This window comes from Pseudomonadota bacterium (genome assembly GCA_016719885.1).
GTDB lineage: Bacteria > Pseudomonadota > Gammaproteobacteria.
The window spans coordinates 283,600-341,270 of record JADJYF010000005.1 but is presented as its reverse complement, the minus strand read 5'-3'; the positions used below and the strand labels follow the sequence as shown (position 1 = coordinate 341,270).

Annotated in this window: 50 protein-coding genes (2 of these 50 only partly in view); 33 read left to right on the top strand and 17 right to left on the bottom strand. The window is 66.8% G+C overall.

Annotation, left to right across the window (positions count from 1 at the left end):
* Positions 1-681: the 5' portion of a Gfo/Idh/MocA family oxidoreductase gene (locus IPM80_07245; protein ID MBK8958219.1), read on the bottom strand. It extends 288 nt beyond the left edge of the window; 681 of the gene's 969 nt are visible here — the first part of the coding sequence; it begins with the start codon at positions 679-681; its stop codon lies off the left edge, out of view.
* 184 nt (positions 682-865) lie between these two features.
* On the opposite strand from IPM80_07245, the gene IPM80_07240 reads away from it, so the two are divergent.
* The 11 genes from IPM80_07240 (at position 866) to IPM80_07190 (ending at position 12,472) form a co-directional block, all read left to right on the top strand.
* Positions 866-1,939, top strand: coding sequence for a phosphotransferase (locus tag IPM80_07240; protein MBK8958218.1), 1,074 nt, complete (start codon positions 866-868; stop codon positions 1,937-1,939).
* Positions 1,940-1,950: 11 nt separating this feature from the next.
* Positions 1,951-2,634, top strand: a complete 684-nt coding sequence (locus IPM80_07235; GenBank protein MBK8958217.1) for a VOC family protein — start codon at positions 1,951-1,953, stop codon at positions 2,632-2,634.
* Between the two features lie 264 nt (positions 2,635-2,898).
* A complete protein-coding gene (locus tag IPM80_07230; protein MBK8958216.1) occupies positions 2,899-3,714 on the top strand; it encodes a heme-binding protein in 816 nt (271 codons plus the stop codon).
* Positions 3,715-3,972: 258 nt separating this feature from the next.
* On the top strand, positions 3,973-4,518 hold the full coding sequence (locus IPM80_07225; protein ID MBK8958215.1) for a hypothetical protein: 546 nt from the start codon (positions 3,973-3,975) through the stop codon (positions 4,516-4,518).
* Positions 4,519-4,637: 119 nt separating this feature from the next.
* Positions 4,638-5,219 carry a C40 family peptidase gene (locus IPM80_07220; GenBank protein ID MBK8958214.1) on the top strand — a complete coding sequence of 194 codons (582 nt, stop codon included), beginning with the start codon at positions 4,638-4,640 and terminating at the stop codon, positions 5,217-5,219.
* A gap of 104 nt (positions 5,220-5,323) precedes the next feature.
* A complete protein-coding gene (locus IPM80_07215) occupies positions 5,324-5,815 on the top strand; it encodes a macro domain-containing protein (GenBank protein ID MBK8958213.1) in 492 nt (163 codons plus the stop codon).
* A gap of 343 nt (positions 5,816-6,158) precedes the next feature.
* A complete protein-coding gene (locus tag IPM80_07210; GenBank protein MBK8958212.1) occupies positions 6,159-6,926 on the top strand; it encodes a PEP-CTERM sorting domain-containing protein in 768 nt (255 codons plus the stop codon).
* 23 nt (positions 6,927-6,949) lie between these two features.
* The gene (gene prsT, locus IPM80_07205; GenBank protein MBK8958211.1) at positions 6,950-9,733 is read left to right on the top strand and encodes a PEP-CTERM system TPR-repeat protein PrsT; all 2,784 of its coding nucleotides are present in this window, start codon (positions 6,950-6,952) and stop codon (positions 9,731-9,733) included.
* Between the two features lie 30 nt (positions 9,734-9,763).
* Positions 9,764-10,297: a hypothetical protein gene (locus tag IPM80_07200; protein MBK8958210.1), complete on the top strand. Its 534-nt coding sequence runs from the start codon at positions 9,764-9,766 to the stop codon at positions 10,295-10,297.
* 140 nt (positions 10,298-10,437) lie between these two features.
* The gene (locus tag IPM80_07195) at positions 10,438-11,823 is read left to right on the top strand and encodes a DUF1329 domain-containing protein (GenBank protein ID MBK8958209.1); all 1,386 of its coding nucleotides are present in this window, start codon (positions 10,438-10,440) and stop codon (positions 11,821-11,823) included.
* 64 nt (positions 11,824-11,887) lie between these two features.
* On the top strand, positions 11,888-12,472 hold the full coding sequence (locus tag IPM80_07190; protein ID MBK8958208.1) for a c-type cytochrome: 585 nt from the start codon (positions 11,888-11,890) through the stop codon (positions 12,470-12,472).
* Positions 12,473-12,521: 49 nt separating this feature from the next.
* Here IPM80_07190 and IPM80_07185 read toward each other — a convergent pair whose 3' ends face one another.
* From IPM80_07185 to IPM80_07170, 4 genes are all read right to left on the bottom strand, one after another.
* Positions 12,522-14,744, bottom strand: a complete 2,223-nt coding sequence (locus tag IPM80_07185; protein MBK8958207.1) for a TonB-dependent receptor plug domain-containing protein — start codon at positions 14,742-14,744, stop codon at positions 12,522-12,524.
* Between the two features lie 161 nt (positions 14,745-14,905).
* Positions 14,906-15,265 carry a hypothetical protein gene (locus IPM80_07180; protein ID MBK8958206.1) on the bottom strand — a complete coding sequence of 120 codons (360 nt, stop codon included), beginning with the start codon at positions 15,263-15,265 and terminating at the stop codon, positions 14,906-14,908.
* A 112-nt stretch (positions 15,266-15,377) separates the two neighbouring features.
* Complete coding sequence (locus tag IPM80_07175; protein MBK8958205.1) at positions 15,378-17,171, bottom strand: acyl-CoA dehydrogenase C-terminal domain-containing protein; 1,794 nt, start codon at positions 17,169-17,171, stop codon at positions 15,378-15,380.
* A 74-nt stretch (positions 17,172-17,245) separates the two neighbouring features.
* Positions 17,246-19,837, bottom strand: coding sequence for a PAS domain-containing protein (locus tag IPM80_07170; protein ID MBK8958204.1), 2,592 nt, complete (start codon positions 19,835-19,837; stop codon positions 17,246-17,248).
* 233 nt (positions 19,838-20,070) lie between these two features.
* Here IPM80_07170 and IPM80_07165 point away from each other — a divergent pair, with 233 nt between their 5' ends.
* A complete protein-coding gene (locus IPM80_07165; GenBank protein ID MBK8958203.1) occupies positions 20,071-20,979 on the top strand; it encodes an alpha/beta hydrolase in 909 nt (302 codons plus the stop codon).
* Between the two features lie 295 nt (positions 20,980-21,274).
* Positions 21,275-22,441, top strand: a complete 1,167-nt coding sequence (locus tag IPM80_07160; GenBank protein ID MBK8958202.1) for a hypothetical protein — start codon at positions 21,275-21,277, stop codon at positions 22,439-22,441.
* Between the two features lie 21 nt (positions 22,442-22,462).
* On the opposite strand, the gene IPM80_07155 is transcribed toward IPM80_07160, so the two are convergent.
* The gene (locus tag IPM80_07155; GenBank protein ID MBK8958201.1) at positions 22,463-23,431 is read right to left on the bottom strand and encodes a ketopantoate reductase family protein; all 969 of its coding nucleotides are present in this window, start codon (positions 23,429-23,431) and stop codon (positions 22,463-22,465) included.
* 99 nt (positions 23,432-23,530) lie between these two features.
* On the opposite strand from IPM80_07155, the gene IPM80_07150 reads away from it, so the two are divergent.
* From IPM80_07150 to IPM80_07135, 4 genes are all read left to right on the top strand, one after another.
* Positions 23,531-24,922 carry a cytochrome P450 gene (locus tag IPM80_07150; protein MBK8958200.1) on the top strand — a complete coding sequence of 464 codons (1,392 nt, stop codon included), beginning with the start codon at positions 23,531-23,533 and terminating at the stop codon, positions 24,920-24,922.
* Between the two features lie 140 nt (positions 24,923-25,062).
* Positions 25,063-26,322, top strand: a complete 1,260-nt coding sequence (locus tag IPM80_07145) for a CinA family nicotinamide mononucleotide deamidase-related protein (protein ID MBK8958199.1) — start codon at positions 25,063-25,065, stop codon at positions 26,320-26,322.
* 90 nt (positions 26,323-26,412) lie between these two features.
* Entirely contained in the window at positions 26,413-26,565 is a 153-nt protein-coding gene (locus IPM80_07140) for an Rdx family protein (GenBank protein ID MBK8958198.1), read from the top strand.
* An 8-nt stretch (positions 26,566-26,573) separates the two neighbouring features.
* On the top strand, positions 26,574-27,212 hold the full coding sequence (locus IPM80_07135) for an FMN-binding negative transcriptional regulator (GenBank protein MBK8958197.1): 639 nt from the start codon (positions 26,574-26,576) through the stop codon (positions 27,210-27,212).
* 47 nt (positions 27,213-27,259) lie between these two features.
* Here the strand turns inward: IPM80_07135 and IPM80_07130 are convergent, their stop codons facing one another.
* On the bottom strand, positions 27,260-27,574 hold the full coding sequence (locus IPM80_07130; GenBank protein MBK8958196.1) for a hypothetical protein: 315 nt from the start codon (positions 27,572-27,574) through the stop codon (positions 27,260-27,262).
* Positions 27,575-27,695: 121 nt separating this feature from the next.
* Positions 27,696-28,340 (bottom strand): DNA-3-methyladenine glycosylase 2 family protein, encoded by a 645-nt coding sequence (locus tag IPM80_07125; GenBank protein MBK8958195.1) that lies wholly within the window; start codon positions 28,338-28,340, stop codon positions 27,696-27,698.
* A 127-nt stretch (positions 28,341-28,467) separates the two neighbouring features.
* Between IPM80_07125 and IPM80_07120 the strand changes: the two genes are divergently transcribed.
* Positions 28,468-30,486 (top strand): tetratricopeptide repeat protein, encoded by a 2,019-nt coding sequence (locus tag IPM80_07120; protein ID MBK8958194.1) that lies wholly within the window; start codon positions 28,468-28,470, stop codon positions 30,484-30,486.
* Positions 30,483-31,901 carry a radical SAM protein gene (locus IPM80_07115; GenBank protein MBK8958193.1) on the top strand — a complete coding sequence of 473 codons (1,419 nt, stop codon included), beginning with the start codon at positions 30,483-30,485 and terminating at the stop codon, positions 31,899-31,901. The genes IPM80_07120 and IPM80_07115 overlap by 4 nt, the downstream gene beginning before the upstream one ends.
* Positions 31,902-32,011: 110 nt before the next feature.
* On the opposite strand, the gene IPM80_07110 is transcribed toward IPM80_07115, so the two are convergent.
* Positions 32,012-33,217, bottom strand: a complete 1,206-nt coding sequence (locus IPM80_07110; GenBank protein ID MBK8958192.1) for an acyl-CoA dehydrogenase family protein — start codon at positions 33,215-33,217, stop codon at positions 32,012-32,014.
* Between the two features lie 209 nt (positions 33,218-33,426).
* Between IPM80_07110 and IPM80_07105 the strand changes: the two genes are divergently transcribed.
* The 5 genes from IPM80_07105 to IPM80_07085 all read left to right on the top strand — a co-directional run bounded on the left by IPM80_07105 (position 33,427) and on the right by IPM80_07085 (position 39,425).
* Entirely contained in the window at positions 33,427-34,704 is a 1,278-nt protein-coding gene (locus IPM80_07105; protein ID MBK8958191.1) for an MFS transporter, read from the top strand.
* A 31-nt stretch (positions 34,705-34,735) separates the two neighbouring features.
* On the top strand, positions 34,736-35,515 hold the full coding sequence (locus tag IPM80_07100) for a glucose 1-dehydrogenase (protein MBK8958190.1): 780 nt from the start codon (positions 34,736-34,738) through the stop codon (positions 35,513-35,515).
* Complete coding sequence (locus tag IPM80_07095) at positions 35,512-36,321, top strand: SDR family NAD(P)-dependent oxidoreductase (GenBank protein MBK8958189.1); 810 nt, start codon at positions 35,512-35,514, stop codon at positions 36,319-36,321. Before IPM80_07100 ends, IPM80_07095 begins: the two co-directional genes overlap by 4 nt.
* Positions 36,322-36,450: 129 nt before the next feature.
* On the top strand, positions 36,451-37,263 hold the full coding sequence (locus tag IPM80_07090) for a TIGR03619 family F420-dependent LLM class oxidoreductase (GenBank protein ID MBK8958188.1): 813 nt from the start codon (positions 36,451-36,453) through the stop codon (positions 37,261-37,263).
* A gap of 98 nt (positions 37,264-37,361) precedes the next feature.
* The gene (locus IPM80_07085; GenBank protein ID MBK8958187.1) at positions 37,362-39,425 is read left to right on the top strand and encodes a TonB-dependent receptor; all 2,064 of its coding nucleotides are present in this window, start codon (positions 37,362-37,364) and stop codon (positions 39,423-39,425) included.
* 127 nt (positions 39,426-39,552) lie between these two features.
* On the opposite strand, the gene IPM80_07080 is transcribed toward IPM80_07085, so the two are convergent.
* The gene (locus IPM80_07080) at positions 39,553-40,602 is read right to left on the bottom strand and encodes a GGDEF domain-containing protein (GenBank protein ID MBK8958186.1); all 1,050 of its coding nucleotides are present in this window, start codon (positions 40,600-40,602) and stop codon (positions 39,553-39,555) included.
* Between the two features lie 190 nt (positions 40,603-40,792).
* On the opposite strand from IPM80_07080, the gene IPM80_07075 reads away from it, so the two are divergent.
* The 4 genes from IPM80_07075 (at position 40,793) to IPM80_07060 (ending at position 45,662) form a co-directional block, all read left to right on the top strand.
* Positions 40,793-41,725 (top strand): alpha/beta hydrolase, encoded by a 933-nt coding sequence (locus IPM80_07075; protein ID MBK8958185.1) that lies wholly within the window; start codon positions 40,793-40,795, stop codon positions 41,723-41,725.
* Between the two features lie 30 nt (positions 41,726-41,755).
* A complete protein-coding gene (locus IPM80_07070) occupies positions 41,756-42,922 on the top strand; it encodes an amidohydrolase (protein MBK8958184.1) in 1,167 nt (388 codons plus the stop codon).
* 83 nt (positions 42,923-43,005) lie between these two features.
* Positions 43,006-45,165, top strand: a complete 2,160-nt coding sequence (locus IPM80_07065; GenBank protein ID MBK8958183.1) for an SLC26A/SulP transporter family protein — start codon at positions 43,006-43,008, stop codon at positions 45,163-45,165.
* 98 nt (positions 45,166-45,263) lie between these two features.
* Positions 45,264-45,662, top strand: coding sequence for a nuclear transport factor 2 family protein (locus tag IPM80_07060; protein MBK8958182.1), 399 nt, complete (start codon positions 45,264-45,266; stop codon positions 45,660-45,662).
* A gap of 4 nt (positions 45,663-45,666) precedes the next feature.
* Here IPM80_07060 and IPM80_07055 read toward each other — a convergent pair whose 3' ends face one another.
* The 3 genes from IPM80_07055 to bcp all read right to left on the bottom strand — a co-directional run bounded on the left by IPM80_07055 (position 45,667) and on the right by bcp (position 47,991).
* Positions 45,667-46,467 (bottom strand): DUF2189 domain-containing protein, encoded by an 801-nt coding sequence (locus tag IPM80_07055; protein ID MBK8958181.1) that lies wholly within the window; start codon positions 46,465-46,467, stop codon positions 45,667-45,669.
* Positions 46,468-46,596: 129 nt separating this feature from the next.
* Positions 46,597-47,340: a glutathione peroxidase gene (locus tag IPM80_07050; GenBank protein ID MBK8958180.1), complete on the bottom strand. Its 744-nt coding sequence runs from the start codon at positions 47,338-47,340 to the stop codon at positions 46,597-46,599.
* A gap of 180 nt (positions 47,341-47,520) precedes the next feature.
* Positions 47,521-47,991: a thioredoxin-dependent thiol peroxidase gene (bcp, locus tag IPM80_07045; protein ID MBK8958179.1), complete on the bottom strand. Its 471-nt coding sequence runs from the start codon at positions 47,989-47,991 to the stop codon at positions 47,521-47,523.
* 149 nt (positions 47,992-48,140) lie between these two features.
* On the opposite strand from bcp, the gene IPM80_07040 reads away from it, so the two are divergent.
* On the top strand, positions 48,141-48,782 hold the full coding sequence (locus tag IPM80_07040; protein MBK8958178.1) for an MBL fold metallo-hydrolase: 642 nt from the start codon (positions 48,141-48,143) through the stop codon (positions 48,780-48,782).
* A 327-nt stretch (positions 48,783-49,109) separates the two neighbouring features.
* Positions 49,110-50,387, top strand: coding sequence for an HDOD domain-containing protein (locus IPM80_07035; protein ID MBK8958177.1), 1,278 nt, complete (start codon positions 49,110-49,112; stop codon positions 50,385-50,387).
* 12 nt (positions 50,388-50,399) lie between these two features.
* Here the strand turns inward: IPM80_07035 and IPM80_07030 are convergent, their stop codons facing one another.
* The 4 genes from IPM80_07030 to IPM80_07015 form a co-directional block, all read right to left on the bottom strand.
* Entirely contained in the window at positions 50,400-53,840 is a 3,441-nt protein-coding gene (locus tag IPM80_07030) for a pyruvate carboxylase (GenBank protein MBK8958176.1), read from the bottom strand.
* A gap of 81 nt (positions 53,841-53,921) precedes the next feature.
* On the bottom strand, positions 53,922-54,692 hold the full coding sequence (locus IPM80_07025) for a putative DNA-binding domain-containing protein (GenBank protein ID MBK8958175.1): 771 nt from the start codon (positions 54,690-54,692) through the stop codon (positions 53,922-53,924).
* On the bottom strand, positions 54,689-55,537 hold the full coding sequence (locus IPM80_07020) for a DUF692 domain-containing protein (protein ID MBK8958174.1): 849 nt from the start codon (positions 55,535-55,537) through the stop codon (positions 54,689-54,691). The genes IPM80_07025 and IPM80_07020 overlap by 4 nt, the downstream gene beginning before the upstream one ends.
* 27 nt (positions 55,538-55,564) lie before the next feature.
* On the bottom strand, positions 55,565-55,876 hold the full coding sequence (locus IPM80_07015) for a hypothetical protein (GenBank protein ID MBK8958173.1): 312 nt from the start codon (positions 55,874-55,876) through the stop codon (positions 55,565-55,567).
* Between the two features lie 377 nt (positions 55,877-56,253).
* Here IPM80_07015 and IPM80_07010 point away from each other — a divergent pair, with 377 nt between their 5' ends.
* The 3 genes from IPM80_07010 to IPM80_07000 form a co-directional block, all read left to right on the top strand.
* Entirely contained in the window at positions 56,254-57,282 is a 1,029-nt protein-coding gene (locus IPM80_07010; protein MBK8958172.1) for a sel1 repeat family protein, read from the top strand.
* Positions 57,283-57,376: 94 nt separating this feature from the next.
* On the top strand, positions 57,377-57,658 hold the full coding sequence (locus IPM80_07005; GenBank protein MBK8958171.1) for a hypothetical protein: 282 nt from the start codon (positions 57,377-57,379) through the stop codon (positions 57,656-57,658).
* Positions 57,655-57,671: the 5' portion of an HAD-IA family hydrolase gene (locus IPM80_07000; GenBank protein MBK8958170.1), read on the top strand. The gene runs 658 nt beyond the window's last position; 17 of the gene's 675 nt are visible here — the first part of the coding sequence; its start codon is at positions 57,655-57,657; the stop codon falls past the right edge of the window. The genes IPM80_07005 and IPM80_07000 overlap by 4 nt, the downstream gene beginning before the upstream one ends.

Sequence of the window (57,671 nt, the reverse complement as noted above, 5' to 3'; positions counted from 1 at the left end):
GACCGCGCCGTTCTTGAACTCGACGTGGACGGCGGCATGGTCGTCGGTCTTGAACCCCCAGCAGCGGTTGCTCAGCACGCCTCGGGCGCGCACCGCGTCGGCGTGCATGAGCCAGCGCAACACGTCGAGCAGGTGCGTGCCGACATCGCCTATCGCCCAGCCGCCGCTGCGCTTGCGGTTCTGGCGCCATGGCGGTGGCGCGCTGGCATAGGGGTGGTAGACCTGCACGCGCGCTTCCAGCGCGTCGCCGTAACGGCCTTGCGCGATGGCCTTGGCCAGCTGCTGCAGCTGCGGATGGGCGCGGTTGTTGAAGCCGACATGCAACACGCGCCCGGCCTTGTGCGCGGCGCGCGTCATGGCACGGCAATCGGCCACGCTCACCGCCATTGGTTTTTCGCACAACACGTGCTTGCCGGCTTTCAGTGCGGCCACCACCTGCGCGCGATGCAGATCCGGCGGACTCGCCACCCACACCGCGTCGACCTGTGGGTCGGCGAGCATGGCCGCGAGATCGGCATAGGCGCGCTGTACGCCATGACGCCTGGCGAAATTCTCGGCGCCGCGCGCCGTCGACCCCAGCACCGCCACCAGCTGGTTGCCGCGTGCGCGGCCGATGGCAGGCGCGAAGGTGTGATCGGCCCAACCGGAAGACCCGATCATGCCCCAACGAAGATCAGCCATGGATGACTCCTGTACGAATGGATGGTGACGCGTAGTCGATGACGCAGCGGCCGTCGTCCGCATCATGCGTTGAGACTCGCGCACGCGGCAAGCACGCGCCTTTCAATCACTTCGGGCGGTGGTTACAATTCGGCGACGTCGGCGCATGCCATGGTGGCATGCGCGGCGTGGGGAGATGCATGCAATGACACAGCTGCCCGCCGTACCGCGGCACGAGCAGATAAGCGCCGCGTGGCTGTCCGCCGCCTTGCAGAGCAAGGGTATCGATGCGCGGGTGGTCGATTTCACCGTCGAAGGCGTGGGCACCGGCCAGCTCGGCGAAACCAAGCGCTTTCATCTGCGTTACCAGGGCACACCGCCGGCCGGCGCTCCGCGCTCGGTGGTCGGCAAGTTCCAGTCCGACAACGCGGTGGCCGCGACCAGCGGTCGCGACATGGGCTTTTATCGCTCCGAAGTGATGTTCTATCGAGAACTGCGCGATCGCGCGGTGATCAACACGCCCAAGGTGTATGCCGCCGAGTACGACGCCACTGACGGCAGCTTCGTGCTGCTGCTGGAAGACATGGCGCCGGCCACCACCGGCGATCACATGCAGGGCTGCTCGGTGGAGAACGCGCGCAAGGCCCTCAAGGAAGCGGCCATGCTGCACGCCGCATTCTGGAACGACGCGGAACTCGAGCAGCAGCCGTGGCTGTACGTGCCGCCCGGCGCGCAGGGCTTCTACACCACCGAACTGCTGGAATCGTCGTGGGATTATTTCGTCAAGAATTACGCCGCGCAGATGGACCCGGCGGTGATCGAGGTGTGCGAGAAATTCGTCGGCTGTCATGCCGCCTGGAATGCGCCGCGCGCGGCGCCCAAGTGTTTTTCCCATAACGACTTCCGCGTCGACAACATGCTGTTCGGCGGTGAGCGCATCTGCATCGTCGACTGGCAGACCAGCGCCTATCTCGGCACCGGCATGGACGTCGCCTACTTTCTCGGCAGTGCCTTCGACCGCGCCACGCGCAAGGCGGTCGAGCGCGATCTGCTGAAGGAATACCTGGCCGCGCTGCACGCGCGCGGCGTCAAGGATTACGACTTCGATCACCTGATGGCCGACTATCGCCATTACAGCTTCGCGGTACTGGTGGTGGCGATCGCGGCGACCGTGATCGTCAAGAAAACCGAGAGAGGCGATCGCCTGTTCATGAAGATGGTGACCGATGGCGCCTACCAGGCCATCGACAACGACGCCGTCGACGCCCTGCCCGTTTGAGAGGATCCGTCATGCGCCTGGCCAAGCAGCACATCGATATCGGCATGTTCACCAACGACATCGAAGCTCATCGCCGCTTCTGGGGTGACACCTGCGGACTGCGGCTCGATCATGAACTGAGTTTCGGCGACGGCTGGGTGCAACACCGTTACGATGCCCACGACTCGGTGATCAAGGTCAATCAATACCCGACGCCGTTCGAGGCGACGCGCCCCACCGGCTATGCCGGGCTGACCATCGCGCGTGCCGGCCAGCCGGCCTGGCAGGGCGTCAACCCGGGCGGCGAGCCGGTGCGCCTGGTGCCGCCCGGCACCGATGGCGTGGTCGGCATCGGCATCACGGTCAAGACGCCCGATCCGGAGCGCATGATGCGCTTCTACCTCGAAGCGATGGAGTTCGAGCGCGCCGCTCCGCGCGTCGCGCGCTGTGGCGACAGCCTCTTGTTCGTCGAAGAGGGCGAAGGCGGCGGCGAGATCGAGACCTTCGTCGGCCCCAACTTCCGTTATCTGACCGTGCAGATCTTCGATGCCGACGCCGAGTGCGAAGCCATCGCCAGGCGCGGCGGCCACTACGTGCAGAAATGCCAGACCTTCCCCAAGGTCGCGCGCTACGGCTTCATCGCCGACCCCGACGGCAACTGGATAGAGATCTCGGCGCGCGCCTCGCTGACCGGCGTCATGCCGCGCGAGGACTGACAGGCCGGGCGTTGGAGTGCGATGCGAGTCACGCTTGCGCCGCGCGCGCGCCATCGAAAATTCGACGCCTTCACATAATTCGCACGTCGCGCTTCCCTGCGGGGCGCGTGCACACCGATAGTGCGGCCCTCGTGGTCGGCGACGCCGGCCAGCAACGCACAAAACCAAGTCCAATCGCGTGGGAGCTTCCAGATGATCAATAAAACCAAAACCAGCCTGGCCATGGCTATCGCACTGACCCTGGCCACCGGCACCGGCGCGGCGATGGCCGACAGCAAGGGCAAGTCCAAGGGCGATGACCACAAGAACGGCGGCGCGGCCGCGTGCAAGGTGGTGGCCGCCGCGCTCGGCACCACCGTCGGCGGCATCCACGGCGCGCTCAAGACCGCACTCGCCACCGCGGTCGCCGACGAGGCGTCCGGCCTCAACCTCAACATGTGGGCAACGCTCGTCAACCGTGACGGCGTGGTCTGCGCGGTCGCGTTCTCGGGCTCCAATCGCAATTCGCAATGGCCGGGCAGCCGCGTGATCTCGGCGCAGAAAGCCAACACCGCCAACGCTTTCAGCCTCGACACCCTGTCGCTGTCGACCGCCAACCTGTACTCGGCGGTGCAGCCGGGTGGCAGCCTGTTCGGCCTGCAGGAGAGCAACCCGGTCGCCACCGACGTCGCCTACAAGGGCCCGGTCGGTAACTTCGGCAAGAAGAATGACCCGATGGTCGGTGAGCGCCCCGGCGGTGTGAACGTGTTCGGCGGTGGCCTGGCGCTCTACAATGCCAGCCACAGACTGGTCGGCGCTATCGGCCTCAGCGGCGACACCTCGTGCGCCGATCACGCGATAGCCTGGCGTGTGCGCAACAACCTCAAGCTCGACAACCTGGCCGGTGTCGGCGGCGTGGGTCCCGACCCGGATCACATCGACAGCGTGGTGTTCGATATCGACGCGGGCGCCAGCGCCGGCGGCTTCGGTCACCCGGTGTGCATCAACAGCGACAATCTCAGCACGCCCGGCGCACCGGTGGCGGCGAGCAACGCCAGCAGCACCGCCTACGCGGCGACGCTGCCGGCGTCGAATCACTGAGACGGCACTGAAGCCGCCCGCGCGCGCAAAGCGTGCACGGGCGGCGCTCATCCCCCCGCCAAACATCGCGCGCGGCATCGGGCCGCGCGACGCGACGCCGACCACCGTCCCGCTGATTTATTTTCCTGCTGCCGGGTTCTATTCTTCAGGCGTAGCGCGCCCTTGATATGAGGCGCCTGGAGTTGCGGGCTTGGGGCGATTTGTCGCGAACAACGTGCGCTTGCGCGCGCGCCTGATGGACGCCGGCACAGCATGCCGGTGAGTTCACGCCCCCGCTACCTGCCGCTCAAGTTTCTCGCCGCCGGTGTGTTGTCCGGGTTGCTGTGCTGGTTGGGCGGCCTGTTGGCGCCTGAAAACTCCCTGCTGATCAAAATTTATCCCGGCGTGATCTTCGGCTCGGTGCTTTACGCGCTCGGCCGTCACGCCGCTCTCGCACCGCCACGCCGCCACGGCTTGACCTACGCCATCATGGTCCTCTGCAGCATTGCTTCGTGGCGCGCGGCGGTCGACATCGGTTACATGCACGGACGGCCGTGGCCGATGCTGGCGGCCGGCGCCTTGGGTGCCCTGGTGCTGTGCCTCGGTCTCATGTGGGCGTGGGGCTGGCGGCGCCAGATGGCGCTCGCGATGTGCGCCATCGTCGCCACCGGCGCACTGGTGGCGCAGGCCGTGCAGTGGATGTGGGACGCGTGGCCGCACATGGACGAGGCGCTGGAAGCGAGCCTGTTGTTCATCGTGTGGCAGGCGCTGGTCATGCTGTCCATCGCGCTCGGCGTGCCGCCCGCCTTGCGCGCGAGCCCTTGAAGGCCGAAGATCGCGCCGGCAATGCTGCGGCCGGCCTTGCCATGTTCGAGGACAGTTCGAGAGCCGCTACAAGTCGTCGTTCCATCGTCATTTTGACCGCACCCCGTTCCCTTTCGCCGATGGTGTCCGCGCTGCGCGCGCTGGCGCTGGCCTGCATGTTGCTGAGCCTGGTCGGCTGCGGCCTGTTCGGACCGCGGCCCGAAGCCGAGACGCCGCCGGCACCGGCGCCAGTCGTGGAAGCGGCGCCAAGCCCGGCGCCGCCCCCGCGCGACGATGGCGCCTTGCTGCGCGGCCACCTCTACCAGCACTACAAGCTGTGGAAAGGCACACCCTATCGCATGGGCGGTCTGACCACGCGCGGCATCGACTGCTCGGGCTTCGTACTGGTGACCTTCAAGGCCTTGCTCGACACGCGCCTGCCGCGCACGGTCGACGAGCAGGCGACGCTCGGGCGCGGCATCGTCACCGACCAGCTGCGCACCGGCGACCTGGTGTTCTTCAAGACCGGCAGCGCCATGCGACACGTCGGCATCTATCTCGATCACGGTCGCTTCATGCACGCCTCGACGCGCCGCGGCGTGATGATCTCCGCGCTCGATGACGGCTATTGGCGCCAACGCTTCTGGCAAGCACGACGCGTACGCGAACCCTCGATCGCGCGCGACAGCGAGACCACGCTTGCCCCTTCCGCGCGACGCTGAGGGGCCGCCGCGCGGCACGCGTTTTCACTGCCGCAGATCAAGTCCGCGCCACGGCGGCTGTTCGATGATCAATTCATCATCACAGCAACGCACAAGGTATTGGCATGATCTACGAAGTTTCCGGTGACATTCTTCTCAGCAAGGCGCAGGCCATTGCGCACGGAGTCGCGCCCAACGATCCGATGAAGCAGGGATTGGCGTTGGCGCTGCACGAGAAGTTTCCCGCCATGCACAAGGATTTCCACCATTGGTGCAGCCAGAAACATCCGACCCCCGGCAGCGCGTGGGTATGGAGCGGCGCGGGCGGCGTGCGCGTCGTCAACCTGCTGACACAGGACGGCGGCTATGGTCACGGTGCACGTCCGGGCAAAGCGAGTTTGAAACACGTGCGCGATGCACTGCGCGAATTGGCGCAGATTGCGGTAGCGGAAGGCTTCACTTCGCTGGCGTTGCCGCGACTCGCCACCGGCGTCGGCGGCCTGGACTGGCAGGAAGTGCGTCCGGTCATCGAGAACCGCCTGGGCGAACTCGACATCCCGGTCTATCTGTACAGTGAATTCCACGCCGGACAGGCGGCCCGCGAACCCGGTCTGTGACCATCGTCTGAAGACAACTACCGGCAGGCGCATGACGCGCCTGCCGGTCAACGTCATCCCGCCTTCGTGCTCGCGCGCGTTCGACGAGTGCGGATGTCGAGGCGTGAGTCACGAAACGCGCATCCAATTCGAAAGTTCTCACTCGTTTGAGTGTCGCCAAGCCCCATGAGCGATCCACTACAATCGCTACGTAAGGCACGCATTTTCAATGCGAATCTTTCTCGGAGTTCAGCCGGCCCGCAGCCGAGGGAGCTGGCTGGCGCGGGGCGTTCGCAAGTTCGCGCGCCAGGCCATGGTCGTAAGTCGCCTTGCAATCCGACGGTCAGTCACAAGGAAGGGCAACATGATCACCACCCATCGCATCCGTCTCCTGGCGCTCACGCTCAGCATCGCGTCCCTCGCCACGCCCGCCGCGGCGCGCACCATCGATACTCCGACCTTCGGTGTATGGATGGCGCAATGGGCCCAGTACGGCCGACAAAGCGCCGCCGAAAGACTGCCCTGCCTGCGCGCCGACAAGACGAGTTGCAAGGGCGCCTTCTCATCGTCGCTTGCCGCGCGCGCGAGCGGGCCATCCAGCCACGCGGCGAAATCCGCCAAGCCCAAGCGCTACGACCTCAATCGCAAAGGCGCGCAACGCGCCAAGATCACGAACTACACGACATCGACCGCGGCCAACGCCCCCTCCCCGTTCAGCTGGGTGAGTGGCGGCCTCGTGCTGTCCTTCGCCGGTAGCAACAGATTGTTGACGGTCGCTCCCGGCGCCGACCATGAAAGCGCCGGTGTCACCGTGCGGTCGCTGGGCACCTATCTCAAGGACATGCGGCTCCACACCGACGAGCCGACGCCGGTGGTGACCGACGTCGCGGCCGGTGTCGGCAACAACGCCTACGGCGCGCTCTACGACTTCGAAGATGAAGGCGGAGCGGGCGAGAACCAGCGCGGTTTCCAGGAAATCTCGAGCCTGGTCGGCGCGCAAGCCTTGCTGCTGACGTCCGCGGCCGTGCCGGAACCCGGCACGCTGCTGCTGATCGGCGCTGGCCTGCTCGCGCTGCGCCTCGCCACCCAACGCAGGTCACCACGCGGCGCCGGGCTGCCGGGAGCGGTCTGAAACCGCATCGCCACGACGCCTCCGTGCGTCCGCCACGCCGGCCGCTGTTGGCGGCCCTGCTGCTCCTCTCCGTCGCCGCGTTCGCGCAAGACAAGTCCGCACAGCCCTACGAACTCGGCCTCGCCCATCTCAATCGCGGCGAGGTCGCCGCCGCCGTCATCGAATTCCAGCGCGCCGTCAGCGACGACCCGAATCACCTGCCGGCGCGCATCGCGCTCGGTAGTGCGCGGCTGCGCGGCGGCGATGCCGCCGGCGCCGAGAAGGAGCTGCGCGCGGCGCTGGCGCTGGGTGCGGCCGATCACGCGGTGATGACTGAACTCGGCAACGCACTGCTCGCCGAACGCCGTTACGCGTCACTGCTCGATACCGTCAAACAATCGGCGGCGCGCGACCAGCAACGCTTCGAAGTGGCGGTCATGCGCGGGCGCGCGCACTTCGAACTCGGCCATCATGCCGCGGCCAACGAAGAATTCACCCGCGCCGCCGAGCTTGCGCCCGAGCGCGCCGAACCGCTGCTCGGGCTGGCCATGGTGGCCGCGGCCCAGGGGCATTTCGACCAGGCGTTGGCGCGCGTCGGGCGCGCCTTGACGCTGGCCCCGGACAGCGCCGAAGCGTGGTTTCGCAAAGGCGAGATCCTGCGCGAACAGGGTGCGGACGAAGCGGCGCTCGCGGCCTACGACGGCGCCGTGCAGCGCGACGCCGAGGCGCTGCGCGTGCGTCTTGCGCGGGCCGGCGTGAATCTCAAGCTCGGCGCGCGCGAAGCGGCCCTGGCCGACGTCGAGTTCGTGAGGCGCAAGCACCCCGAGGATGTCAGCGCCGCGTTCCTGCGCTGGCAGATCTACCAGCATGCCGGCGACGCCGGCAGCGCCGCCGCGCTGGCCGAAGTCAGCGGCAAACTCAGCCAGTACCCCGATGACACCATCGACGACGAGCCCTTGCTGCTGCGCATCGCCGCGCTCGTCCATTACGCCAATCACGACCTGCAACGCGCCGACAACCACCTCGAACGTTACATCGAGAAACGCCCCAACGACGTGGCGATGCGACGTCTGCGCGGCGAGGTGTTGCTCGCGCTCGGCGACGCGCGCGAAGCAGCTGCCCTGCTGACGCCGCTCGCGCGCCAGGAGCCACGCAAGCTCGACATCCTGCGACCGCTGGGCGAGGCCTACCTCGCCAGCGGGCAGTACGTCGAAGCGGAGAACGTATTCCGTCAGATCCTCGAACTGGCGCCCGACGACGGGCCGGCCGTCACGTCGACGGCGCTGGCGAGGATCGGGCTGGGCAGTGTCGAGCAGGCACAAACGGGGCTCGTGGCCGCCCTCGCCGAACAGCGCGGCGGCCGCGCCGCGCGCGTGCTGCTGACGGTACTGCAGTTGAAGACCGGCGCGTCGCGACAGGCGCTCGCGACCGTCGAAGCGCTGGCCGCCGGTGAGCCCGACAATGCAGCGGTGCAGAACCTGCTGGGCGTGGCGCGCGCCAGCGCGGACGACCAGCAAGGCGCGCGACTAGCCTTCACACGCGCACTCGCGGCGAGCGCGGATTTCGAACCGGCGGCATTCAACCTCGCGCGCATGGAGCTGGCGGCGGGTGACGTCGACAGCGCCCGCACGCGCCTCGAAAGCCTGGTGGCGCGCCATCCGCGCGCGGCCAACGCCTTGCTGGCGCTCGCTGACATCGCGCTTGCCGATGGTGATCGCGCCGCCGCCGTGCGCTGGTTGGAGAAAGCCGTCACGGCCGAGCCCGACGAGCTCGAAGCGGCCGCGCACCTGGTCAAGCTGGAACTGTCACTGGGTCGCTTCGACCAGGCGCTGGGCAGCGCCACGCGCATGGTGGAAGCCCATCCCGAACAGGCGCTCGCGGTCGAAACCCTGGCCAGCGTGCATGCCGCGCGTCACAACAGCAGCCAGGCGCGGCGCCATTACCGCGACGCCGCGCGCTACGCCGGATTCGACGGCGCGCAGCTCATGCGTATCGCGAGCGCCCAGGCGGCGCTGGACGACATCGACGAAGCGCGTCGCACCTTGCGCAAAGCGCGCAGTACCACCGCCGCGCCCGAGGCGCGCAATGCACTCATCCGCTTGGATATAGAGCGCGGTGACTTCAAGCGCGCCAGCGACGCCATCGCGGCGCTCGACGAGGACGGCGGCGACCCGGCGACGGCCTTGCTGCTCGGCGGCGAACTCGAACTCGCGCGCGGCGATGGCAAGGCGGCAGCCAAGGCCTACCGCGCTGCGCAGGCGGCAGCGGCGAGCAGCGCCGGCGTGATGGGTCTCGCCGATGCACTGGTTGCCGACGGCGACCTCGGCGGCGCCGCGCACGAGCTCGAGCTGTGGCTCACCCGGCATGCGGATGACCTCGAGGCCACGCAGGCGCTGGCCCTGCTCTACCTGCGCCTGCAACGCCTGCCGCAAGCGCGCAAGCTGCACGAGCAACTGCTTGCCGAATTACCCGACGACGCCCTCGTCAACGCCAACCTGGCGCGGCTCTACCAGCTCGACGGCGACCAGCGCGCGCGCGCCACCGCCAAACACGCCTTGCAGATCGCGCCCGAATCGCCGCTCGCGCAGGGGACCTTGGGCTGGATCATGGTCACCGAGGGCGATGCCCAAGGCGGGCTCGAACTGTTGCGCAACGCCCTGTCCCGCGACGGCAACCCGCTGACCCGTTTCCACCTTGCCCAGGCCCTGCACGAACTCGGGCGCGGCGCCGAGGCGCGCACGGAGCTGCGCAAGCTGCTCAAGGCCGGCCAGCCCGCCGAGCTGGTGAGCGACGTGCGGCGCTATTACGATGGACTGCCATCACAATAGACGCCGGCTTCCCATCGCAAGCGCCCCACCATGACGCTGGAAACCGTCTACTTCGTGAGTCAGATCGTGGCCGCCGTCGCGATTGTCGCTACGCTGCTGTTCGTCGGACTGCAGCTGCGCCAGAGCGATCGTACGCAGCGCGCGCTGGTGCACCAGGCGACCATCGCGCGCACCATCGAACTCAACCAGCGCCTCACGGACCCGCACATCATCGCGCTGGTCATGAAGGCCCGCGATGCGCGCGCCGAGTGGAGCGCCGATGAAATCTGGCAGATGCGCGCCGTCATCCGCGTGATGGTCCTGCACGTCACCGACATGCAATGGCAGCTGCGCGCCGGCCTGCTCGATGCTTCGACCTTCGACAGCGTGCTGACCGTCACGCGCGGCGTGTTCTCGTTGCCGGGCGTGCGCATCTGCTGGCAGATGATCCTGCCGCGCGTGTCGGCCAGCGATCGGGCGCTGGTCGATTCGTTGCTGTTGAAAGACCAGCCGAGCGGAACCGCCAGCGATCTCGCCGGCCAATGGCAAGCGCTGGCCGCGCGCATGTACCCGCCGTCCGCCTAGTCGCAATTGACAGAACGCCGGCCGCGCCGCAGTTTGTCGGTCACGAGGCGGCGGGCGACTGCGTACGTACAGTGCGCGGCGCCCGCGCTCCGACCCGCGCCGCGAGCGGCGCCGAACCGCGCAACAGGGGAGTTCCAGGCATGCATATCCGCAAGTACGACTTCGATTACAGCCGTCGCTTCTTCATGGACAAGACCGCGCGCGGCATCGGCGGCGCCGGCGTACTGGCCTCGCTGTGGGGCGAGATCTGTGCGGCCGGCGACATCACCAAGGCCTACCCCGAGGAACTGCTGAGCATCGAGGCCTACACCAAGGGCAAGGTCAAACCGGGCGACGTGATGGACGCCGACAGCGTCGACCTCGTGCAGGATCTCATCGACCCCATCCTCTACCAGGAGGTCAAGCAGGACCGCCGCAAGTTCTATATCCAGCCCGAAGAAAACGACGCCACCAAGCTTTTCCCGCCCTTCTTCCTCGACGCCACCATCAAGAACCAGGGCCAGGCAAAGTTCGGCGAAGACGGCAATGTCTATACCCAGGAGGGCAAACCCTGGATCGGCGGCCTGCCCTTCCCCGACGTGCAAAACGGCTTCGAGGCAATCGCCAACATCACCTTGAGCTGGGGCCGCCACGACAAGGCGCTGTACCCCATTCCCGCCGTCACCGTGACCAAGGACGGCGATCCGAAATTCGAATACGACTGGGTGTGGGGCGAACAGCAGTGCGCCGGTCTCGTGCATCCCGACGCGCCCGGCCCCTATTACGAGGGGCGCGAGGATCTCACGCGCATGCAGGTCATCTGGTTCACCTACACGCCAGAGATGAAGGGCACCGCGTTCCTGAGCCATTGGTCCTACGATCAGCACAAGATCCCGGATTTGTGGGGCTACCTGCCGACCGTCAAGCGCGTGCGGCGTTTTCCGGCCGACCAGCGTTTCGAACCCTACATGCCGGGCATGAACCTGTACCTGTCCGACGCCTGGGCGTCGGGCGACCCGATGCTGACCTGGGGCAATTTCAAGATCATCCATCGCGGCCCCATGCTGGGCTCGGTGCATTCGCAATGGCATGCCGACAACGACAACTGGCTGCCGCCGCTGGTCGGCGGCAAGCAGGACAAGACCTACTACTACGTCGGCAAGTCGCTCATTCCGGAAGTCATCGTGTTCGAAGGCGAACCGACCGGCTACCCGCGCGCGCCGGTCAGCAAGCGCCGCATCTACATGGACGCGCGCATGATGGGGCCGGGCATGGCGGTCACCTATGACCGTCGCGGCGATATGTGGAAGGGCTTCGAGGGCGGCGGATCCCAGGCCAAGACCGCGACCCAGCAGCTGAGCGCCAAGGACGGACGGCCCGAATGGAGCTGGTGGTGGGCCACCAGTCACGACGTGCAGCGCAACGACGTGACGCGCTTCCATCACGGCAAGAGCTGTCGCGGCTTCGACGGCGCGGCGCTCGACCCGGACTACGATCTCGTCAAGCAGTACATGACCGAACAGGCCATACGCCGGCTGGGAACCTGACACGGCGTGGCCCGCACGCGGCCCACGGGGTGGCCGAGGCGCGCGTCACTGACGCCAGGATCTGATGACGATCAACGTGGCTTGCGCGACGTCGCGGACACAATGGCCCTGGTCGCACCGGGAGATGGAAGCCATGACCGTGTTTCGCAATCTGCTGCCCTTGATAGCCGTCGTCGCGCTGAACCTCTGCTCGTACAACGCCGCGGCAGGCGGCGAGGAAGTTGGCACCTCGCCACCGACCGACGCCACCTCGGCCGCTTCCGAGGCCGCTGCGCCCGGTTCTTCGTCGGCAAGCGCGCCGGCGTACACCGTGCAATGCCCGGCGGGCGCCGGCGCCGCCGAGCAATGCCAGGTCGACAAGGACACCTACATCGGCTGGCGCACGTTCTCGGCGCAGTGCCAGGTCTGCCATGGCGGTAGTGGCCTCGGTTCGACCTTTGCGCCCAATCTGCTCGAGCGCCTGCAACAGGGCGTCGACCATGCGCGTTTCGTCGAGGTGGTGACCAACGGGTTTCGCGGTCAGGTCGGGGCCATGCCGGCCTGGAAGGGCAATCCGAACGTCATGCCCCACGTCGACCAGTTGTATCGCTATCTGCAAGCGCGCGCGGCCGGCGCTCTGCCGCCAGGGCGGCCGGCGCGGCTGCCCTGAGCAAGCGGTTCGCCAACGCTGACCACGCGCTGGCGTAGCGCCATCGGCCTCAAAAACGCAGGCTGACAGCGGTGTAGACGGAGCGCCCCATGCCCGGCACGGCAATGCCATGCGCGACACCATTGCCAGCCATGGTCATGCCCTGGCCGACATATGCCCCGCCAAGCGGCAGGGCATAGCGCTTGTCGAGCAGGTTCTCGATGCCGGCGTCGAGCCGCAATTGCCGCCAGTCGAAACTGGCCCGCAGATGCAGCAAAGCATAGCCGGCGGTGTGTATTTCGTTGCGCACATCCGACACGTCGTCCTTGGCGTCGACCAGCTCGCTTTCCAACATCCCTTGCCAGCCGCCGCGCCGATGCACCAGGCGCAGGCGCGCGTTGAGCGGCATGATGTTGTACAGCCCGTCACCGGTCTCGGCATTGCGTCCATCGACGTAGGCAAGCAAGGCCTCCAGCCTTACGGCGCCCAGTCTTGCGCTCTCGATCAGCGGCGCCGACCCGGATACATCCACGCCGACCAGGCGCGCGTCTTCATTCACATAGCGCAGGAACACGAACTGGCCGCTCGCCGTGCGATTGCCCGGCCCGCAACTCATCATGTTCACCGATTGGCAGCGCTCGGCATCGATGTAGTCCTCGACATAGGTGAAGTACGGCGTGACGCGCACTTGCCAACCATCGGCGCGCGGCGCATGCCAGTCGGCGCTGGCGCTCAGCGTATGCGCGGTTTCGGTGTCGAGATCAATGTCACCGACATAGCCATTACCGTCGCCTGCCGTATTGACCATGATCATCGACATGCCGCTGGTCGACCAGCTGTAGCGCTCGTAGAGATTCGGCGAGCGGTTCTTCCGCGCGTAGCCGAATTCGTAGCGCTGCGCCGCGTCCGGTGTGAAGCGCGCCAGCGCGGTGAGGTCGACATTGTCGTCGCTGCGCTTGCGATCGCGGGCATTGAAGGCGGTCGCTTCGGTGCGATAGTTGTGCATGCCCATACCATCGTGATTGGAGTAACCGTGCACGTCGCCGCTGTTCATGCGCACGGCGCCGTAGCGGATACCGAGTTGGCTGGACCAACGCGCGGTCCAGGCCGCCTCCCATTCCACGTAGGTGTCGTAGCGGTCGCGCCGGCCGTCGTTGATATTGAGAAACGTGTCGGGCGCCATCATGCCCAGGCCGCCACGATCGGAGCCGGACGCCGGCCAGTAGTCGTCGAGCCGGTAGCGCTGCAGTTCGAAGCCGACGCGCAGGATGTCGCGCGCAGTGGGTACCACGTCGGCCTTGATCACCCAGCCGACATTGCGACCGTCGGTTTCCATCGGCATGCCCGGCGCATCGCCATAGAAGAACTGCTTGTCATCGCCGAAGTTCATGCCGTGGCGGGTGTGCTCGTAATAGAGCCGCGATTCGAGCGTGCCCCAGCCGTAGGCGCCCTGGTAGCGCAGTTTGAACAGGTCGCTCTGGTTGGACGTCATGTCCATGCGCTGGTTGGCGTAACCCTGCTCGGGGATGAACTGGTAGCGATAGGTGAAATCGAGCAGGTGATTGTCCCGCCGCCAGGCCAGCACCAAAGCCTGGTTGGTGGTTTCGTAGTAACTCGAACCGACCTCGTCGCCGTCGAGGTGACGGCGCCCCATGGCGGCCGGCCCGGCCGGCTTGAAATCGCCGCCGGCCTCGTAGTTGTCGGCCTGGGCGAGCGCGCCACTGTAGCGCAGGCTGAATTGCGCATCGGCGACCGCGGCGCTGACGTTACCGCCATGGGCATCGCCGTTGCTGCGGTAGAAGCCACCGGTCGCGCCGCTGAACACCACGCCGGCGTCCGGCGCGGCGAACGATGGCGCCAGCGTTTCGAGCACGAGCGTGCCGCCGATGCTGTCGCCACCGAAGCTCACCGGCGTGATGCCGGCAAACACCCGCGCCGCGCTCACCGCCGGCGCAGGCAGGTAGGACAGTGGTGCATTCATGTGATTGGCACAGGACGAGACGAGGTCCACGCCATCGACCAAGGTGCGCAGCCGATCGTCGGCCAGGCCATGCACGACCGGCAAACCGGACACCCCGCCCGCCGCGCGCGAATACAGGCCCGGCACGTCGCGCAGCAGGCTGGTGGTGTCACTGCTGCTGGCACGCGCCGCATCGAGCGCGTCACTGGACATCACACCCGCCGGCGACGGCAGGCTCTCGATACGGCTACCACTGACGATGATCTGTTCGATGGTGCGCGGTGGCGCCGTGGTCTGCGCCTCGGCCGCGCAACTGGCGGCGTACAATGCCATGGACGTTGCGGCGAGTCGTTGGCCGCGTCGTGATTGGGATGATCTCACCCGCTATGCTCCTGGTCTGTCACCCGTCCGGTACGGGACAGTGCAATGTTAGCGAGCAAGCGTAGCGAGTCCGATGCGGCAATTTGTCGCAGCGCGGTAGCGCGTGCGCGAGATCAGTGCTTGGTTGATGCGGTGGATGGCTCCTCTGCCGGCAACACGTAATGCCTATTGCCGTTGTCGTAGCGACTGACCTTGAGCGTCACCCGCGCGCCTTTGTCGAGTTTGCGATTGCGGAACACACGCACCTGGCCGCCGTCATCCAAGCTCACGAGGTAAGCGTGCTTGTAGACTTCACTCACCACGCCGCTCGCCTCACCCTGCGTCTCGACTTCGCCCGGCGCGCCGCCCATCTGCCACCACAGCATGACCAGCAGCGGCGCGATGGCGAACAGGGCGAGACGCGCGAGGCGGTTGCCGAGCAGCGCCGCCAGCCAAGGGACGAAGTCGTGCCGGCGCGACTCGGATGGCGGCATGCGCTCGCTCCCCTGTAGGTGCGAATTCATTCGCACACTGATTCGAGATTTCATCTCCGTGGCGCGCCATTCAATGTGCGAATGAATTCGCACCTACCGGGGTCAGCCTGGTTCAGAAAGCCTCGGCCGCCAGCGCCATGAGGTTGTCGGCGCCAGCTTCCACGCGCGCGCGGTGCACCGAACTCTCGGGCAGCATGTGCGAGAAGAAGTAGCGCGCGGTGGCGAGCTTGTTACGGTAGAACTCGCTGTCATCGGCGCCGCGCGCCAGGGCCGCCTGCGCGGCCAGCGCAATCTGCCCCCACATGTGGCCGAACATCACCAACGCCATGAGATGCAGATACGGCACGGCGGCCGCGCCGGCGTTGTCCGGCTTCATCATGGCGTTGCGCATCAGCCAGCCGGTGGCGCTGTTGAGGTCGGCCTGCGCGCAGCCGAGCGCCGCCACCATCGGGCCGAGCAGTTCGTCGTCCTTGTGCGCGGCGATGAAGTCGCTGACGATTTTCATGTAGGTGCGCAGCGCGCGTCCGCCGTTGGCCGGCAGTTTGCGACCGACCAGGTCCAGCGCCTGGATGCCGTTGGTGCCTTCGTAGATCATGGCGATGCGCGCATCGCGCACGAATTGCTCCATGCCCCATTCACGGATGTAGCCGTGCCCGCCAAAGCACTGCTGGGCGTTGGTCGCGTTCTCATAGCCCTTGTCGGTGAAATAACCCTTGATGACCGGGGTCAGGAGACCGATAAGGTCGTCGGCCTCGGTGCGCGCCTGCTCGGTCTCGGCGAGATGCGTGAGGTCGACCTGCAGCGCGCCCCACAGCGCCAACGCCCGCGCACCTTCATTGAAGGCGCGCGCATTCATCAGCATGCGACGCACGTCGGCATGCACGATGATGGGGTCGGCCTTGCCATCGGCGTTCTTGGGGCCCGACAGCGCACGGCCTTGCAGGCGATCGCGCGCGTAGTTGGCGGCGTTCTGGCACGCCACCTCCGACACCGCCAGGCCCTGCACCCCCACGCCGAGGCGCGCGGCGTTCATCATGATGAACATCGCGCGCATGCCTTTTTCCTTCTCACCGATGAGATAGCCGGTGGCGCCGTCGTAATTCAACACGCAGGTGGCGTTGCCGTGGATGCCCATCTTCTCCTCTATCGAGCCGCAGGACACGGCATTGCGCGCGCCCGGCGTGCCGTCGGCGTTGAGCAGGAACTTCGGCACGATGAACAGCGAGATGCCGCGCACGCTGTCCGGCGAATCGGGCATCTTGGCGAGCACCAGGTGGATGATGTTCTCGCTCATGTCGTGCTCGCCGGCGGATATGAAAATCTTGGTGCCGGTGATGCGATAGCTGCCGTCGGCCTGCGGCTCGGCGCGGGTGCGCAGCAGGCCGAGGTCGGTGCCGCAATGGGGTTCGGTGAGATTCATGGTGCCGGTCCACACGCCTTCCACCATGTTCGGCAGATAGGTGTCCTGCTGCTCGCGCGAACCCACCGCGCGAATCGCAGCCATCGCGCCCAAGGTCAGGCCGGGATACATGGCGAATGCCATGTTGGACGAAATGAGATATTCCTCGAAGGCGTTGGCGATGACGTGCGGCAGCCCCTGGCCGCCGAATTCGGTCGGCGCCGCGAGTCCCATCCAGCCGCCGGCACAGAACTGCTGATAGGCGTCCTTGAAGCCGGGCGGCGTGGTTACGCTGCCGTCGGCGTGACGCGTACAGCCGACTTCGTCACCCACCTGGTTGAGCGGCTGCAACACTTCTTCGACGAACTTCGCGCCCTGCTCGAGGATGGCGGCGACGAGATCGGGCGTTGCATCGGCAAAGCCCGGCAGGTGAGCGTAATCGGCGATGCGAATGACTTCATTGAGCACGAAGCGGGTGTCAGCGACGGGAGCCTTGTAACTGGGCATGGGCGAATCCTTGGGCTTGCGCGAAGGTTGACGATGGCGGCCGTGGCCATTCTGGCATTGTTCACGGCGCGGCGTTAAGCAATGACGTGCGCGGTGTGCACGGCGGCATTGAGCGCCGCCAACACCTCCGCCGAGTTCACCGGCTTTTTGAAACATTGACGCACGCCGAGTTCAGCGATGGCGTGGCTGTCGAAGGCCGTGAGGTTGCCGGACAACAGGAACACCGGCAGGTCGGCGCGGCGCTCCAGCATGGCCTGCGCGAGTTGTTCGCCGCTGACGTGCGGCATGGTCAGGTCGCTCAGCACGGCATTGATGTCCTGCGGCGCGGCGCGGAAGCGCTCGAGCGCGAGGCGACTGTCGTTGAACACGCTGACCCGGTAGCCTTCGCTTTCCAGGAGCTCACGCCAGTACCGCCCGAGCGGCAATTCGTCGTCCACCACCATCACGTGCGCGCCCTGCGGCGCCGGTTCTGGCGTGGCGCCGGGGCGCGGCGCCGCGGCTTGCGCTTCGACGCCCGCCGCCACCGCGACCCTGGGCAAGCGCACGCGCACCAGCGTGCCTGCCGGTATGGCATTGCAGATCTGGATGTGGCCACCGGCCTTGTGCACGATGCCGTGCACCAGCGCCAGGCCGAGACCGGTGCCCTTGCCGACTTCCTTGGTGGTGAAGAACGGCTCGAAAATGGTCGGCAACAGGTTCGGCGGTATGCCGCTGCCACTGTCGCCGATCGCGAGTTCGATGAAGTCGCCCGCGTAATCGACCAGGCAGGCGCTGCAGGCATCGCGCGCGATCGAAACTTCGCGCAGCGCGACGTCGATATGGCCGGTGCCGACGATGGCATCACGCGCGTTGATCACGAGGTTCATGAGCAATTGCTCGATTTCCACCGCGTCGCAGGTGACGCCGCCCGCGAAGGAATCGAAGGTGGTGTGCATTTCGATGGTCGAAGGAATGGCCGAGCGCAGCAGTTGCAGCGCGTTCTCGACCACCGGGCGCGGCGCAATGGCGATCGGCGCGGCGTTCGCCGGCGCGACGCGCCCGCGACTGAACACCAGCATCTTGCTGACCAGGTCGCGCCCGCGCAGGGCCGCGGTGCGCACCGCGTCCAGGTATTGTTCGAGCTTGTCGTCGGGCAGCTTGGCGACGTGCACGAGCGCGAGTTCGGTATAGCCGAGCACGGTGGCGAGCAGGTTGTTGAAGTCGTGCGAGATGCCGCCGGTCAACTGGCCGATGGCCTCGAGCTTCTGCATGTGCGCGACCTGTTCGCGCAGGCGCGCCTGCTCGGCTTCGCCGGCCACGCGCGCCGAAATGTCGCGCATCGCCATCAGCACACCGAACTCGCCGACGCGCCGCACTTCGAAGCGAATGATGCTGAGCTCAATCGGAAAGCGGCGATCGTCGGCGGCGCGCGCGGTGGTCACGCACTGCACATGGCCGTCACGCAGCACCGCCTTGAGCAAGGTTTGCTGCTGCTCGCGCGCGTCGTCGACGAGCAGTTCGGCCAGCGACATGCGCACCAGGCGCGCGCGCTCGTAGCCGAACATGCGCAGCGCTTCGGCGTTCACTTCGGTGAAGCCGTAGGTGCCGCCGTCCACGGCCAGGTCGCCGATCAGCACCGCGTCCTGGCCAATCTCGAACAGCGTGCGAAACAGCGCCTCGCTTTCCTGCAATGAGCGTTCAGCCTCGCGCCGCCGGTTGATGTCGCGCGCGATGCCTATCGAACCCACGCAGCGGCCGCTGGCGTCCATCACCGGCGATTTGCTCACCAGCACCCAGCCGGCGGTGCTGGGCGGCGGCCAGTGCTCTTCCTGTTCGATGGCCTGCAAGGTGTCGATGACGCGTTGGTCCTCGGCCCGCCACTCGGCGGCGATGGCGTGGTCGAACAGTTCCTCGTCGGTGCGACCGATGATCTGTTCGCGCGTCAGGCGCGTCAGATTCAGAAAAGGCTCGTTGCAATCGATGTAGCGCCCTTCACGGTCCTTGCGCCACACCGGGTCGTGCAGTTGATCGCTCAAGGTGCGGTACTCGTCACGCGCGTCGCGCTCGCGCCGCAGCGCGGCCTCCGCGTGCTGGCGCGAGCGATGCAGCGCGCGGCTGACCAGCGACACCACCACGCCGCTCGCCGCCAGCACGAACAGCTGGAAGTGGAAAATGCGCATGTCGAACGGCTCGGCGATATCGCCGCGCGCGACGATCAGCGCCTGGCCCAGCACCGTCAAGGCAGTGGCCAGCACGCCCGGCCCGGCGCCACCCAGCAGCGCCGACAGCGCGATGGGCAGCATGAACAGGATCAGCATCGGCCGCGCCAGCGGAATTTCCATGGCGAAGCGCAGCAGGAAGGTCAGGCCGGTCAACAGCACCGCCAGCACGTAGCCCTGCACGGGCACGAAGGGCGCGGCGCTGGCCGAATCGGCGAGGCCGCTGTCGGCCGGCATGCCGCTGTTCGATGTACCCTGGCGGGCCACCAGCGAGAGGGCCAGGTAGAGGAAGAAGGACGAGAAAGTGACGAACACCAGGCCTTTGACGGTGGCGAGGTAGGTCATCTCGCCGATATTGCCGAGCAAGCCCAGCAACTGGTCAGACACCACGATCCACAGCCCGGCCACCAGGCAATAGCCCAACACCAGGCGCGCGATCAGACGGCGCGTGCTTTCTCGCAAATCCATGTCCCAGCCCCCACGGCAAACGCCACGTCCGCAAGCCAACCCTCGTGCTGCCGCGGCTGCCGCCAGGGCGAGTCTCGCACGCACGGGACGCGCGCTCCACCCGTAAACTCACCGCGCTTGTCCACGGTCAAGGCCGGCGCCGACGCGGCCCACCTCCCCGGACGCGGGTTCACCCGCCGCCGCCTTCGGCCTTATATTTCCGGGCCACCATTCATCTAGCAGGGGAACCGAGCATGGCCAGTCCGCAAGCCGCCGCCATAGACAACTTGTTCGACAGCTTTGTCGCCGCGCTGACCGCCAACCCGGCGATGGGCATCGACGAATTGCGCGACATGCTGGAGAAGTGCGGCGATCTCGCCGCCGACCCGGGCGGCGTGGATTACCTGGAGGCCGATGCCAATGGCACGCCGTGCCTGTGGGCAGTGCCCAAGGGCGCCGCCCAGGACCGCGTGCTGCTCAGCCTGCACGGCGGTGGCTGCGTCACCGGCTCGCGTTTTTCCCATCGCAAGATGTTCGCCCACATCGCCAAGGCGGTCGGCTGCCGGGCGCTGATCGTCGATTACGGACGCGCCCCCGAGCACCAGCATCCCTCGCAGGTCAACGAAGGCGTGAAGGTCTACGAATGGCTGCTGGCGCAGGGCATCAAGCCCGCCCACATCGCCACCGTCGGCGATTCGGCCGGCGGCAACCTGTGCACGACCGTGGTGCTCGGCATCAAGGCCCGCGGGCTTGCCCTGCCGGCGGCCGTCATGCCGCTCTCGCCCTGGTATGACATGGAAGGCAGCGGCGCCTCGTTCGAGACCAATGCCAAGGTCGACCGGCTGGTGTCCAAGGACATGTCGGTCGGCATGTCGCAGCTCTACATCGGCGCGACCTCGCCGCGTGACCCGCTGGTCAACCCGCTGTTTGCCGATTTCAGCGGCTTTCCGCCGACCTACATCCAGGTCGGCGGCTACGAAGCGCTGCTGGACGATTCGCTGCGTGTCGCCGAGCGCGCCAAGGCCGCTGGCGTCGAAGTTCGCTGCGACGTGTTCCCCGAGATGCAGCACGTGTTCCAGTTCATGGCCGGCCGTGCACCGGAAGCGGACGACGCCATCGCCAAGCTCGCCGCCTGGGTCAAACCCAAGCTCGGACTCGCCTGAGCCGCCGCGCCGCGGGTGGGCCACGCCGGCCTGCCCGCGGCCTCCCGTCGCCACTGTCCACTCCATCGCCGTAGCCGCCGACGCCGGCGCGGCGCGACGACACCGCGCGCCTCCTGCCGTAATCACCGCGATAAATCGCTTGCTTCGCTCAAGGGCCAGGCCGGCGCTGCCGATACCTCGGAACGAGAGGGCCTCGGCGCCCGAACATTTCGATTGAAACGATCATTCGCGGGTATCTCCCCTCGTGCCGCGGCCCTTTGAAGCGGCGCCCGGGGATCCCGAACAAGAGAACATCATGCCCGAATCAAGCAACCCCACCTGGTATTCAACGGCGCTGGCGGTGATCGCCACCGGCGCGATGGCAAGCCTCGGCAGCATCAGCCTCGCCCATGGCGTGGTCGGTGTCGCGCTGATGGCGGCAGGCGTGATGTGCGACCGCCGCAGCCACCAACAAGCCGTGGCCCGCGCAGCCGACTTCAAGGCGCAACTGGCGGCCAACGCCAGTGGCATCGCCGCGCAGAGCGCGGCCTGCGACGCGCGCTTCGCCACGCTCGGTGAGCAGGTGCTGCCGGCCTGGTGCGCGCTTCTCGATAGTGCCCGCGAACAGGTGGACAGCACGGTCGCGCACCTCGGCCGCGACTTTGCCTGCATCGTCGAGCGTCTGGACGAGGCGGTGGCGTCCTCCTATCGCAGCGCCGGACTCGAGGGCGGCGCGCACGGCCGATCCGACGAAGGCCTGCGCCACACCGTGGCGGCCAGCGAAGCGCGCCTGGCCTCGGTGGGCGAGATCCTGACCAACACCCTCAACGACAAGGACCGGCTGATGGCGGAGAGTCAGCGTCTCGTGCAGTTCACCGCCGAATTGCAGCAAATGGCGACCGACGTTGCCAGCATCGCCGATCAGACCAATCTGCTGGCCCTCAATGCCGCCATCGAAGCGGCGCGCGCCGGCGATGCCGGTCGCGGCTTCGCGGTGGTCGCCGACGAAGTGCGCACGCTGTCGACGCGTTCGGGCGAGATTGGCAAGAACATCAGCCAGAAGATCGATTTCATCAATCGCGGCATCCGCGAGTCCTCGGCCATGGTCGAGAGCGCCGCCGAGCGCGATGCGCAGGCGCGCGTCGAATGCGAGAACCAGATCTCGGGCGTGGTCACCGACTTCAAGTCGGCGATGGACAGCTTGAACACCTCCGGCGCCGAGCTGCGCGCGGAGTCCGTCGCTATCAAGGACGCGGTGGCCGCCGCCCTCGAACAGCTGCGCTTCCAGGATCGCATCAACCCGCTGCTGATGCAGGTCGGTGACAACATCGCCACGCTGCGCGCCCAGTTGCAGCAGGGCCATGCGCCGACGGCCGCCGACTTGTCGCGCCTGGTGGCGACGCTCGAGTGCTACACCAGCGACGACGATCGTGCCGGCCACGGCCCGCGCGCCGCCGGCGGCGACGACAGCACCTTGTTCTGAGATCGGAGCCGGCGCTGGCGTTCAGGCGCCGCGCGGCAGCGCGTCGAGCCCGGCGACGAGTTCATAGCACAGCCCGATGGTGGGCGCCGGCAACGCCAGGCGCTCAGCCTCGCGCCACGCGTAACCCAGCGTCTCGTGCACTTCCAGACGCCGTCCGGCGTCGAAGTCCTGTAGCGCCGACATGCGATGGCGCGGCGCCTGGGCAATGAGGTTGCGACCGATGTCGCGCAGGATCTCGGCCGCCGCCGCCGGTGTCGCCGCGTCGGCCACGCTCACCACCGGGATCGGCGATTGATCGAGCAGCGCGATGCCGCGCGCGCGCGCCAGGGCCACCGCTTCCGCCACCAGCTTCACGCCGACCGCGGCCAGCCCAGGATTCTCGAGGTAGACGCCGGTGGTGGTGCGCGCGATCACGGCCAGCGTGAACATCGCCAGCCAGCCGGCGAACTTCGACCATTCCACGCTCTCGATATCAGCGACCGCCTCGGTGACCACGCCGGCGGCGTTGATGGCGGCGGCGAGCGCCGCGACGTCGGTGCCGGCGTAGCCCGCCAGCGGCCCGATGGGCATGCGCACGTTGCGCGTGAACAGCACTTCGCCGTCGGCCATCAGTTCACCGCTGACATTGGCCATGCAGCCCAGCACCGTGGCCGGGCCGTGGATGGCGCATAGCTGTTCGTTCTTCATCACGCCGTTGGCAACCGAGAACACCGCCGCGGGCCGGGTGTGGGCATGGGCGGCCAGCGCTTCGTCCATCTGGTAGGTCTTGACCGTGTAGATGAGCACGCCGGGCTCGACATCGGCCGCGCCGGGCGCGACCACGCGGCACGCCAGGTCGAGATCCTTCAGGCCGCGCACCCGCAGGCCCTGGCCGCGCAACTGCTCGGCACGCGAACCGCGTGCCACCAGCGTGACCTCGTGTCCGGCGGCCGCGAGATGCGCGCCGAGGATGCTGCCGAGCGCACCGGCGCCGACGATGGTGAAGCGCATGGGAAACCTCGCTGTGGTCGTGACCGACACAGTATACGAAGGCGCGCCGGCGGCCGGTGCGGCTTGCCTTGATGGGCCCAAGGGTTCACCGTAACGGACATGATCACGCCCACGGCCTCGAGCTTGCCGCCCGGCCCGCCCCAGCACCCGGTCCTGCAACTGCTGCGCTACTCGTTTCGACCGCTCGAATACCTGGAAGACTGCGCGCGCTACGGCGAGACCTTCACCATGCGCCTGTCGGGCTTCGGCGAACTCGTGCACCTCGGCCGCCCCGAAGATATTCGCGAAGCCTTTCGCGGCGACCCGCAGGTCTTGCACGCCGGCGAGGCCAACATGCTGCTCGCGACCCTGGTCGGCCAGACCTCGGTGCTGGTGCTGGATGAAGAGCCCCATGCGCGCCAGCGTCGCGTGCTGTTGCCACCCTTGAAGGGTGAACGCATGCGCACCTTCTTCGATGCCATGCAACAGGAGACGCTGGCGGTTGCCGAGCAGTGGGCGCGCGGTGACGTGGTACGTGCCGATACCGCCATGCAGGGCATCACGCTGCGCGTCATCCTGCGCGCGGCGCTGGGCGTGGATGCCGGCGCCGATTTCGAAGACCTGCAGCTGAGCATGGCGCAACTGCTGCGCCAGATCCGCAATCCGCTGGCCTTGATCCTGTGGCGCCTGTTCCCGCCGCGGCGCTTCGAGAATTCGCGCATCCTGCCGTTCTACCGCCTGCGCCGGCGCTTCGACGCGCGCCTGTACGAAGTCATCGCCGCGCAACGCGCGCTGCCGGCGGCACAGCGCCCAGCCTGCCTGCTGACCGACCTGCTGGAAGTGCACTACGACGACGGATGCGGCATGAGCGACGTCGAATTGCGCGACGCGCTGGTGACCATCCTCGCCGCCGGCCACGACACCACCGCCCTGTCGCTGGCCTGGGCGCTGGAACAGGTCCTGCCGCGCGCCGACGTCGTGGCGCGCATCGAACAGGAGCTTGCCGAGGTGTGCGGCGACGGCTTGCCCGGCCCCGAGCACATCGCGCGCCTCGACTACCTCGATGCCGTGGTGCGCGAGAGCCTGCGCGTGCGCTCGATACTGACCTTCGTGGTGCGCATGGTGAAAAAGCCCATCACCATCAATGGCACCACCTATCCGGCCGGCGTGCTGTTGTGCCCCGGCATCCATCTGCTGCACCAGAATCCCGAGCTGTATCCCGAGCCGCGACAGTTTCGGCCCGAGCGCTTCCTCACACGCAAGTTCGCGCCCCATGAATGGGATCCCTTCGGCGGCGGCAACCGCGCCTGCCTCGGCCAGGCCTTCGCGCTGTACGAAATGAAGGTGGTGCTGGCGACCTTGTTCACGACCTTGCGCATGGAAAGACCGCGCGGCGCGGTGTCACGGCCGGTGCGCTGCGGGATCTCGATAGGCGCGAGCGACGGGGTGAAGCTCAGGGCGCGCAAGCGCCAGTTGGGTGCTGGTGCTCTTGTGGGTCAGGCTTCAGCCTGACATTCGACGCGCCGGCTGTTGGTGCGGCGAAATGGAATCAGGCTGAAGCCTGACCCACGGAAAAGGCGGCAAACGCGTCATCCGCATTCGTCCGGTTCGCTGCTAGACTCGCGCCTTCCATCGACTCCAAGGAAGCTCCCATGCGCTGTGAAGTGGTTGCCATCGGCACCGAATTGCTGCTCGGCCAGATCATCGACACCAATTCGTCGTGGATAGGCGAGCAACTGGCGATGGCCGGCATCGACTCGCATTTCCAGACCAAGGTCGGCGACAACCTGCAACGCATCATCGACAGCATCCAGCTCGCGCTGTCGCGCAGCGACGCGGTGATCTGCTGCGGCGGCCTGGGACCGACCCAGGACGACATCACCCGTGAAGCAATCGCGAGCGTGATGGGCGTCGGCATGCAACGGCATGACGACATCGCGGCGCGCATCCGCCATATCTTCGAATCGCGCGGCCGCGTGATGGCCGACAACAACCTGCGCCAGGCCGACGTGCCGATAGGCGCGAGCACCATTCCCGATCAGCCGGGCACCGCGCCCGGCCTCATCTGCCCGATAGGCGACAAGGTGCTGTACGCCGTGCCCGGCGTGCCCTACGAAATGCACGCGATGATGGATGGCACCATCCTGCCGGATCTGAAACGTCGCGCTGGACTGTCGAGCGTGATCGCGAGCCGCACGCTGCGCACCTGGGGTCACAGCGAATCGCGGCTGGCGGAGCTGCTGGCGCCGCATATCGAGGCACTTGAAGCGAGTGGCAATCCGACCCTGGCCTTCCTCGCCAGCGGCATCGAGGGCATCAAGGTGCGCATCACCGCCAAGGCCGCCGATGAAGCCGGCGTCGCGCGACTCATCGCCGACGAAGAAGCCCGTGTACGCGAAGTGCTGGGCCACTACGTGTTCGGCATCGACGATGAGACCATGGAATCGGTGGTGCTCGATCACCTGCGGCGGCGCGGCCAGACCCTCGCCATCGCCGAAGTCACCAGCGGCGGCATCGCCAGCCAGCGCCTGTCGGCGCTCGACGGCGACGGCATGGTGTTTCAGGGCGGTGTGGTGGCCAGCGCCGGCAGCGTGCGCGAACGCGTGCTGGGAGTAGCGGCCAGCCTGGTCGGCACACGCGAAGCGGCGGCCGCGCTGGCCGGCGCGGTGCGCGCGCATTTCGGCACCGACATCGGGCTCGCCACCACCGGCGAGCACGATCTCGGCAAAATCGCCGGCACCAATGCCGGCACCACCTATCTCGGCATCGCCATCGGCGACGAAGTGCGCGTCGAGGAAGTGCGCCTGCCGGGCGATCGCAAACGCGTGCGTGAATTCAGCGTCATCAGCCTGCTCAACGCGCTGCGGCTGCGCCTGGAACTCGAGACCTGGGCGCCGCAGCGGGATTTCTGACAATCAATCACGAGGGCCCGCGGCATGAAATTCGAGATTGAATACTGCGTACAGTGAAACTACCTGCCCCATGCCCTCCGTGCGAGGGATGTGTTGTCGGCCGCAGGCGGCCATCAAGTCGAGCTGGTCGAAGGCCGGGGCGGCGTGTTCGAAATCCGGCGTAACGGTGAGCCGGTCTATTCGAAGAAAGTGAGCGGGCGTTATCCGAACGACGCCGAGTTGCAGGCGCTGGCCGCGAGGTAGACATCTCCATGTACGTGCCCAAGCATTTCGAACAGCACGAGCCCGAGGCATTGCATGGCCTGATTCGCGATCACCCGCTCGGCGTGCTGGTGATGCACGGTGCCGACGGCCTCAGCGCCAATCACCTGCCTTTCGAACTCGACGTCGAGAGTGGGCGAGCGACCCTGCTGGCACACGTCGCGCGGGCCAATCCGCTGCTGCACGAGATACAGCCTGGCCAGTCGGCGCTGGTGATCTTTCGCGGCGCCGAGGCCTACATCTCACCCAACTGGTATCCGAGCAAGCACGAGTCCCACCGCCAGGTGCCGACCTGGAACTACCAGGCGGTACACGTGCACGGTCGCATCACCATTCGCGACGACGAGACCTTCCTGCGCGCGCTGCTGGCGCGACTGACGCACACCCACGAGACGCGCGCCGGCCAGCAACCACCCTGGACGATGAACGATTCGCCGCGCGAATTCATCGAGCGCATGGTGGCGGCGGTGGTCGGCATCGAGCTGCACGTCGAACGCATGGTCGGCAAGTGGAAGCTCAGTCAGAACAAGGACGCAAGGGATCGCGAATCGGCCGCGCAGGCGCTGGAACAACGGGGCGAGCTGCCAAGCGCCGCGGCGATACGCGCAACGCTGCCCGGCGCGGACTGATCATCCGACTCGACGGCCAGTCCGCCGCCGCCCGCGCGGCGCGCGTGCTACTTGCCGGTGACAGGCTCGACCACGCGCTTGACCGCGCCGACGGTTGCTTCGACGGTGCCGACCGCGATGCCGGCGCCGCCTTCGATGACCGCGCCTGCCGCGTTCAAGCTGCCCTTGGCGGTGCCGATCACGGCGCCGGCCACCGGCCCGTTCCTGCGGCTCTCTTCCTGCACGCCTTCGACTATCTTGACCGGCGCGGTGACCGCCTGCACCGTGCCATCGGCGGCGCGCTGCACACCTTCGGCGGCGGTGGCCAAGGCCGCCGGCAGACACAAGGCCAAGGCCGCGCACTGGATTCGAATGGACGTCATGCTCCTACCCTCGTCTTGCTGTGACAGCGGCACCTGCCGCGATGGATTGCAACCCTAGCAGCGCTGCTTGCGTGCAAACCCTGCAGCAGGTCGCGAAACAGGATTCGTAGCGCGACGCGGCTCACCCGATGTCGGCGGCGCGCCACAGGTACCAGCTGGCGACGGTGCGATACGGCGCCCAGCGCTCGCCGTAACGCGCCAGTTCGCGCGGCGTCGGCATTTCTTTCTTGCCGAAAGTCACCGCGTAGCCTTTGCGTATGCCGAAGTCGTCGACCGGCAACACGTCCGGGCGACCGAGGCGGAACATCAACAGCATTTCGACCGTCCAGCGTCCGATGCCGCGCACCGCGGTCAACTGTTCAATGAGGGTGTCGTTGTCGAGTTTCGCGGCCTGCGCAATGGTCGGGATCTCCTTGGCCAGCGCCTTGCTCGCGAGATCGCGCAAGGCCAGCGTCTTGTTCTTCGACAGGCCGGCGCCACGCAGGGTCTCGTCGTCGAGCTTCATGAGGCCGGCGGCGGTCGGGCCGCCCGCAGGGCGCGGAAAGAGCTTGCACAGGCGCTCGAAGATGGTGGCCGCGGCCTTGCCGTGCAGCTGTTGGTAGACCACCGCCTGGGCCAGTGCGGCGAACACGCTGGGCGTCGGTCTGACCTCCATCTGGAACGGTCCGACACGTTCGATCAGGCGGCGCATGCGCGCGCTGCTGGCGGCCAGGTGCGCGATGGCATCGTGGGTGTCGAAGTCGAAGATCTGGTTGTGCGTGGTCATCGCCGCGTGCTCCTGTCACCGGTAGGCGTCGCCAGTGTAGCCGCGATGCAGTCGTGATGTAGCGACGCTCGGAAAAGTGGAACGCTCCTTGCTCTCTCGCTGCTACACAGCCAGCGGGAGACAGGCAATGTCGCGGCCGAGCCGCCTTTACAGCGCGAATACCAGCAAAGTGCATCAGCACGCCGAACGCGCGGCGGAAAATCTTGCCGCGGGCGATCTTGCCCAGGCGGAACGATCTTGCCGCCGCGCGCTGGCGCGCGGCACCAGCGACGGCGATCTGTGGCACATGCTCGCCGCCATCCTGCTGGCGAGCGGCCGCCTGCCCGACGCACGCGACGCGATCGGCCGGGCGCGGCGCCTCTGTCCTGGCGATGCGGACTTCGCCAATACCGAAGCGCTGCTCATGGAGCGCGATGGCGACGCCCAAGGCGCCGCGAACGCGTGGCGCAACCTGCTGCTCGCCAGTCCCGAACACGCCGACGCCTGGTACAACCTCGGCCGCCTGGCGCTGCGCGGCGGTCATGCGCGCGAAGCGATGGATCTGCTGTTGCGCGCGGTGCAGCTCAGGCCGAATTGGTGTGACGCGTACAAGAATCTCGGCGAAGCCTGTTTCGCGCAGGGCGACGTGGAAGCGGCCGAGGCGGCTTTCCAGGCCGCGCTGCAATGCGTGCCGGGCGACGCCGACAGCCTCGCCAATCTCGCCCGCCTGCGCCAGGAGGCCGATGACTACCCGACCGCGCTCACCCATTACCGCGCCGCGCTGGCGGCCGGCGCCGATGACGCGACGCTGCTGCGCTTCGCGTTGTTGATGCCCTTGTTCAGCATCAACGGCGCCGAGATAGCCGCGCATCGCAGCCGCGTCGAAAGCAACCTGGCGAGCTTGCGCGAACGCGACATGACGCTGGTCGATCCGGCGCGGGGCATCGCCACGCCGGCGTTCTATTTCGCCTACCAGGGCGTCAACGATCGGCCGCTCATGAGCGCGCTGGGCGATATCGTCACGCGTGCCTGGCGCCCGACACCGGTGCCGCGCGTGGCGCGCGCGCCGCGTCCGCGCATCGCGTTCGTGTCGGCGCACTTTCGTCAGCACACCATCGCGCGCCTCTACGCGCCGCTGCTGGAACGCCTGCCGCGCGACGATTTCGATGTGGCGGTGTTGAGCATCGGCCAGCATGACGGTCCGCTCGCGACGCGCATCGCGGCCGCCGCCGAGCATGCCCTGGCGGTGCCCGAGGACCTGCTCGCCGCGCGCCAGGGTTTGCAGGCGCTGGCGCCTGACGTGGTGGTGTATTGCGACATCGGCATGGATCCCTGGAGTTACTACCTGGCGGCCGAACGCCAGGCGCCGGTGCAATGCGTGACCTGGGGTCACCCGGTCACCAGCGGCCTGGCGAGCGTCGACTATTTCCTGTCATCGACCTTCATCGAACCCGACGGGGCGCAGGATCACTACCGCGAAAAACTCATCCGGCTGCCGAGCTGGCCGGTGCTCTACGAAGAGCCGGCGGCGCCGCGCAGCCTGACCACGCGGCGCGATTTCGGCTTCGTCGGCGACGAGACGATTTATCTCTGCCCCCAGAGCCTGTTCAAATTGCACCCGGATTTCGATGCCTGCCTCGCCGCCATCCTGCGTGGCGATCCGCGCGGCGTGGTGGTGCTGATCGAATCCCGCGCAAGCTGGCGCGCGCGCCTGGAAGGGCGCTTCGCCTGCACCGCGCCCGATGTCGCCGATCGCATCCGCTTCGTGCCGGCGGTCAGCTCGCAGGATTTCGGCGCGCTGCTGGCGGCCGCCGACGTGGTGCTCGACACGCTGCATTTCAGCGGCGGCTATACCAGCTTCGAAACCATCTGGGCCGAGACGCCCTTCGTCACCGAGCGCGGTGCCTACATGCGCGGCCGCGTGACGGCGGGTTTGTGCGATCTGCTGGGGCTCGACGAGGCGGTGGCCGACGGTGTCGATGACTACGCCGCGCGCGCCATCGCGCTCGCCAATGCCGGCGCGGTACGTGACGGCATGCGCGCCAAGCTCGCCCGCCGCAAGCGCCAGCTGCTGGCGCTCGATGACGCCGTGCTGTCGGCCTTCGGTGATTTCTTCCGTTCCGCCCTCGATGAAGCCCATACCCAGCGCCGGGAGGCCGCGCCATGAAGCCGCGCACACTGTTCGTCAAACCGCCGGATCCGTTCCTCGAAAACGAATTCGTCTACCAGCAGCTCGCACCCCATTACCTGCAATCGTGGTTGAACGTGCATGGCTACGCGTCGGCGCAGCTGGTGCTGTACGTGCGCGCGCGCGCTGACGGCACGCGGCCGGCGCCCACGCGCCTGGCCGATTGCCACATGCTGCTGGTGGAAGACGGCCAGCCGCTGCTGGATGCACCCTTCGACAGCGCGGTGTTCGCCGACTTCGACCTCATTGCGCAGTCGGTGATGACGCCGCAGGCGGAATACGCGCGCTGGGTGACGGCGGCGGTGCGGCGCGAACAGCCGCACGCGCGCGTCATGATCGGCGGCAGCCATGCCCGTTACTATCTCGAGCAGGTGGTGAACGAGCGCGGTGCCGCGGCCTGCGACTACGTGGTGCCGCATGACGGCTGGCAACCCTTGCTCGAGGTGCTCGAAGCTGGCTTGCCGGATCGTGGCCGCGGCCACGTGATGTCGCACCAGCACGACTTGTCCGAGATCACCATGGCGCCGACGCGGCCGGTGGAGCTCATGGCGCGCTACCGCTATGAAATCGCCGGGCTGCCGGCCTTCCACACGGTGACGGCGCTGGGCTGTCCCTTCACCTGCCACTTTTGCGAGGCGGGCGTCGAACGCACGCGTTATTTCCCGACCGCGATGATCGACAACGATCTGCGCACCATGGCCGCCACCCATCGCGCCCTCGGCCGCGAGCACTACGCGGTGATGTTCTTCGACGATGTCGGCCTGTTGAATCCGCGACAGACCCGCGCGCTCGCCGAGCGCGTGGCCATGCACGGCTACAGCGCGTGGCGCGCCTTCACCCACGCCTATCTCATCGTGCGGCACGGCGACAACCTGCTGGGACCGTTTGCCGACACCGGCGGCAGGCGCGTCGGCATCGGCCTCGAGACCGGCTCGCAACGCTCGCTGGACATGATCAACAAGCGCAACGGCAAGCGCCAGAAAGTGGAAGAGCACTACGAGGCGGTGCGCATCGCCAATCGCCTGGGCATCGCGGTCGACGGCTTCACCATGATCTATCCCTGGGAAGACGAGGACGATCTGCGTGCCACCGACGAACTGGTGGAGTTCATCGTCGGCAACCCGGTGGTCGGCGAAGACCACCTCGGCCGACCGCTCAAGAATTCGGTCGACTCGACCATCATGGTGCCTTACCAGGGCACGCAATTTAATACGATGCTGAAAGCGGGTGCGGTGCCGGGCGTGAAGCTCGCCGCGGAAGATCCGCGGCGAGCCATGTACTACAAGGGCGTTGATGCGTCGTCGGGCTGGGTTTACGACGAGACCGTGCTGCCGCGCGAGCGCTATCTCGAAGCTCAGAGCTATCGCAATTCGCTGCGACCTTCGTATCGGTAATCGATATTGTGGGTCAATCAATCTGACGTCCGATTGCACTTCAGAGGTCGGACTGTAGGTCCGACCCACATTCATTTGCACATTGGACACCGCGCCGGTGAAGCTCACCCTCAGCCCGCGTACTCCGCGATGATCTGCTTGCCGAGCGCCATCATGTGCACCTGGTCCGGGCCATCGGCCTGACGGCACCAGCGCGCGTAGCTCCAGGCTTCGGCCATGAAGTAATCGGCGGTGAAACCGCCGGCGCCGTGGATCTGCATGCAGCGGTCGATGACGGTCTGCGCCATCAGCGGCACGGTGATCTTGGCGGCCGCGATCATGTCGCGCGCATCCTTGGGCCCGACCTCATCCATCTTGCGCGCGGTGGCCAGCGTCAGCAGGCGCGCCTGTTCGATGTCGCAGAAACACTTGGCAATGTCTTCGCGTATCGATTGATGCTCGGCGAGCTTCTTGCCGAAGGTGGTACGCGACACCGAGCGCTTGCAGGCGTATTCCAGCGCGCGCTGCGCGGCGCCGATCAGGCGCATGCAATGGTGGATGCGGCCCGGCCCCAGGCGGCCCTGGGCTATTTCGAAGCCACGGCCTTCGCCGAGCAGGATGTTCTCCAGCGGCACGCGCACGTTGTCGAACACCACCTCGGCATGGCCCTGCGGCGCGTCGTCGTAGCCGAAGGTGGTGAGCGGACGCACCAGTTTCACGCCGGGGGTGTCTTTCGGCACCAACACCTGGCTTTGCTGCACGTGGCGGTTGGGGTTGTCGGGATCGGACTTGCCCATCACGATGATGATCTTGGTGCGCTCGTACATGGCGTTGGTGATGAACCACTTGCGGCCATTGATGACGTAGTGGTCACCGTCGCGCTTGATCGAAGTCTGCACGTTGGTGGCGTCGCTGGACGCGACATCCGGCTCGGTCATGGCATAGGCAGAGCGGATCTCGCCGCGCAGCAGCGGCTCCAGCCACTGCTTCTTCTGCGCCTCGGTGCCGTACTTCATGAACACTTCCATGTTGCCGGTGTCGGGCGCATTGCAGTTGAACACCTCGGCCGCCCAGCCGACGCGGCCCATGACTTCCGCCAGCGGTGCGTAGTCCTCGTTCTTCAAGCCGCCATGATCGTAGGGCATGAACAGGTTCCACAGGCCTTCGTCGCGCGCCAGCTGCTTGAGTTCTTCCATCAAGGGCACGGTGCCGAAGCGGTTCGGCAGGGCGCGCAGCTGTTCGTGGTAATGCTCTTCGTTGGGATAGACGTGTTTGTCCATGAAGGCGAGGAGCTGGGCTTTCAAGGCCTTCGCGTCTTGGCTGATGGCGGTATGCATGTCGAGGGTTTCCAGGGTTGCGATGGACGGGTTTTTCTGTAGGTGCGAATTCATTCGCACATTCGAGGCGTGGCGAAGCACCGGGTCATATCGATCGATGTGCGAATGAATTCGCACCTACATAGGTCGCGCAAGGATAGCCGACCGGGGTGGCCCGACGCACCTGCCGGAGATTGCGCCGCGCCGGCCGCAGCGCATATCGTCCGCTCATGAGCACTTCGGCCGGCACCGCGCGCGCGCGCTTTCTCGCCATGTTCGCGCTGGTGGTGGCGGGCGAATTGATCTTCGCCCTGCCCTTCCATGTGCCGCGCTATTTCCGCGCCAGCATGCTGGCGAGTTTCGACTTGTCCAACGCCGGGCTCGGCGACGTGTTCGCGGTCTACGGCGTGACCGCCATGCTGGCCTACTTTCCCGGCGGCGCGCTGGCCGATCGCCTGCCGGCGCGCGGCCTGTTGGTGGCGTCGCTGTTGGCCACCGCGCTCGGCGGTGTCTATCTCGCCACGCTGCCGGGCGAAGGCGGTCTCGCGCTGCTGTATGGCTACTGGGGCGTGACCACCATCCTCCTGTTCTGGGCGGCGATGATCCGCAGCACGCGTGAGTGGGGCGGCGCCACGGCACAGGGCCGTGCCTTCGGCATCCTGGATGGCGGGCGGGGTCTCGCCGCCGCCACGTTCGCGACGCTGGCGGTGGCGTGCTTCAGCCGGTACGCCGGCGGTGCGCCCGGCGTGGCGCTCGATGACGAGGCACGGCGCGAGGCGATGCGCGCCGTCATCGTCTATTACACCCTCGCCACCACGCTCGCGGCGCTGCTGGTGTGGCGCTGCGTGCCGCGCGGCGACGGCTCGGACGGCGGCGCGCGCGCGCGTCTCCAATGGACATCGCTGCTGGCGGTGCTGCGCATGAAAGCGGTGTGGCTGCAGGCGCTGGTGGTGGTGGCCGCCTACTGCGGCTACAAGGGGCTGGACAACTACGCGCTCTACGCGCACCAGGTGCTGGGCTTCAGTGAGACCGCCGCGGCCGGCCTCGGCGCGGCCAGTGCCTATATCCGTCCACTGGCGGCCTTGGGCGCGGGCCTCGTCGCCGATCGTATCGGCATCGCGCACAGCGTTCGACTGTTGTTCCTGGTCTCGGTGGCGGTCTACGGCCTGCTCGGCGTGCTGACACCGACGCCCGCCACGCTCGCCATCATCTACGCCAACCTGTTGCTGAGCTGCGCGGCGGTGTTCGCGCTGCGCGGCGTGTATTTCGCGCTGCTCGAGGAAGCAGCCGTGCCGCGACACTTGACCGGCAGCGCGGTCGGCGTGGTATCGGTGATCGGTTACACGCCGGATATCTTCTTCGGCGCGGTCAGCGGCCGACTGCTCGATGCCGCGCCGGGCCTGGCCGGACATCAGCACTACTTCATCCTGTTGGCGCTGGTGGCTATCATCGGCGGCGGCGCGGCCGTGGCCCTGGTGCACACGCGCGGCGCCACGAGCGGCGCCTGAACAGCCATTCATCACAATGCAGCGGGGAGCCATGGGCCAATTCACAGACAAACTCGCGGTGGTGACCGGCGCCAGTCGCGGTCTCGGCAAGGCCATCGCGCTGGAACTCGCGGCCGAGGGCGCGCGCGTCGCCTGTCTCGCCACGCGCGCCGAGAACGCGGCCGCGGTGGTGGCCGACATCAGCGCCGCGGGCGGCGAGGCGCGCGCCTACGGCTGCCGCGTGGAAAACAGCGCCGAGGTGACCGCCACCTTCGCCGCCATCGAAGCCGATTTCGGCCCGCTCGACATCCTGGTCAACAACGCCGGCCTGTCGCGCCCGATGCTGACGCTGGAGATGACCGAGGAGAACTGGGATCAGCAGATGGACATCAACGCCAAGTCCATCTTCCTGTGTTCGCAGGCGGCGGCGCGGCAGATGCAGGGCCACGGTGGCGGCAACATCATCAACATCGGTTCGATCCTCGGCCGCAATGCCTTCCCGGCCACGCTAGGCTACTGCGCATCGAAAGCCGCCACCGACCAGATGACACGCGTGATGGCGATCGAATGGGCGCGGCTCGGCATCCGCGTCAACTGCGTGGCGCCGGGCTATGTGCAGACCGACCTGGTCGACGACCTCGCCCATGAAGGCAAGCTCACGCTCAAGGACCTGGAACGACGCACGCCCATGCGGCGGCTCGGCACGGCGCGCGAAATAGCGCGCGCGGTGGTGTATCTCGCCAGTGACGACGCCGCCTTCGTGACCGGCGAAGTGCTGGTCATCGACGGCGGCTGGACGGCTTTCGGTTATTACCAATGGGGGAAATCATGAAAGATCTCGCAGGCAAGGTCGCGGTCATCACCGGCGGCGCGAGTGGCATCGGTCTCGCCACCGCCAAGGCCCTGGCCAGGCAAGGCATGCGCCTGGTGCTGGCCGACATCGAGCAGGGCGCGCTCGATACCGCCGCGCACGATTTGAGCAGGAGCGGCGCCGACGTCATCGGCGTCAGGACCGATGTCGGCGAACTGGCCGAGGTGCAGCAACTCGCCGACACCACCTTCAAACATTTCGGCGCCGCGCACGTGGTGTTCAACAATGCCGGCGTGGCGGTGTTCGGCCCGGTGCAGGACATGAGCCACGCCGACTGGGAATGGATCATGAAGGTCGACCTGTGGGGCCCGATCCACGGCGTCGAGGCCTTCCTGCCGCGCATGATCGCGCAGGGCCAGGGCGGTCACATCGTCAACACCGCGTCGTTCGCGGGCCTGGTCGCCAACCAGGGCCTGTCGGTGTATTGCGTGGCCAAGTACGGCGTGGTGGCCTTGTCGGAATGCCTGGCCAAGGATTTGCGCGAACACAATATCGGCTCCTCGGTGCTGTGCCCGATGGTGGTTGCCACCAACATCAACGACTCGGCACGCAACCGTCCGGCCGAATTCGGCGGCCCGGAGCGCGATCTCGATGTATCCGACGAGCAGGCCGAGAAGATGCGCGGCCGCGTGCTGCCGGTGGAAGGCGTGGCCGACAAGGTCGTCAAGGCCATCAAGAACAACGAGCTCTACATCGTCACCCACGAGGAATCGCGCGAGTTCGTGCGGCGCCGCTTCGAGCGCATCGACAAGGCGTTCGACCTGTAGGAACCCGCTCGATATTCCTGTAGGTGCGAATTCATTCGCACATTACAATTCCGCCGACCGGCGTCGACGCCGCTTTGAATGTGCGAATGAATTCCGCACCATCCAGAGGATCGATCATGGAAACTCGGCATGTTGTTGCGCAATTCGGGGCCGGCATCGAGCGCCGCGACCATTGCCGCCTGCGCGCGTACCGCCGATGAACTCGGTCTCGACCAGCTGTGGACCATCGATCACATCGCCATTCCGCCGGATGACGCCGAGGGCTCGGGCGGTCGTTATGTCGATCCGCTGGCCACGCTGGCCTTCGCCGCCGGCGTCACCACGCGCGTCGGGCTCGGCGTATCGGTGCTGGTGCTGCCCTACCGCGCGGCCTTGCCGACCGCCAAGTGGGTGGCGTCGATCCAGGAACTGTCGGGCGGACGCCTGACGCTCGGGGTCGGCGCCGGCTGGATGGCGGCCGAATTCGCCGCCACCGGCGTGGCGCGTGAACATCGCGGCCGCATCACCGACGACACGCTGGCGTTCCTGCATGAGTGCTTCGCCCACGACGTGGTCACGGTCCATGGCCAGCCCTTCATATTCAGTCCACGCCCGCCGCGCCCGCCGATCCTGGTCGGCGGCCAGGGCGAGCACGTCATGCGCCGCGTGCTGCGCCATGGCGACGGCTGGATGCCGATGACGGGCGATGTCGACAAGCTGCGCGCGCCGATAGCCACGCTGACCGCGGCCATGACCGACGCCGGCAAACCGCCGCCCGAGGTGGTGCCCTTGCTGCAACTCGAGCTCGATTCGCCGGAGCGGGCCGCCGCGCAACTGGTGGCGCTGTCCGCCATCGGCGTGACCGGCGTCAACCACACCGCGCGATACGCCGACGAGAGTGAATTCCGCGCCATCGCCAGCGCGCTGCTGGAAGCGCGGCAGCGCGCCGGCCTTGCCGCCTGAGCAGGGCGACATGATGCATATCAAGCGCGCCGCCTGAGGTTTCAATCATCTTTTTCCGCGCGGGCCGAGGGCTCGCCGTTTTGTATGGGGATCACATTTTGAACATCGCTCGTCCGTCGACGCCGCCGCGCGTCGCTCCACGCCTGTTGCCGCTCTTGATCGCGAGCCTCGGCGCCGCGCCTTCCGCCCACGCCATCGACGAAATGACCGTCAGCGCCACGCGTGTCGAACACGACCTGCTGACCCTGCCGTTCTCGGTCAGCACCGTTACCGCCGACGACGTGCAACGCCGCCAGATGCTGGGGCTGGATGAATCGCTGCTGCGCGTGCCGGGCATGTTTTTCAACGGTCGCTACAACTCGGCGCAGGATCTGCGCATCTCCATCCGCGGCTTCGGCGCGCGCGCCAATTTCGGTATCCGCGGCATCAAGGTCTATGTCGATGGCCTGCCCTCGACCGTCAGCGATGGCCAGACCTCGCTGGACGACCTGGACTTGAGCAACGTCGAGCGCGTCGAAGTGCTGCGCGGCCCGGCGGCGGCGCTGTACGGCGCGTCGGCGGGCGGCGTGATCAACATCCGCACCCAGTCCGGACCGGTCACGCCCTTCGTCGAAGCCGGCACGGTGCTCGGCCAGTACGGCCAGGACCGCGTGATGTTGAAAGGCGGCGGCCAGGCCGGCGCGCTCAATTACTTCGTCAACGGTTCCTATCTCGACTACGACGGTTATCGCGACCATGCCGAGACTCGTCAGGGCATCGTCAACACCAAGCTTGCCTACACCTTTGCCGACGGTTCGGTCGGCCAGCTGATCGTGCGCGGCGCCAATGCGCCCACCGCCAACGATGCGGGTGGCCTGGCCGGCGCCGACCTGGCCGCGCTCGGCCGCCGTGGCTCGCGTCAGCGCAATACCGATTTGCACGCCGGCGAAGCCGTGCAGGAGGAAAAGGTCGGCCTGTCCTGGCACAAGAACATGGGCGTGCACGAATTCACGGTGCGCAACTACTACAACTGGCGGGACTTCGATGGCTTCCTGCCGGTGGTCGACGGCGGCGCGGTGACGTTCCGACGCTTCTTCTATGGCGGCGGCGGACAGTACAGCAACTCGACCGCGCTGTTCGGCCACGCCAACCGCGTGACCATCGGTTTCGACGTCGAGACCATGACCGATGACCGCAAGCGCTACGCCAATCTCGGCGGCGTGCGCGGCGCGCTCGGTTTCGACCAGGATGAAAACGCCGACACCGCCGGTGTCTACCTGCAGAACGAGTTTTCGGTCACCAGCCAGCTCAGCCTGCAGGCCGGCCTGCGTTACGACCATACCCATTTCGCCATCGACGACCGCTTCATCACCCCCACCAACGGCGACCAGTCGAACAAGCTGAGTTTCGACGAATTGAACCCGATGGTGGGCGCGCTCTACCGCTTCAACCGCGCCGTCAATTTCTACGTCAACTACGCCACCGCGTTCGAAACGCCGACCTTCACCGAGTTCGCGCGGCCGGCCGACGTCAACGCCCTGGGCGGCTTCGCCAACGTCGCCGCGCAGCATACGCGCGGCTATGAAATCGGCTTCAAGGGCGTGGTGCTGGAGCGCGTCAACTACCAGCTCGCGTACTTCGACATGCAGATTGAAGACGAGGTGACGACGGTCGAGAACAAGAACGGCCGCGCCTTTTTCAACAACGCCGACACCGAACGCCGCGGCCTCGAAGCGAGCATGAACGCCGAGATCATGCGCGGCTTGACCTTCAGCACCGCTTACACCTATTCGGATTTCAGCTTCGACCGTTTCGCCAAGTTCCCGGGCGTGGAAGAAAACGAATTGCCCGGCGTGCCCATGCACAATTTCTACGCCGAGTTCTCCTACCGTCACGCCGACGGCTGGTTCGCGAAGTGGGACATCAACTACGTGAGCAGCTTCTACGCCGACAACGCCAACAGCGTGGCAGTGCCGGACTACACGGTGTCGAATCTCGTATTCGGGCGCGACGTGCGCGTCGGCAACACGCTGGTGACGCCGAGCTTCGGCGTCAACAACCTGTTCAACGAGAAGTACAACCAGGCCATCCGCATCCAGGAAAGCAACCAGCGCTACTTCGAGCCGGCGCCGGATGTGAACGTGTTCGGCGCGCTGCGCGTGAGATTTGATTTCGCGGGGTAATGGGCATGCATCGGTGCGATTACTTCGCACCGATGCATGTCGGACTGAAGTCCGACCCACAGAAGACCGGCGAACTTGATTGTGGGTCAGACTTCAGTCTGACATTCGAGTGCGGTCTTTCTGCCTGCTACGCCGTCGCCTTCAGCGGTGGCGTCGGCATCAGGCACTCCACGCGGTTGCGGCCGCCTTCCTTGGCGCGGTAGAGCGCTTCGTCGGCGCGCGCGATGGCGGCTTCGATGGCCTCGCCGTGCACGATTTCGGTGACGCCCAGTGAAATGGTCACGCGCGCCACTTCCTCGCCGGTCTTGGGATTGAACACGCGGCCCTTCTCGATGCTGCGGCGAATCGACTCGGCGACCGCCAGCGCACCGCGCAATGGCGTCTCGGGCAGCAGGATGATGAATTCCTCGCCACCGAAACGCGCCGCCAGGTCCTTGCCCTTGGTCAGGTTGGAAAACGCCTTGGCGACAATCTTGAGGATCTTGTCGCCGAACAGGTGGCCGTAGGTGTCGTTGATGGCCTTGAACTTGTCGATGTCGCCCATCAGCAGGCAATGGGCGTGTTCGGTGTAATCGTCGCCGAGTTCCAGCGCGCGCAGGCGTTCTTCGAAACCCTTGCGATTGGCGAGCCCCGTGAGCGGGTCGGAATGGGCCTCGACCCGCACCTTGGCCAGCTCTTCGCGCAGCGCGTCCGCTTCGCGGCGGCTTTCCTCGAGATGATGCTTGAGGGCGTCGTTGCCGGCGTTCATCTGCTGGGTGCTGGCGATGAGGCCGTCGACCAGGCCACGCAGTTCGTCGGCCTCGATATCGGTGCTGAGCTGCGCGGCGCATTCCTTCAGAGTCTGGTCAAAGCGGCTCACTTCGTTGCCGGCCGCGTCCAGCGACACCGACATCGCTTCGATCAGGCGGCGCACCGTGCGTTGCGCGGCTTCGACGCGGCTCTGGTCAGTGGGGTCGACATAGCGCTGGTAGAGTTCACGGGTCAGGTTCTCGTCGATGGTCTGCTCGTTCTTGACCAGGCGATCGATGACGTCGCGCAGCACCGGGCTGCCGCCGGCGACGTACTCGTACCACACCGCGTAATTGAGCGGCGCGATCGGGATGTGGTAGCGGGACATGAGCGGTAGAGCGAGACGCAGACGTTCCGAAGCGGTTTCGAAACTGACGGGCTTTGTCATTTTTATTCCCTTAAAGCGAGCGATATCAGCAGGCAATGTATCGTCGCGGGCGGGCCTCTACTTTAGAACGATTCGCGATGCTGGCCGCGGCCCGGGCGCCGCATTGCCTCCCCTGTGCTTTGCCCCTACCCTAGCCAAAATCGATAGATACCAACGATTTAATTCAATCCAGAAGTACGGAGCGTGAGCGATGCCGTTGAGCGCGGAATCCCAGGTAGTCATCAGGGTGTTGAGCGAGGCGGGGGTGAAAGCCCTCGACGAAATGGCGCCGGCGGAAGGCCGCGCCTATTTCAACGCGGCGTTCGCCACCAAGCCCGAAGACCAGGAAGGGTGCGCGCGGGTCGAGGCGCTCAGCATCCCGGTCGCGGGCGGCGCCATTCCGGCACGCCTCTATGCACCGGCCGCCGACGGCCCCTTGCCGGTGATGGTGCACTTCCACGGCGGTGGCTGGGTGTACATGGATCTCGGCACCCACGATGGTTATTGCCGCACGCTCGCCAACCGCAGCGCTTGCGCGGTGCTGGCGGTGGAATACCGCAAGGCGCCGGAGCATCCGTTCCCGGTGCCGCTCGAGGACTGCTTCGCCGCCTTGAAGTGGGTGGCGGCCGAGGCCGGCAGGCTGGGCCTCGACGCCAGCCGCATGGGCGTGGTCGGCGACAGCGCGGGCGGCAACCTCGCCGCCGCCGTTGCCATCATGGCGCGCGATGCCGGCGGCCCGGCGCTGCGCGTGCAGGTGTTGACCTATCCGGCGGTGGATGCCGCCATGGCCTCGGCCTCGATCGGCGAAAACGCCGATGCGCCCTTGCTCGGTCGCCCGCAAATGGCGTGGTTCTGGCAGCACTACAACGCCAATCACGCCGATGTGCGCGACGCGCGCCTGTCGCCGCTGTATGCCAAGGACCTCAAGGGCCTGCCGCCGGCGCTGGTGTCGACCGCCGAGTTCGACCCGCTGCGCGACGAAGGTGAAGCCTATGCCGGCAAACTGCAGGGCGCCGGCGTGGTGGTCGAATACCTGCGCTACGGCGGCGTCTTCCATGGCTTCATGCTGATGTCGAAGATCATTCCGGAGGGCGCACGCCTGATTGCCGCGCAGGCGGCATTCATCAAGCAGTACATGGCCTGAAGGCCGGCCGTCACACGGGGAGAGAACGCGATGAAACTGGTCGAGCAAATCACCGCCCGCAAGGACACCCACGCGAGCTGGCGCCGGGAAATCCATGCCCATCCGGAACTGGCCTACCAGGAGCACCGCACCGCCGACCTGGTGGCCGCCAAGCTCGAGTCCTTCGGTATTCCGATCGTGCGTGGCCTCGGCAAGACCGGCGTGGTCGGCACCATCAAGGCCGGCAACAGCGACCGCTCGATCGGCCTGCGCGCCGACATGGACGCGCTGCCACTGGCCGAGATGAACGAATTCGCGCACCGCTCGCAGCACCAGGGCGTGATGCACGCCTGCGGCCATGACGGCCACACCGCCATGCTGCTGGCGGCGGCCGAGCATCTCGCCGCCCATCGCGATTTCGACGGCATCGTGCATTTCATCTTCCAGCCCGCCGAGGAAGGCGAGGCCGGCGCCAAGGCCATGATGGACGATGGCCTGTTCGAGGACTTCCCCATGGAAGCGGTGTACGGCCTGCACAACTGGCCGGGCCTCGAGGTCGGCAAGATGGCGATGCGCAGCGGCGCGGCGATGGCGGCCATGGACATCTTCGAAGTGAAGATTCACGGCCAGGGTGGTCACGCCGCCCTGCCCCATCTCACCATCGACCCGATCGTGGTCGGCGCGCAGTTGGTCGGCGCCTGGCAGACCGTGATGTCGCGCAACGTCAAGGCCATCGACCCCGCGGTACTGACCGTCACCCAGTTCCATGCCGGCGACGCCTGGAACGTGGTGCCGGAGACAGTGGTGCTGCGCGGCACGGTGCGCTGCTTCAGCCAGGAGGTGCGCGCCGGCATCGAGAAGCGCATGCGCGAAATCGCCGATGGCCTGTGCGCGGCGCACGGCTGCCGCCTCGAGTGGATGTACGAGCATCGCTTCCCGCCGACCGTCAACTCCGCCAACGAAACGCAGATCGCGGCGCGCGCCGCGCAGGCGGTGGTCGGCATGGCAGCGGTCAACACCGAGGTCGAACCGGTGACCGGCTCCGAGGATTTCGGCTACATGCTCGAAGCCAAGCCCGGCTGCTATGCCTTCATCGGCAACGGGCCCGGCACCGGCGGCTGCCTGCTGCACAGTCCGACCTTCGACTTCAACGACGACATCATTCCGATCGGCGCGAGCTACTGGGTGCGACTGGTCGAGCAGGTGCTGGCGCGCTGAGCTCTATGCTGCGTTCATGATTCTTATCAGCGTGTGCCGTCGGTGCGCGCTTACACTGCGGGTGTGAGCAACGCAGGGCAGCCATGAGCGCGGACACTCCGGGGAGCGTGAAGCCGACCAGCGGCGATGTGCTGGGCGCCCTGACCGCGACCGCCATCCTCTTGCCGCAGGCCATGGCCTTCGGCGTCACGCTGTTCGCCATCGCCGGCGCCGATGCCGCCACCGGCGCCTACGCCGGCCTCATCAGCACCGCCGCGCTGTGCCTGGTGAGCGGCTTGATAGGCGGCGCGCCGGGCGTGATCAGCGCGCCCACCGGCCCGGCCCTGGTGCTGCTCACCAGCGCCCTCACCGCCCTGTCGGCGGCCGGCTTGAGCGGCGCGCAGCTGCTGGTGGGTCTCGCCATGGTGGTGGTGATGGCCGGCGCCCTGCAGTTCGTGATCGGCCTGTCGGGCGGCGGCAAGCTCATCAAGTACATCCCGTCACCGGTCATCAGCGGTTTCATGACCGGCTCGTCCATCCTCATGATCAAGTCGCAGTGGAAGGCGGTGACCGGCGCCGGCGTCGACGAACTGTGGATGGGCTGGCGCTGGCTGCCGGCCGCGGCGGCGCTGATCACTATCCTGGTCATGCGCTTGACGCCGCGCTTCGCGCCGCGCGTGCCGGGGCCGATAGCCGGGCTGGTGCTCGGCACCTTGGCCTTCCATGGGCTGGCCGCCGTGCACGGCGGCAGCCCGCCGCCGGCCTGGCTGATCGGCAAGCTGGTCGGCTTGCAAGGCGATGCCATCGGCCTGCCCTTGGCGGGACTCGACGCCCTGCCCTACGCCGTGATGCTGCCGGGCGCGGCGGCCCTCGCCGTGCTGTCGGCGCTCAACACCCTGCTCGCGGCGGTCATCGCCGACGCCGTGACCGGTCTGCGGCACGACGCGCGGCGCGCGCTGATGGGCCAGGGCGTGGGCATGATCGCGAGCGCGCTGGTCGGCGGCATCGGCGGCTCGGGCACCACCGCCGCCACCGTCATCGCCGTCAAGTCCGGCGGTGCGCGCTGGGTGGTCGGCCTGGTCGGCGCGCTGTTCCTGTTCCTGACCGCGTGCGCCGGCAGCCTCGGCAGCGTGCTGCCCATCGGCGCGCTGGCCGGCGTCATCATCGCGGTCGCGATCAACGTCGCCGACCGCGACATCCTGGCCTGGGCGCGCCAGGGCCGCACCCGCCAGGACGCCATGATTGCCGTGCTGGTGACGATCATCACGGTGTTCTACAACCTGGTGGCGGCGGTCGGCGTCGGCGTCGCCATCGCCATCCTCATGTTCATTCGCGAACAGATTGCGCAGCCGGTGGTGACGCGCCGTTCCACCGCGCGCGAAACACGCTCGATCAAGGCGCGCCCCGAGGCCGAGCGCGCGCTGCTCGACGAGCACGGCGAACGCATCGTGCTGTTCGAACTGCGCGGCAACCTGTTCTTCGGCACCACCGATCGCCTCATCGATGAAGTGGGGCCGGCCCTGAAGGGCCCGAACTGGGTGATCCTGCACCTGCGCAAGGTCACCCACATCGATCTCACCGCGGTCAAATTGCTGCAGCAGATTGCCAACCGCCTGCACGAGCACGGCGGCCTGCTGCTGTTCTGCGAACTGCACCAGGAAGCCGGCGTCGGCGAGGATTTCGCCGACACCCTGCGTTTGATCAGCGACCAGCGTTCCAACGCGCCGGTGCTGACCTTCAACGGCCGCGACGAGGCGCTGGAGTTCGCCGAAGACGCGCTGCTCGACGCCTTGCACCATGACCACACGCGCATCGACGACGCCGTGGCGCTGCGCGACAACGCCATTGCACGCTACTTGAGCGACGCCGAGGTGGAATCGCTGGTCGGCCATCTCGAAGCCCGTCACCTGGAACGCGGCGCGGTGCTGTTCAGTGAAGGCGAGACCGGTGACGAGCTCTACCTCGTGACGCGCGGCCAGGTCGAGATCCTGCTGCGCACCACCGCCCATCATCACAAGCGCCTGGCGATTTACGGCGCCGGCAGTTTCTTTGGCGAACTGGCGCTGCTCAAGGAAGGCCCGCGCGCGGCCAACGCGGTGGCCGCCGCGCCGACCGACCTGCTGGTGTTGCCAGTGGCGGTGTTCGCGCGCCTGAAACGCGACGAGCCGGCGCTCGCCATCGCGCTGCTGAGCGCCATCTGCGACACCCTGGTCAACAATCAACGCTGGTCGACACGCGAACTGCAACGCCTGTCGGAGTGGTGACGGCGGCGCTTCCGCGCAGCGCGCGCGGCCCGCTACCGGGGTGGGCGCGGATCTCCTATGCTGCGTCGCTCAAGCATCACCATCAGCAGGGGAGATTCATGGACAGCGCACAACGCAAAGCGGCCATTCGCCAGGGATTCAGCGATCTCGGCGCCGGCAATCCCGAAACGCTGCTCGGCCTGCTCGACGACGGCGTGCAATGGACCATCATCGGCAACACCAAGTTTTCCGGCACCTTCAACGGCAAGGCCGACGTGCTCGAACGCTTGCTCGGTCCGCTGGGCGGCCTGTTGGACGGGCACCTGCACATCACCGTCGACAACGTCATCGGCGAGGGCGACTACGTGGCGGTGCAGGGTCGGGGCGAATCGAAGACCACCCGCGGCGGCACCTACAACAACGTCTATTGCTGGGTGTACCGCTGGCGCGGCGACAAGATTGTGGCGTTGACCGAATACCTCGATACCGAGGTGGTAACCGCGTCCTTCGGGCGCTGAGCGCTCAGTCCGCCGCCGCGACGCTGAAATCCAGCGCTTCGCGGTAGGCGTGCCAGGTGGCGTGCCCGATCAGGGGCACGGTCACCACCAGCCCGAGGAACCAGGTGATGAAGCCGGCGGCGGTGGCGGCCACGATGATCGCCGCCCACAACAGCAACGGACCGGGATTGCGCCGTATGACCTGGAAGCTGACGATCATGGCGGAGATGGCATCGGCGCCGGCATGGTCGCGCAGCAGCGGCAGGGCGACGGCCGAGCTCGCGAAGCTGAACGCGGCCAACACCGCGCCGACCGTGATATAGACGAACGCGAACACCCAGGCGTCGGGCGTGCGAACCAGGGCAGCCATCAGGTCGTGCACGGACTCGACACCGTCAGGAATGAACAGCGCGATCAGCACCACCGACACGCGCATCCACACCGCCAGCGACAGCATCAATATCAAGGCATAGAAACCGATGGCGGGCAGGTTGTCGCGCCACGCGGTGAGGGTCGGCGCGAGGCTCACGCGCTTGCCCTGCTCGACCTGGCGGGAGATATCGTAGAGGCCAACGGCCAGGAACGGCCCGATCAGGAGAAAGCCGGTGGTCAGCGCGAGGCCCACGGCGCCGCCGTAGAAATGCGTGAGCAGGTAGCCCATCGCGGCCAGCACGCAGCCGTAGAACAGGCTGGCGGACGGCGCCGCCAGCATGTCGTGGAAACCACGATCGACCCAGCGCAGCGGCGCGCTCAAACCCAGCGCGCGCAGCGCGGGCCAATGAAAGCCGCGCTCGCGGTCGACCTCATCGACAAGCTCGGTGGTCATGGGCTCCCCTCCCTCGGCTACCGCAGCCGATAGTGGGACGCGCGCGCGTGAGCGTCAAGGAATGCCGTGGAGGACGCGCCGGGAGCGGCGCCGGCATGGCTGCCCGCGTGCCGCTCCCGGCGCCACCACTCAAGCGGCGCGCGGCTTCTTCAGCCAGGCCTCGAGGTCGTCCGCGCCGCCGACGTGCTCGCCGTTGACGAAGATCTGCGGGAAGGTGTTGCGGCCCGTCACCGCGCGCAGGCTGCGATCGGTGTAGTCCTTGTTCAACACCAGTTCCTCGTAGGCGATGTCGGCCGTGTCCAGCGCATGCTTGGCGCGCGCGCAGTGCGGACAGCCCTTGCGCGAGAACACCGTGACGTCCAGCGGCTTGCCCGCCTTGGGCGCGACGTGGTGCAGCATGGTGTCGGCATCGGAAACGTCGAAGGGGTCGCCCGGCTTCTCGGTCTCGATGAACATCTTCTCGACGATGCCGTTCCTGACCAGCATCGAGTAGCGCCACGAGCGTCGTCCGAAGCCGAGATCTTCCTTGTCGACCAGAAGGCCCATGCCGGCCGTGAACTCGCCGTTGCCATCGGGCAGGAAGCGGATGTTCCAGGCCTGCTGGTCTTCCTGCCATTCGTTCATGACGAAGGCATCGTTGACCGATACGCACACGATCTCGTCCACGCCGTGCTTCTTGAATTCACGCGCCAGCTGGTTGTAGCGCGGCACATGGGACGACGAGCAGGTCGGCGTGAATGCGCCCGGCAGGGAAAACACCACCACCGTGCGGCCTTTGAAAATCTCGTCGCTGCTGACATTCACCCACTCGTGGCCGCGACGGGTGCGGAACACGACGTTGGGAACAGGGCTGCCTTCTTTATTCTCGAACATGATGGTCTCCTCGACTTTCATTCAATGTGGGGGTGGGCCGACGGCGGCGCGCCCGTGGGGCATCGCGTCGCGCGTACCGTGGTGGCCCGCCATGGGGAGCACTCTAGGGACACGCGCCGGCCTTTTGAAATTGAATGTCTCAAGCGGAGCGATAGGGGCCGCCTATCGGACCATCGGGTCTCACAGCTCGGCGGCCAGCGCCTCCAGCACCTTGGCCGGATGGTCGGCCGCGCTCTGGATGCGCGGCCAGTGCTTGCGCAGCTTGCCGTCGGCGCCTATCCACACCGTCGAGCGAATCACGCCTTCGACCTTCTTGCCGTACATGAGCTTTTCGCCAAAGGCGCCGTAACTGGTCATCACCGATTTGTCCGGGTCCGACAGCAGGATGAAGGGCAGCTGGTACTTGGCGGCGAACTTCTGGTGGGACTCGGGCTTGTCGGGCGATATGCCGATGACCACCACGCCGCGCTGCTCGAGCGTGGCCCATGCGTCACGGAAGCCGCACGCTTCCTTGGTGCAGCCCGGCGTGTCGTCCTTGGGGTAGAAGTAGAGGATCACTTCCTGCCCTTTGAAATCCTTGAGGGCACGCTTGTTGCCCGCGGCGTCCGGCAGACTGAAGGCCGGTGGCGCCTTGCCGACTTCGAGCGTCATGGTTGAGTTCTCCTTGCGATGATCGATGAGCGACTATAAACCACGGCGCGCGCGGGTTCAGCGTGGCGCGCGGCGCCGGGCTGGTACGCCATGCGCGGCGCCATTAGACTCGCGACGTCCATGCAGGAGTCGCGCGCGTGCTTGCCGAATTGAAACGTTTCACGGTGCCGGTCACCCCCTTTCAACAGAACTGCTCGGTGGTGTGGTGCGGCGTGACCGGCCATGGCGCCGTCATCGACCCGGGTGGCGATCTCGATCGCATTGCCGCGCGCGTCAAGGCCGAAGGCATCGTGCTCGACAAGGTGCTGCTCACCCACGCGCATCTCGATCATGCGGCCGGCGCGCGCGTGTTCGCCGACGCCTTCGCCATTCCCATCGAGGGTCCGGAAGCGGAAGACGAGTTCTGGCTCGCGTCCTTGCCGCAGCAGTCGGCGCGCTACGGCTTTCCGGTCGCGCCCGCCTTCACGCCCGACCGCTGGCTGGTGGACGGCGACACGGTGAGCTTCGGCAACGAGACCATGCAGGTGCTGCACTGTCCGGGCCATACGCCCGGCCACGTGGTGTTCTACCACGCCTCGGGCGTGGCCTTCGTTGGCGATGTGCTGTTCCAGGGCTCGATAGGCCGCACCGATTTCCCACGCGGCAACCATGCTCAGTTGATCGAATCGATCCGCAGCAAGCTGTGGCCGCTGGGAAATGACGTGACCTTCGTGCCGGGCCACGGGCCGGAATCCACCTTCGGCTTCGAGCGGCGCACCAACCCGTTTGTCGCCGATGCCCTGTTCGACTGAGGAACAGGCACGGCGCCGACGCCTGGCATTTTGAAAATGAGCTGCTAGGCTTGGATCAGGGCGTGTGGAAGGTGAGCCTGACCGACGAGACCACCCGCAGCCGCCCGACGTGACTAGTCACACCCGCACGCACACACACGGTCCGTGCACACCTTGAGGACCTTGCTCAGCGAGGCCAAATCGTCGGCCCAAAAGCCCGCCCCCGTGCGGGCTTTTTCTTGTCGGCGCGCCGACACTCACACTCAAGCCACGCCGAGGGAAGCCGCTATCAGCCGCATAGCTCTCCGACGCCGCGTGCCCATCATGTCGCTTTCCCCATCGCTTGCCGTGTCTTCTCCCACCACCGTCCCGGAAGGAGATGCGCTGGCCGGTCTGCCGCGGGAAATCCTGCGCATACGCAAACTCATCCCATTGCGCCGGCTCGACGACCCGACGTTCGCCGCCCTCGCGCAGCATGCCAGCGTCGAGCGCCGCGCGGCGGGCAAAGTGCTGTTTCGCGCGGGCCTGGACGATCAATGGATTTTCTACCTGCTGGACGGCGTGGTGGAAATCGTCGACGACAGGGGCCAGGGCTTCGAACTCGAAGGCGGTTCACTGGAAACCGCCCATCCGCTTTCGACCCACGCCAAGGCGCGGGTGCTGGCGACCGTCACGCGCGACGCCTGCTACGTACGCATGCCGGCGGAGCTCTTGGATCTGAAAGCCTCGCCGCGCGCCCGCGCCGGCGTGGAAGTCGAGGAACTGTCGGATGACAGCCATGCAATCGACAACCAGCTGCTGTTCGCGGTGTCGCACGCATTGATGGATGGCAGCTTCACGCTGCCGACCCTGCCGGACGTCGCGATGCGCATCCGTGACGCGGCCAACGACCCGGGCAAGGGCGTGGCCGACATCGTCAAGCTGGTGCAGGCTGACGCCGTGATCGCCGCCTACTGCCTGAAGGTCGCCAACAGCGCGGCCTATGCCGCCGCCAGCCCGGTGCAGGGCGTGCAGGACGCCGTAATGCGCATGGGCATCGCCGCCACGCGCGACCTCATCACCGCTTTCACGATCAAGGACCTGTTCAGCGCGCTCGACAGCGAGACCCGTGCCCTGATGCGCATGGCCTGGCAGCACAGTTCCCGCATCGCGGCGCTCAGTTATGTCATCGCGCGGCACAGTCAGCGCCTGAACGCCGAGCAAGCCCTGCTGGCCGGCCTCGTGCACGACATCGGCATGCTGGTGCTGCTGCGCGAATGGCCGGTGCACGCACGCGCCGCCATCGATCGGCAAACGCTCAAGATGCTTGCGCGTGAACTGAACGGCGCGGTGGGTTCGATGGTGCTGCGCGCCTGGCATTTCCCCGACAGTATCGTCAGCGCCACGCTCGAGGCCGAACGCTGGACGCGCACCGAACAGGACGCGCTCGATCTCAGCGATTGCATCGTGCTGGCGCATGCGCACGACAAGGCGCCGCCGGCGTGGTCCGACGCGGTGCCGGCCATCGAGCACATCGCGGCCTACCGCAAGCTGCGCGACGGCAGCCTGTCGCCGTCGCGTCGACTGTTGCTGGTGGAGGAAGCGGAAAAGGAGATCCGCGCCGTGCACGAACTGCTCGGCGCGTGAGCTGACTTTCGGCTATTCGAACACCACCAGCAGGTCTTTCGATTCCACCTGTGCGCCGGGCTGCACCGCCACCTCGGCGATGCGACCGTCGCGCTCGGCGCGGATGCTGGTCTGCATCTTCATCGCCTCGATGGTCATGAGCGCGTCACCCTTGCTGACCTCGTCGCCGCTGCGCACGTTGATCTGGGCGATGAGCCCTGGCATGGGCGCGCCGACATGGCGCGCGTTACCGGCTTCGGCCTTGGCGCGCGGCGGCTTGCTCACGGTCTGGGTACGGTCTTCGACCTTGACCGTGCGCGGCTGACCGTTCAGCTCGAAGTAGACGGTGCGCATGCCGTCGTCGTGGTGCTCGTTGGTGCCGAGATAGCGGATCACGAGCGTCGGACCGTGATCGAGCGCAACGCTGATCTCCTCACCCAGCTCCATGCCGTAGAAGAACACCGAGGTCGGCAGGTCCGTCAGGTCGCCATACATGCGCCGCGTGTGGGCGTAGTCGACGAACACCTCGGGATACATGAGATAGGACGCAAGTTCGTGTTCGCTGATGTGGCGGTCGACCTTGTGCTCGGCCTCGGCGCGCGCCGCCGCGAGGTCGACCGGCGGCAACACCGAGCCCGGTCGCACCGTGATCGGCGCTGCGCCATCCAGGATCTTGTTCTGCAGCGCGACGGGAAAACCGCCGGGCGGCTGGCCGAGATCGCCGCGGAAGAACGACACCACCGATTCCGGAAAGGCAACGTCGACCGCCGGGTCTTCGACCGCCGCGCGCGTCAGGCCGCTGGTCACCATCATCAAGGCCATGTCGCCCACCACCTTGGAACTGGGCGTGACCTTGACGATGTCGCCGAACATGTCGTTGACCTCGGCATAGGCCCGCGCCACTTCCGGCCAGTGCTCGCCGAGCCCCAATGAGCGCGCCTGTTCACGCAGGTTGGTGTACTGCCCGCCGGGCATGCCGTGCACGTAGACTTCCGAGGCGCCGGCACGCTCCTCGCTTTCGAAGGCAAGGTAGTTGCCGCGCACTTCGTCCCAGTAATGGGACAGCTTGCGTATGGCGTCCGGGTCGAGACCGGTTTCGCGCGGACCGTGGCGCAGCGCTTCGACGATCGAGCCGAGGTTGGGCTGCGAAGTAAGGCCGCTCATGGCGTCGACCGCGGCGTCGACCGCATCGACGCCGGCTTCCACCGCGGCCAGCACGCTGGCGGCGGCGATGCCGCTGGTGTCGTGGGTGTGGAAGTGGATCGGGATCGAAATTTCCTGCTTCAGGGCGCGCACCAGGTCGCGCGCCGCCTGCGGCCGGCACAGCCCCGCCATGTCCTTGATGCCGAGCACGTGCGCGCCGGCGGCCTCCAGCTCCTTGGCCATGGACACGTAGTACTTCAGGTCGTACTTGGTGCAGCGCGGGTCGCTGAGGTTGCCGGTGTAGCAGACCGCGGCTTCGGCAATCTTGCCGGTGGCGGTCACCGCATCGATGGCGATGCGCATGTTCTCGACCCAGTTCAGGGAATCGAAAATGCGGAAGATGTCGACGCCGGCATCGGCCGCCTGCTGCACGAAATGAATGACGACGTTGTCGGCGTAGTTCTTGTACCCGACGCCATTGGAGGCGCGCAGCAGCATCTGCGTGAGGATGTTGGGCATGCGCTCGCGCAGGGCGGTCAGACGCCGCCACGGGCATTCGTGCAGGAAACGCATCGCCACGTCGAAGGTCGCACCGCCCCAGCATTCGACCGACAGCAGCTCGGGCACCAGGCGCGCATAGGCATCGGCCACCGCCAGCATGTCATAGCTGCGCACACGGGTCGCGAGCAGCGACTGGTGGGCGTCACGGAACGTGGTGTCGGTGACCAGCACCTGCGGCTGGTCGAGCATCCATTGCGCGAAACCGCGCGCACCCAAGGCCTCGAAACGCGCACGGCTGCCGCTCGCTATCGGCAGGCCGCCGGTGTCGGGCGCGTGGGGCCGTCGCAGCACCCGCGGTCGCGCGCGACCGATCACCGCCGGATTGCCGTTGACCGCCACCTCACCGATGAAGCGCAGCAGGCGCGACGCACGATCGCGACGCCGAGCAAACACCAGCAGCTCCGGCGTCTCATCGATGAAGCGCGTGGTGTACTCGGCGCGCCGGAACTGCGCGTTCTCGTGCAGACCGATCAGGAAGCGCAGGTTGGTGTTGACGCCGCGGATGCGGAATTCGCGCAGCGCGCGCAGCATGCGCTGCGAGACTTCCTCGGGGCTGTTGGCCCACGCCGTGATCTTGACCAGCAGCGAGTCGTAATAGCGCGTGATGCGCGCGCCGACATAGGCGGTGCCGGCATCGAGACGAATGCCGAAACCGGCCGGACTGCGATAGGCGGTGATGGTGCCGTAGTCGGGAATGAAGTTATTCTCCGGGTCTTCCGAGGTGACGCGACACTGCACGGCGTGACCACGCATGCTGATGTCGGCCTGGAGCGGCACGCCCGATTCTTCACTGCCGATGGCGTGGCCTTCGGCGATGCGGATCTGCGCCTTGACGATATCGATGCCGGTGATCGCCTCGGTCACCGTGTGCTCGACCTGGATGCGCGGATTGACCTCGATGAAATAGAACGCACCGGTGTCGGCGTCCTGCAGGAATTCGACGGTGCCGGCGTTCACGTAGCTGGCCTTGCGGCACAGCGCCAAGGCCGCGCCGCACACTTGTTCGCGCTGCGCGCTGTCGAGATATAGCGCCGGCGCGCGTTCGACGATTTTCTGGTTGCGCCGCTGCACCGTGCAGTCACGCTCGAACAGGTGCACGATGTTGCCGTGGCTGTCGCCGAGGATCTGCACTTCGACGTGGCGCGCGCGGCGCACCAGCTTTTCGAGGTAGACCTCGTCGTTGCCGAACGCGAGCCCGGCTTCCTTGCGCCCGATATCGACCAGTTCGTGCAGCGTGTCCGGGCCTTCGATGACGCGCATGCCGCGCCCGCCGCCGCCCCACGAGGCCTTCAGCATCAGCGGGTAGCCGATACCCTCGGCGAGCTTTTCAATCTCGGCCGGCTCGCGCGGCAAGGCGGCGGTGGCCGGCATCAAGGGCACGCCACTGCGTGCGGCGAGCTCGCGCGCCGCGACCTTGTTGCCGAGCAGGCGCATCACCGACGGCGGCGGACCGACGAAGATCAGGCCGGCGGCACTGCAGGCGTCGGCGAATTCGGGGCTTTCCGCCAGGAAGCCATAGCCCGGGTGTACGGCATCGCAGCCCGAGTCCAGCGCCACCTGCACGATTTCGTCGATCTGCAGGTAGGCCTGCACCGGCGTACAACCGGCGCCAACCTGGTGCGCCTGCCCGACCTTGAAGCGATGCAGGGCGAAGCGATCTTCGTGGGAGTAGATGGCGACGCTGTCGATGTCGAGCTCGGCGGCGGCGCGCATGACACGAATGGCGATTTCGCCACGGTTGGCCACCAGCAGTTTCTTGATGCGTTTCATTGGGCTTTCGAGTCCCTGACCAGGCTTACGGGTTCTAGTTGACGAAACTCACGGGCGCGCTCGGCGCCTGGCGCGAGCGTGTCAGGCGCGCCGGGCGCCGAGGATCACGTCCCGTGCAAGCATTCGGGCAAGAATTGTACCGCCTGCCTCGATGAGGCCGGCAACATCGGCGCTACCGAGTTCGGCGGCCACGGTGGCGAAGATTTCGCGACCGCTGCGCGCCTCGCCCATCATGATCAATTCCAGCAGGCGCGCGCTCGCGGCATTGAGATCGAGGAAGCCGTATTCGTGCCCGGTGTCGCGAAACGCGGCAATACGCGTGGGCTGCGCCGGCGGCTCCAAGGGCAGGTATTCGGCGTTGATGGCGTGCACGGGATAACGATAGCAATGCATGACCATCACCGGGTTGGCGACCGGCACCCCGGCAATGAGGTCGCCGTCGCGATCGATGCCGTCATGGTCGACGCGTCGCGGGTCAGCGCCGACCAGGGTCTCCAGCCAGTCGAAGTGCGCGAGCTCGAACAGGAAAGGCCGCCGCGCATCCGGCTCGCGCTCGTGTTCGAGGTAGGCGAGGAATTCCTTGGGCAGGTCGACAAAGGCGCTGGCGCGGGCCACATGGCGGACCAGGTAATCGCGCACCATGGCATGCCATTCGGCGTCGCTCATCACGGCGCGCACGCGCGGGTAGTTATCGCGCATGAAGCGTTCGATGTTGGCGTACACCGCGTAGCGATACACGTCCAGCCGGCGCGGGTCGTGCTCGCCGGGCGGCGCGACCTGCTCGGGGTCGCGCAGGTGGGCGGCGAACGCGCGCTGCAGCCGCGCGAACTGTGCTTCCCGCGGCACGCTCACGCCGCCAGCCCGTCGCCGCTGTCGGCGGGGCGCTGCTGCGCGGCCCGGATGCGGCGCAATTCCGGCAGCAATTCGGCGAGCGGCGGGATGTTCTCGTCGCGCTCGAGCAAGGTCGGGAACACCCCGAATTGTCGATAGGCGAAATCGAGAAGGTCCCATACCGGCTCGACGATGGGCGTGCCGTGGGTGTCGACGATGAGGCCGTCGCTGTCCTGGTGATGACCGGCGATATGGGCGTAGGCGATGCGCTCGCCGGGCAGGCTGGCCAGGAAGGCCTTGGCGTCGTAGCCGTGATTGACGCTGTTGACGTGAATGTTGTTGATGTCGATGAGCAGCTCGCAGTCGGCTTCCGCCAGCACCGCGTTGATGAAAGTCGATTCGTCGAGTTCGTCGGACAGGCGCACGTAGTAGGACGGGTTCTCGACGGCGATGCGTTGCTCGAGTCGCTCCTGCACCTCGCGGATACGCGCCGCGACATGCTGCACGGCTTCGGCCGTGAACGGTATCGGCAGCAATTCGTAGAGCTGGCCGCCGGCCGCGCAGAACGACAGGTGGTCGCCGTAGATCACCGCCCTATGCTGACCGAGAAAGCCCTTGATGCGTTCGATGAAGGCGATGTCCAGCGGGTCGGGGCCGCCGAGATTGAGCAGCAGGCCGTGACACAGCAGCGGGCGCTCCGCGCTGATGCGCGCGAAGGCGTCGCCGATGCGACCGCCAACACCCAGCCAGTTCTCGGGCGCAACTTCGAAGAAGTCGATTTCGTCGGGGATATGGTCCAGCAGCGGGCCCAGGTGGGTCCGCCGCAGACCGAGTCCGGTGCCGTTGACGCGGTGGGTCCGCTGCACCGGAACTCGAGACACTGAAAGGAAAGCTTACTTGGCGATGTGCGGCATGGAGCAGCTCGAGCCGGAGAAGGTGCCGCACACCGCGGGATCCTTCTTGCCGGTGGCCATCTTGCCGCCCGCGTAGCCAGCCTTTTCGTCGCCGCCGTACTTGAAGCCGGTCTCGTCGTTGATCTTGACCTTGTTGCCCTGCATGTCGACGGCTTCACCGGCGACCTTTACCGCGGTTCCGAACTCGACCATCTGGAACGGGTTGTCGGCGGCATTGGCGGCACCCGCCAGCGCCATGACAACACCGGTGCCGAGCGCTTGCGCGACGGGCATGAGGTTGTTCTTTTTCATGATGGGACTTCCTCCTCGAAGAGATGTATTTGAGTTTTACTAACCACCCGCGGGTGGTCAAAAGGGCACGCTTGTGCATCCAATCGAGCGCTGCCGCAGACTCGTCGCGGGGAGCGTTGCCGATGGTATCGAGGGCTAGAATATAAGTCCAGGCAGGAGATTGGCGCGCGATTGGCCGCTAATAAAGGGCGTCGTGGGCAGCGACGTCACGCCCCTGACGAGCGACACGCGGTCAAAAAAAACCCCGCAAGGCAAGCTGCCGCGGGGTAACGCAAAGTAGAGCGTAACGCTATCGCTACGGCACCATGTTAGCTCGCGTCGCGAGGCTGACCTTGGGATTTTTTCCTAAATACCTTAAGTGAAGGACTGAATCACCGATGCGGTCTAAGACTTTGATCGGCCTCGCTGTGCTGGCGCTGACGGCGAGCGTCGGCGTCGGCGCGGACAGCGGCGCCGAGGCCTATGCGCGGGGTGACTACGCGAGCGCCGCGGCGCAGTTCGAAAGTCGCGCCAATGGCGGCGATGCCGCCGCCCAGAACAATCTTGGCGCACTGTATCTCAAGGGTCGCGGCGTGGCGCAGGACTACGCCCGTGCGCGCGCCTTGTTCCAGGCCGCCGCCGCGCAGCACCTGCCGGGCGCCATGTTCAATCTCGGCACGCTGTACCTGCGCGGCTACGGTGTCGCACCCGAACCGTCGCGCGCCGCGGACTGGTTCCAGCGCGCGGCGGCGCTGGACGATCGCGAAGCGCAGTTCTTCCTGGCCGTGATGTACAGCAAGGGCGAGGGCGTGACCGCCAATCGCGAGCTGGCGCGCGAATGGTTCGAGAAATCGGCCAAGGCCGGACTGCCGGCCGCGCAGTTCAACCTGGCCATGCTGATCCTGCAGCAATCCGACGCCGACAGCGCCGAACGCGAAGCACTGAAGTGGCTGGAAGCGGCCGCCGCGCAGGACTACAAACTCGCCAAGCTGCACATCGCCAAGCTCGACCTGCGCCACAACGACGACCCGAAGCGACTCGAACACGCCGCGCAATTGCTGCGCGAGCTGGCCGACGGCGGCGACCCGGAAGGGCAGATGCAGTTCGGTCTCATGAACCTGTTCGGCAAGGGCCTGCCGCAAAACGAAGAGGAAGGGCGCTTCTGGTTGCGCCAGTCGGCACTGCAAGGCCTGGCGGCCGCGCAGGTCAACCTGAGCGCGATCTACGCGCAGGGCATAGGCACCGGCGCCGATCCGGTGCAGGCCTATGCGTGGCTGGCGTTGGCGGCGGCGCAGGACGACAAGGTCAAACCGGCCTTGTCGCAGATGGCGTCGAAAATGAAACCCGAGCAGCGCAGCCAGGCCGAAGCGCTGGCGCGCGAACTCGAAAGCAAGAGCGACGGCCAGGGCGAGGCCAGCCAGGATTGAGCGTCCGCGCCGACGGCGAAGTCGGCACCCTGCGCTACACTAGCCCCGCCCGCCGCCGCGGTGCGCCATGAACCCAGAGCTGCCGTATCCGACGATGAGCAAGCCATTTCCGCACCGTTCGCGCCGCCGCGCCCGCGCCTGGCTGGGCGCGTGCCTGCTGCTCGCCGCCGGTTGTACGACGCCGGGTCACGATGCCGCGCCTTCAGCGACCAGCGCGCCGGCCACCAGCGCCGCGCCCGCGGGCAGCGCCCCCTCCGACAAACCCAAGCAGTGTTACAACGGCTGCCAGCAATGGGGGCAGGCGTGCAATGTCGACCCACGCGGCGTATACCGCTGTCAGCGGCGCTGCGAAAAATTCGGCGAGATCTGCGAATGACGTTTTCAATCGC

Bases quoted from the DNA above. Each gene is read 5' to 3' on its own strand.
- IPM80_07095 (MBK8958189.1), top strand. From the start codon at position 35,512: ATGAAAGATCTCGCAGGCAAGGTCGCGGTCATCACCGGCGGCGCGAGT.
- IPM80_07005 (MBK8958171.1), top strand. From the start codon at position 57,377: ATGAGCAAGCCATTTCCGCACCGTTCGCGCCGCCGCGCCCGCGCCTGG.
- IPM80_07185 (MBK8958207.1), bottom strand. From the start codon at position 14,744: ATGGCATTGTACGCCGCCAGTTGCGCGGCCGAGGCGCAGACCACGGCG.
- IPM80_07075 (MBK8958185.1), top strand. From the start codon at position 40,793: ATGCCGTTGAGCGCGGAATCCCAGGTAGTCATCAGGGTGTTGAGCGAG.
- IPM80_07130 (MBK8958196.1), bottom strand. From the start codon at position 27,574: ATGACGTCCATTCGAATCCAGTGCGCGGCCTTGGCCTTGTGTCTGCCG.
- IPM80_07065 (MBK8958183.1), top strand. From the start codon at position 43,006: ATGAGCGCGGACACTCCGGGGAGCGTGAAGCCGACCAGCGGCGATGTG.
- IPM80_07080 (MBK8958186.1), bottom strand. From the start codon at position 40,602: ATGACAAAGCCCGTCAGTTTCGAAACCGCTTCGGAACGTCTGCGTCTC.
- IPM80_07170 (MBK8958204.1), bottom strand. From the start codon at position 19,837: ATGGATTTGCGAGAAAGCACGCGCCGTCTGATCGCGCGCCTGGTGTTG.
- IPM80_07195 (MBK8958209.1), top strand. From the start codon at position 10,438: ATGCATATCCGCAAGTACGACTTCGATTACAGCCGTCGCTTCTTCATG.
- IPM80_07165 (MBK8958203.1), top strand. From the start codon at position 20,071: ATGGCCAGTCCGCAAGCCGCCGCCATAGACAACTTGTTCGACAGCTTT.
- IPM80_07090 (MBK8958188.1), top strand. From the start codon at position 36,451: ATGTTGTTGCGCAATTCGGGGCCGGCATCGAGCGCCGCGACCATTGCC.
- IPM80_07125 (MBK8958195.1), bottom strand. From the start codon at position 28,340: ATGACCACGCACAACCAGATCTTCGACTTCGACACCCACGATGCCATC.
- IPM80_07200 (MBK8958210.1), top strand. From the start codon at position 9,764: ATGACGCTGGAAACCGTCTACTTCGTGAGTCAGATCGTGGCCGCCGTC.
- IPM80_07190 (MBK8958208.1), top strand. From the start codon at position 11,888: ATGACGATCAACGTGGCTTGCGCGACGTCGCGGACACAATGGCCCTGG.
- IPM80_07175 (MBK8958205.1), bottom strand. From the start codon at position 17,171: ATGCCCAGTTACAAGGCTCCCGTCGCTGACACCCGCTTCGTGCTCAAT.
- IPM80_07230 (MBK8958216.1), top strand. From the start codon at position 2,899: ATGGCCGACAGCAAGGGCAAGTCCAAGGGCGATGACCACAAGAACGGC.
- IPM80_07105 (MBK8958191.1), top strand. From the start codon at position 33,427: ATGAGCACTTCGGCCGGCACCGCGCGCGCGCGCTTTCTCGCCATGTTC.
- IPM80_07215 (MBK8958213.1), top strand. From the start codon at position 5,324: ATGATCTACGAAGTTTCCGGTGACATTCTTCTCAGCAAGGCGCAGGCC.
- IPM80_07010 (MBK8958172.1), top strand. From the start codon at position 56,254: ATGCGGTCTAAGACTTTGATCGGCCTCGCTGTGCTGGCGCTGACGGCG.
- IPM80_07135 (MBK8958197.1), top strand. From the start codon at position 26,574: ATGTACGTGCCCAAGCATTTCGAACAGCACGAGCCCGAGGCATTGCAT.
- IPM80_07145 (MBK8958199.1), top strand. From the start codon at position 25,063: ATGCGCTGTGAAGTGGTTGCCATCGGCACCGAATTGCTGCTCGGCCAG.
- IPM80_07070 (MBK8958184.1), top strand. From the start codon at position 41,756: ATGAAACTGGTCGAGCAAATCACCGCCCGCAAGGACACCCACGCGAGC.
- IPM80_07050 (MBK8958180.1), bottom strand. From the start codon at position 47,340: ATGTTCGAGAATAAAGAAGGCAGCCCTGTTCCCAACGTCGTGTTCCGC.
- IPM80_07240 (MBK8958218.1), top strand. From the start codon at position 866: ATGACACAGCTGCCCGCCGTACCGCGGCACGAGCAGATAAGCGCCGCG.
- IPM80_07160 (MBK8958202.1), top strand. From the start codon at position 21,275: ATGCCCGAATCAAGCAACCCCACCTGGTATTCAACGGCGCTGGCGGTG.
- IPM80_07150 (MBK8958200.1), top strand. From the start codon at position 23,531: ATGATCACGCCCACGGCCTCGAGCTTGCCGCCCGGCCCGCCCCAGCAC.
- IPM80_07235 (MBK8958217.1), top strand. From the start codon at position 1,951: ATGCGCCTGGCCAAGCAGCACATCGATATCGGCATGTTCACCAACGAC.
- IPM80_07155 (MBK8958201.1), bottom strand. From the start codon at position 23,431: ATGCGCTTCACCATCGTCGGCGCCGGTGCGCTCGGCAGCATCCTCGGC.
- IPM80_07015 (MBK8958173.1), bottom strand. From the start codon at position 55,876: ATGAAAAAGAACAACCTCATGCCCGTCGCGCAAGCGCTCGGCACCGGT.
- IPM80_07180 (MBK8958206.1), bottom strand. From the start codon at position 15,265: ATGCCGCCATCCGAGTCGCGCCGGCACGACTTCGTCCCTTGGCTGGCG.
- IPM80_07030 (MBK8958176.1), bottom strand. From the start codon at position 53,840: ATGAAACGCATCAAGAAACTGCTGGTGGCCAACCGTGGCGAAATCGCC.
- IPM80_07220 (MBK8958214.1), top strand. From the start codon at position 4,638: ATGGTGTCCGCGCTGCGCGCGCTGGCGCTGGCCTGCATGTTGCTGAGC.
- bcp (MBK8958179.1), bottom strand. From the start codon at position 47,991: ATGACGCTCGAAGTCGGCAAGGCGCCACCGGCCTTCAGTCTGCCGGAC.
- IPM80_07115 (MBK8958193.1), top strand. From the start codon at position 30,483: ATGAAGCCGCGCACACTGTTCGTCAAACCGCCGGATCCGTTCCTCGAA.
- IPM80_07055 (MBK8958181.1), bottom strand. From the start codon at position 46,467: ATGACCACCGAGCTTGTCGATGAGGTCGACCGCGAGCGCGGCTTTCAT.
- IPM80_07120 (MBK8958194.1), top strand. From the start codon at position 28,468: ATGTCGCGGCCGAGCCGCCTTTACAGCGCGAATACCAGCAAAGTGCAT.
- IPM80_07060 (MBK8958182.1), top strand. From the start codon at position 45,264: ATGGACAGCGCACAACGCAAAGCGGCCATTCGCCAGGGATTCAGCGAT.
- IPM80_07100 (MBK8958190.1), top strand. From the start codon at position 34,736: ATGGGCCAATTCACAGACAAACTCGCGGTGGTGACCGGCGCCAGTCGC.
- IPM80_07110 (MBK8958192.1), bottom strand. From the start codon at position 33,217: ATGCATACCGCCATCAGCCAAGACGCGAAGGCCTTGAAAGCCCAGCTC.
- IPM80_07210 (MBK8958212.1), top strand. From the start codon at position 6,159: ATGATCACCACCCATCGCATCCGTCTCCTGGCGCTCACGCTCAGCATC.